This window comes from Leifsonia shinshuensis, assembly GCF_022606355.1.
GTDB lineage: Bacteria > Actinomycetota > Actinomycetes > Actinomycetales > Microbacteriaceae > Leifsonia > Leifsonia shinshuensis_B.
On sequence record NZ_JAHHZQ010000006.1, the window covers coordinates 113,546 to 171,216 of the forward strand.

The following is a 57,671-nucleotide window of genomic DNA, read 5'->3' on the forward strand; positions in this document are numbered from 1 at the left end:
TGAAGGTGTTCGGTCCGGGGATCGCGGCCGGGATGACGGCGAGGCTGGTCGAGCCGTTGAAGGTGCTCGCGCTGACCCCGCTGATCGGCCCGGCGGCTCCCTGCGTGACGGCGGTCTCGGTCAGGTCGGTGAACCCGACGTGGTCGAGGGCCGTGGTGCCGCTGGATTCGTCGAACGGCCAGTAGGAGGTCGCTCCCGCCTGCGTCACCGAGTCGGAGTACGCACCTCCGCTGTTGGTGGCCGCCACCGTCACCGCGTTCGTGTCACGCGAGGTCGTGTTGCCGATCGGGTCGTAGACCTTCACGTGGTAGATCGGATGGCTTCCCGGTGTGAGCCCGGAGTCGACGAAGCCGATCATCGGCCGCGTGTAGAAGTTGGAGCGCACGGTGGTCTGGTAGACCGGGGTGGTTCCGGCGTCGCGGTAGATCTTGTAGGTGAGGTAGCCGTTGTCCCGGTCATAGGTGGCCGCGAAGCTGACCCGCACCTGCCCCGCGTTGAACGAAGCCGCCGTCGGGGTGAGCGGGACGCCCTGCGGGCCGACCTTGTTCGGCGCATACGACGTGAGGGCGAAGCGGGCGAGGCCCTGCGTCGCGACACCGTTCACCGACGGGAACTCGCCGCCGTAGACCACGTACTTGTCGTTTCCGTTGACGCTCCAGGTCGCCTGGCCCTGCCCGGTGAAGGTGCCGGTCGTCCAGTCGGGGAACCAGTCGAGGAGCGACGGGGAGGGGTTTCCAGCCCAGTTGAAGTAGCCGTACGGGTCGTTCGTGATCGTCCCCGTCGCCGCCTTGCTGAAGGCGAGGGAGTGGTGGAACGTCCACGTCGGGCTGGTCTGCGGGAAGCCGCCGATGTTGCCGCAGTAGTGAACGTGTCCGGCCACGTACAGCGCGTTGTTCGCCTGCGGGAACACGGAATACGTGTCGCCGTGGCAATCTTCGATCCAGTTGATGGCGCCTGTGTTCGGGTCGGCCGAGAAGCTTCCTTCGAGGTTGCCTCCGGAGCCGAACACGTAGCCGGAGCCGTACACGCGGTCGTTGGTGGTCGCCAGCGAGTAGATGCTCGCCTGCGCTCCGGCGTCGCGCACGGTCTGGTTGGCCGCGAAGGGCAGGATTGCCGCGGTGCTCGCGTCGACGGCGACGAGGCCGTAGTTGGCGACGCCTCCGACGTTCTGGAACCGGCCGCCGGCGATCACCTTGGAGCCGTCCTTGGTGAGTGCGGTCGCGTAGACGGAGTCGTCCGCGTCCGCTTGCCAGTTGAGCGTCGAGCCGTCTGTGGCGCTGACGGCGGCCAGGTACTTGCGTGCGACGCCGTTGACCGTGCTGAAGTCACCACCCGCGTACACCGTCGTGTTGGAGGCGGTGACCGCGCGGGTCGTGGTCCCCATGATCGGCTTGAACGTGCTGACGATCGTGTTCGTGGCGGTGGAGAACGCGGCGAGGCGGTAGTAGCCCTTGCCGTCGATGGAGGTGAAGTCGCCCGCCACGTAGATGCGGGTGCCGTCAGGCGACGCCGTGATCGAGAGCGCCTGCGCGTTCAGGTTGGGCGCGAAGGGCAGCAAGGTGCCGGTGGTGATGTCGTACGCCAGCAGATTGTTGCGGGGCGTCTCGTTGGTCCCCGCGGGCGAGCCGGCCGGCCGTGCCGACGTGAATTTGCCCGCGACGTAGACCGTGTTGCCGACGACCACCTGCGACCAGACGACTCCGTTGATCTGCGGGGTGGGCAGCACGTCGGCGGTGACGGTCGGCGGGGTCGAGGGGTTCGTGGGATCGGGTGGATTGCTGTCGGCCGCGGCGGGCTGCGCGACGGCGAGCCCTCCGAAGATGAGGCCGACGGCCGTGAGAACGGCGGTCAATATGCCCAGCGAGCGAGCGCGTGGGGCTTTCTCAGTACTCATGACAACCTCGGTGTCTTTTCGGTCGGGAAGGTGCTCGGGATTGCGGTGCGGTACCGGGGGCGCGGCTAGTACGCCCCCACGGGATGTGTCAGCACCTTGACGGTGCGCCACATGATGACGAGGTCGCCGGTGAGCGACCAGTTCTCCACGTAGTAGAGATCAAGGCGGACGCTCTCCTGCCAGGAGAGGTCCGATCGTCCGTTGACCTGCCACATCCCGGTGAGTCCCGGCTTGATGTAGAGGCGCCTGTGCACGTGGTTCTCGTAGCCGGCGACCTCGGCGGGGAGGGGCGGCCGGGGCCCGACGAGACTCATCTCGCCGAGGAAGACGTTGAGGATCTGCGGCAGCTCGTCGAGCGAGTACTTGCGCAGCACGCGGCCGACCCGGGTCACCCGCGGGTCGTCGTGGAGCTTGAAGAGGAGGCCGTTGCCCTCGTTCCTGTCCTGGAGCTCGGCGAGGCGGGCCTCCGCGTCGACGCACATGGACCGGAACTTCAGCATCCGGAAGCGCTCGCCGCCGCGGCCGACGCGCTCCTGCGCGAAGATCACCGGGCCGCGGTCGTCGAGCTTGATCGCGACGGCCACGGCCAGGAAGACCGGGGCGAGCAGGAGCAGCGCGACGCCGGACGCGAAGAAGTCGAAGGCGCGCTTGAGCACGTGCTTGCCGCCCTCGAACTGCGGGATCTCCACGTGGATCAGTGGAAGGCCCTCGACCGGGCGGAAGTGGATGCGCGGGCCGGCGATGTCGGTGAGGGGTGCCGCGAGCACGAGTTCGGTGGCGGTGCCCTCGAGCTTCCACGCCAGCCGGCGGACGAAGTCGCCCCCGCTGAGCGCCCGGCCGGCGACGATCACAGTGTCGGCGCCGAGCCGGGCGGCCGCCTCTGCGACCCCCGACAGGTCCGAGACGACGGGCACCTCCCGTTCCGGGGAGGCGATGCGGCGGCTCAGCTCCGCATCCTTCTTGGCGCCCTTCCGTTTCCCTGTGTCGAGAGCGGCACCCACGACGTTGTAGGCCGCTCCCGACTTCTGGTGGATCTGGCGCACCACGGTGTCGACGTCGTCGAAACGTCCGACGACGAGAGCCCGGGAGAGATAGTGGTCGAACGAGCGCTGCTTGATCAGCCAGTGCCGCCACAGCCAGCGCGAGAACAGCACGCCGCCCATCCCGAGCGGGAGGGCGAGCACGAAGTAGCCGCGGGCGATGTCGACCTTGCCGACCAGGAAGAAGATGGCGAGCAGGCCGAAGGTGATCGCCGTGGCGGCGACGACCCTGCGGTACTCGACGACGCCAACGCCGACGACCCGGGCGTCGCGCGTGTGATAAGCCGCGAGCGTGAACATCCAGGTCACGGCGATCAGCAGGGAGACCGTGAGGTAGTCGACCCGGAAGCCGGCGCCGGTGGTGGTCGGTGTGTCCTCGAAGCCGAAGCGCATGAAGATCGCGCCGATGGTGCTCACCAGGATGATGAGCGTGTCGGTCGCGATCAGGCGGAAGCGGTAGTGGCGCGCCCAGCTGCGCTCGGAGGTGAGCGGACGGGCCTGCGCGCGGCCGAGCGCGGTGAGGCGGGGGCGCAGGACGGTCATCACAGCGCCTCCTCCCTCGGGTGCCGCGTGGACACGTGCCGCGTGGAAGAGCCGACGGCGGCTTGGGGGAAACCGTGGTCTCGAACGGATTCACCGCCGCCGGCTCCGCTCCGCAAGGGACGACCGAGGCGCCGGGCACCCCGGATGGGGTCGAGTGCCTGAGGCGCTCGGTGCGATCGTGTCGGGTTCACGGGTCGTCCCTGGGTCGGGTTGGTGCGTTTTCGGGTGGTGTGAATCGGTGCGGTTCGCTCGAGCGGGCGTTCGGGTCGTTCTCCCGCTGTAAAGTGATTGTTCCTCACCAATTCACAAAGGTGAGAATACATCGTTTTTTCAGGTTGGCGCTCCCCGCGTTTGGGGGGTGCGGCCGATCTGGAGGCCTCTCGCGCCGTCGGTGGTCGCGCCTAAGCTGGCCGCATGTGCGGACGATTCGCGTTGGACTCCGAGACCGACGAGATGATTCAGGAGTTCGTCGCAGAGGGCGGAGACTTCCGCGACTGGCGGCCGAGCTGGAATATCGCGCCCACCGACCCCATCCCCGTCTTCCTCGAGAGCAAGAGGGGCGATGAGCCGAGTGTGCGCCGGCTCGAACTCGCGCGCTGGTCCCTCGTCCCGTCGTGGTCCAAAGAACTCAAGACCAAGGTGCCGACCTTCAATGCCCGCGCGGAGACCGCGGCCGAGAAGCCGATGTTCAAGGCCTCCGTCGCGTCTCGGCGCGCGATCATCCCGGCCCGCGGCTACTACGAGTGGCAGACCGATCCGGAGACCAAGAAGAAGACGCCGTTCTTCATCCACTCGGCCGACGGCGAGCTGCTCGGCTTCGCCGGCCTGTACGCGTGGTGGGCCGACCCGGCGCTCTCTCGCGACGATCCGGAGCGCTGGCACCTCACCGCGACCATCCTCACCTCGGACGCCGTGCAGACCCTGTCCGACATCCACGACCGCAACCCGGTGCCGCTACCGCGCGAGCTCTGGGAGCACTGGATCGATCCCACGGTCGTGGGTGACCAGGCGCTCGTCGATGAGGCCGTGCGTGCGGCCCTGCCCGTGGCCGACGCCCTGGTGTTCGACCGGGTCGGGCCGGTCGTCGGCGACGGGCCGGAGCTGATCAGGCCGATCGTCGACTGACGGCGCGCTTCGCGCCGTCCGCGTTCGTCCCTGCCGGGACCGGCCGTTGTGCCGACCGTTCGTGAAATATTGGGTGATGGATTCTTCGAGCCAGACCTCGCTGTCCGCGAAATGAGAAATGTGACAGCAGGAATGAGATGCATTTCAGTGAGATGCTTGCGTCTACTTCACCTCCGAAAGGACGAACCAGATGACGCACGAATCGAGTAATCCCCCGTCTGATGAGCAGCCCGAGCGCGCCGGACTCCAGCGGCGCACGATCGTCGGCGCCGCCGCCTGGGCGGGTCCCGCCATCGTCTTGAGCACGTCGTCTCCCGCTTCCGCCGCATCACGCGTGCCGGGCACCCTCTTCTGGACTGTCCCGTCGATGAGGACTGAGGGCGTCGCCGAGATCACGCTTCGCGGGGGGATCAAGCCGGGCGATGGCGGATCCCTGCCGAGCGAGCTCCTCTTCCAGTACACGGAAGCCGTGACGGGGCCCGCGAGGATGAGTGTGACCGGTGCCTCCTTCGAGCTCGCGATCAGGTCCATGGTCACCGATTCGGAGGTCAGCTCGACAGTGACCGTGACCGCGGACCAGTACACCGCGGCCGAGTGGACCTGTTTCGTGCTCCCACCGGCCGTCGGGCGGATCGAGCTGCTCACTTCTCCCGACGCGATCCAGCAGGGCCAGACGGGAACGGCGACCGGCACGGTCACGCCGCCCCCTGGCGCTGCACGCCCGGCCACTGTGAGCCTGCGTTCGTCTGCGACCGGCGTCGCCACAGTGCCGCCCACCGTGACCGTCGCTGCTGACGGAACCTTCAGCATTCCGGTCAAGGCGGTCGCCTCCCAGGGAACGTCGACCATCGCCGTCGAGGCAAGCGGTTACGACTCGGTGTCCTTCGCCGTCGAGGCGATCAACAAGGTGGGCGCCGGCCAATTGTTCCAACTCACGCCGATGTGGAAATTCCACACCGCCGATGGCCGGACCGCCATCGATGCAGTGGACTTCGACCCGCGCGAACGCGTGATCTATGAATCGGGCTTGGTGGTCGATACGTTCTGGGGGTCCGTCTTCCCCAATGTGCTGAACTGCACGATGTCGACCGACTTCCGTCTGGAACCCACGCCCCCGGATGACTCCAGCTTCCAGCCCCCCAACATGGATGCGCAATACCGCCTGACGATCGCGAACGGCAACAACCCGAAACGCCTCGTCTGGCATGAGAGCGGGAATGTCGTGGAGAGCCTCAGCAAGACCGCGAGGGCGGATGCCGACACCGGAGAGGCACGCGATCCGTTCCCGAAGATTCGGCGCACCGGCTTGACGGAAAAAGGAAATGGAGGCTGGGTGACGTTCCAGTTCTTTTTCCCGGACCACCTGAATTACCAGGCTAACCTCTTCGTCGAAATCTGAGGGCGCCCCGGTCCGGGGCGGGCGCTACGGTGCCTGCCCCGGCCACGGAGCTCTTCTGCGGTCGCTCCCCGCCGCCTCGGCGATCCGCAGGAACACGATGATCCAGCTGAAGATGAGCACGGCCGCGACCAGCTCGACCGCGGTCAGGTTGTAATACCCGACGGCGAAGAACAAGGCCACGAGCACGATCACGCCGATGAACACCCAGCCGAGCACGTAGAAGGCGCGGGGGAGGTGCGGCATCATCCAGCGGATGCCGATGGCGAGGATGCAGAAGACGACGGCCATCCCGGTGGCAGCGGTGTTGTGCAGCAGGAAGAAGCGGTCGACCGGGAACAGCCCGACGCACGCGAGCATCGCGCCGACGACGATGAGTCCGGTGCGCACCTGCAGCTCTCCGCGGGTCGGCCTGCGCTCGAGGCTGCCGCTGTCGGTGGCGTACCGGGCGATCGCCGTCACCAGGACGCCTCCCACGATCACGGTGATGTTGAACGTCGCCGCCGACAGGTCGTCGCTGATGCCGAGCACACTCAGATTCTGCTTCCACCAGTGCGGGTTGGAGGCGGTGAGCATGCTCGTCAGGGCCCCCACCACCAGGAAGATCGCGAGCACGGCCGACAGCAGCAGCGGGTTCATGTTGGCGGCGGACAGGAACACGTAGTACGCCGAGACGGCGGCCGCCGTGCCGACGAGCAGGGTGGCAGGGAGGGCGAACACCTGCGCGTCCTGGAAGCTGCGCGCGAGCACGTCGCTCAGCACCGTCCAGAGCAGCAGGACGACGACGGCGTGCGCGACCGAGATCGCGAGCGAGTCGAAGACCTCCACGGCGGCGCCCAGCCGTGACCGGTGCTCCTTGGGCCGGCTGAACCAGGGGATGCTCCAGGTCGTGATGCGACCGCTGCCGTAGGCGACGAGGGCGACGATGCAGCAGGCGATCGCGGCGAACTGGCCGACCGATCCGGTGCCGGCGATCGAGAGGTCGTGGCCGGCGAAGACGAAGAAGGCCACCACTCCGACGGCCACGAACGCCAGCGCGCCCATGCCCAGCGCGAGCGACTCGACGGAGGCGACCTGCAGGCGGCGGGAGAGCCGATCGGCACGGTGTTCGCCGACGCTGTCCGCCGAGACCGCCGTGTTCATGCTCCGAGCATAAGCGGGGCCGGGCCGCGCTGCCCAGAGCCGACCGTCACCGGGTCAGTTCGATGAGCATGGTTCTGTGCGTGGGGATGCTGCGCCCGGTCTCCTCGAAGCCCAGCGCCTGCAGTTCCGTGAGCCCGTCGTGGTCGAGGCGGCCGTCCACGTCGTTCTCGACCAGCCAGACCCGGTGGAGGCCGTCGAAGCGGCCGAGTTCGGCGGCCTTCGGGATCGAGTACACGCGGTCGGCCCAGCCGATGTTGCGGTAGTACGGCGTGCGGAGAGTGGGGTCGCTGACCGCGGTGAAGCCCGCCGGGTAGGTGCGCATCGCGAGCCGCGGACGCTGCGACGGCCTGGTGGACTCGTCGAAGACGACGGCGTCGCCCGGCACCGCCGCCGCTCCCATCGCCGCGCTGACCTCGGCCCAGTCGGAGTTGTTCTTCGAGTAGGGGCCGCGCTGGGACAGGTAGACGGGAGTGCAGACGGCGACGAACGCGAGCAGCCCGGCCCCGGTCACCGCGATGGCGGGCACGCCGGCGCGACGGGACGCGAGGCGCCCGAGCACGAGCAGTCCCTCGGCGATCAGCAGGGCGGCTGCGGGGGCGGCGAACGTCGAGTAGCGCGCCGTGTACATCGGGAACGCGAGGTTGACCAGCAGCAGAGTGCCGGTCGGCAGGATCAACCAGCACGCGCCGACCAGGGTGGCGGTCACCGCAAGCGGAGCCCGCTCGCCCGGCGTCGCCATCGCCTGTGTGGGTCTCGCCGGCCGCCCGGGCCGGCCCCAGCGGGTGTACGCGGCACCGCCGAGGGCCAGCACGATGCAAGCCCAGGCCGCCAGCGCGACCCAGCCGTTGCCGAACCACGGCATCCACAGCAGCGTGGACGGATCGATCGGCTGGCTGCCCAGGTAGCCGATCTGGCTGCGCTCGAAGTAGGCGAGGAGCCCGAGCGGGGCGAGCGCGAGCAGTGCGCAGCCGGTCGCCACGGCCCACGCGCGCAGCGCCGGGCGCGACGCCCGGGAGAACAGCAGGATCGCCACGTGTGCGACCGCGATCGATGCCGTGTAGAGGAAGAGATAGGACGTGAGCGCGAGGCCGGCGGCGTAGACCGCCCAGCAGGCGCGGCGAACGGACGCGGGAGCGGTTCTGCCGGCTCCGTCGACGAGCCAGAGCAGCAGGACGGTGAGCCAGCCGGCGGCCGCGGCGGTGAAGGCGAACGACCGTGCCTCCTCACCGGCGTAGGTCATCCGCGGGAGCACGCACGCGACGATGCCGGCGACGACGGCGGCCTTCGGGCCTCCGCGGCGCCCGGCGAGCAGCGTGACCGCGGCGACCGCGAAGCCGATCGCGACGGCGCTCGGGAAGCGGAGCGCGAACGGGCTCTCGCCCGCCAGCCGGATCCAGCCGTGCATGCCGAGGTAGTAGAGGCCGTGGACGGCATCGACGTGGAAGAGCATCGGCAGGAGGGTGGCGACGGGGCGCCGAGCGGACATCAGGGTCGCCGCCTCGTCGCCCCAGAGCGACGGGATCCAGCTGCCGGCGGCGCACACGATCGTCGCGACGAGCCCGAACACGGCCGCGATCGTCCACGGCCGGACCGCCCGGAGCGGCGCCGTGCCGGTTCGACGGTCAGTCGCGCTCAGCGTGCTCATGTCCACCAAGAATCGCGTCGCCCCCAGATATCGCATCCCATTCGTCGTCGCGCGCGCACGCGAACGGACTCCAGCCAATCAGACGACTCCGGGGAGTCCCTGGGGAAGCACTGCGGAAACACACAATCTGCGGATATTTCACCCGCCGGTGCCCTGGAATTCACCTGATCGTCGACGGCCCGGATCCCGGGGGCCGACCTCAAGCCGGCCACCCGGGATCCGCCCCACACACATCGGGAAGACGCGTGTCCGTGATCGACACGGCGCCGCATCCGACGTGATGCGATCACGGTACGTCGGGGCGGGTGACCGAGCGAGGGGATTTACGCGAAGGGGGAGCGGTGGTAGCTCAGAGCTCGCCGCGACGCGCACCGGCCCACAAGTCGACGCCGGCGTCGACGGCGAACCGGTCGATCGCGGCCAGCTCGTCGGGCGAGAACGAGACGTTCGCGAGCGCGCCGACGTTCTGCTCCAGCTGCTCGACGCTGCTGGCGCCGATCACGAGCGACGTGACGCGCGGATCCCGGAGCGCCCACGCGAGCGCGAGCTGGGCGAGCGTCTGCCCGCGCGAGGAGGCGATGGCGTCGAGGCCGCGCAGCCGTTCCACCGCCTCGTCCGTCAGCCAGCCGGCATCGAAGGACGTTCCGGCGGCCGCGCGCGAGCCCTCGGGCACGCCGTTCAGGTACTTGCCCGTCAGCATGCCCTGCGCGAGGGGCGTGAAGCCGATGACGCCGACCCCGAGCTCGTCGGTGGCGGCCAGCAGGCCCTCGGTCTCGATCCACCGGTTCAGCATCGAGTACGACGGCTGGTGGATGAGCAGCGGGGTGCCGAGGCCGCGCAGGATCTCGGCGGCCCTGCGGGTCTCCTCCGCGCTGTAGGACGAGATGCCCACGTAGAGCGCCTTGCCGCTGCGCACCGCGGTGTCGAGCGCCTGCATCGTCTCCTCCAGCGGTGTGCTGGGGTCGGGCCGGTGCGAATAGAAGATATCGACGTAGTCGAGGCCGAGGCGGGCGAGCGACTGATCGAGGCTGGCGAGCACGTACTTGCGGCTGCCTCCGCCCTGGCCGTACGGCCCCGGCCACATGTCCCAGCCGGCCTTCGACGACACGATGAGCTCGTCGCGGTACGGGCGGAGGTCCTCGCGCAGGATGCGCCCGAAGTTGATCTCGGCCGCGCCGTAGGGCGGTCCGTAATTGTTCGCGAGGTCGAAGTGGGTGATCCCGAGGTCGAAGGCGCGGCGGACGATGGCGCGCTGGGTGTCGAGCGGGCGGTCGTCGCCGAAGTTGTGCCAGAGGCCGAGCGAGAGCGCGGGGAGGTCGAGGCCGCTGCGACCGGTGCGGCGATAGAGCATCCGATCGTAGCGGGACGCGTGGGGTACGAAGGTCATGTCACCAGCCTCCCTGCTGCGGGCGGGTTCGTCCAACAGGGCAGCCCGATCCGATTGTCCGGCCGCACGGATGAATGCGTCGCGTTGCACGCGTCAGTTCCGGGAGGCGCCTCGGCGCAGCCAGCCCACGATCGCGGTGATGATGAAGAACACGATCCCCAGGATGGCCAGCCACAGCAGGCCCTTCACGGCGAAACCGAGGATCGCGAGGATGAGCCAGATCACGAGCAGGATGATGATGAGAGCTACCATGCCCACCACCGAACGCCAACACGGCGAGCTCGTCAATGGGGCGGATGGCGCGCGCTCTGAAGTTGGCGCGCGCCGTGAAGATCAGGGCTGGCCGATCCCGTACAGCATCAGCGCCACATCGGAGCGGGCGCCGGTCGGCTCGCGGGCGGCGGGGCCGTCCGGCCTGTAGACCAGGACCTCCAGGTCGTGGCGGCTCTGCGCGGCACCGCGTGACCAGCGGTCGCCGTCGTCGAGAGGGTCGGCGTCGCGTGCAGCGAGATGCCCGATCATCCCGCTCGCCTCGGCGACCGGAGCGCCGCGGCGCGCATCGGTGGCGCTGCTGCCGATCAGCACTTCCCCGGTCGTCGTGTCGACCACCGTGACCAGCAGCTGCGGAGTGGCGTTCGGCGACGCGCCGACCTGCCCGGTTCCTGCGGAGTCGACGGGGACCACTGCGACCGTGATCGCCGCGGCGACGTCGGGATCGTTGTCGGCGACGCCGACCCCGAGCCGGAAGGTGCGGCCGGGCTCGTATCGGTCGTCGGGGGCGAGCGGCACGAACGCGGCGGATCCGTTCGAGGGCGTCGCGATGTCGCGGTCGTCGATGGTGACGAGGTCGATGGGGCCGGACGACCCGGCGGCCGGGCCATCGCCGGTCCCTCCCGCGCCGACGACGAGGTCTGCGCCTGCGGTGAGCGCGCTGTAGGTCGGGCCGGCCGCGATGGCGACGGCCGCGACAGCGATGAGGCCGGCGACGACCGGGACGAGGGTGCTGGTGCGCATGTCGGGCTCCGGGAGGGTGGTGGGTTGTCAGAGAGTGTCCCTCCCTGACCGCAGGTTCGGACAGCGAAAACCGGCAGAACCACCCGCAGTTCACCCGCTCGGCGGGCGCGCCTTCACCCTCCGGCGGCTTCCCGGACGTCGTCCCCCTGGCGGGCCGGGCCGCGGTGTTGCAGGATCGTCAGCAGACGGAGGGAGACCCCATGGACATGTCGAACACCGGAGGAACGGAATACCCCGACGAGGCCGGCTACCCCGACGGGGAGGGCACGCTCGACGAAGGGACCGGAGCGTTCCGCGACGGGTCGGAGGGCGGTGTCGAGGTGGAGGTCGAGGAGCCGCAGGGCGTCGACCAGCTCGACGAGTTCGATCGACCAGACGCTCGGGACGAGTAACCGCCAGAGGTCTGTGGGCGCCCCTGCTGCGGAGTACTGTGCACCGTGTGGACGACCTCAGGCGCGTGCGGAGCAGCACGACCGACCCCGAAGAGGCCGATGCGCTGTTGCGCGAGGCGCAGGGGCGCTTCGCGTTCTCGCGCGATCCGGGTGCCGACTTCTCGTTCCGCGTGGAACAGGCCGGCGATGACGGCCTGACGGTCGGGGTGTACCGGATCGGCGGCGAGTGGGTCTCCGACGGCGAGTTCGATCAGTTCAGCGTGTCCGGCGTGTTCGCGGGCGACTACCGGTGGGAGATGGACGGCGAACGCGACTCGTCGTACGGCGTGCCGTTCCTCGCCCGACCGGGTCACGAACTGTTCGGCCACGGCGAGAGCCTGTCCATCGTGAATGTCTACATCGCGCCGGAGCGCCTGCGGGAGGTCGCGCGGGTGGTCTACGCCGACGACTCGATCGTTCCGGTGTTCGGCTCCCCTCGGCCGGTCGACCTCCGGCGCGGGAGGCACATGCTCCAGCTCGTCCAGGTCGCAGCCGAGTTCGTGAACTCGGGAACGATCGACGACCCGATGGTGCGCGCCGGCCTGTCGCACGCGCTCGCCGTCGGCGTGCTCGAGTGCTTTCCCCTGACCGGTGAGCGCCGGGCCAGGCCGGCGACCGCGCGCTCCGAGCTGAGCATCCACCGGCGCGCGACGAGGTTCGTCGACGACTACCTCTCCCTGCCGATCAGCGTGGGCGACATGGCGGCGGCGGCCGGCGCGTCGCAGTACGACCTGGACGCGGCCTTCCGATCGCGGACGGGCGCGAGCGCCGTCAGCTACCTCCGCGCCGCCCGCTTGGCTGCTGCGCACGCCGATCGGGCGCGGGAGCCGGCGCTCGGCGACGACGCACTGGCCGCCCGGTGGGGCTTCGCGTCGACGGACCGGTTCCGCCGCGCCTACGACTCGGCGTACGGCGCGGTCGGGGACGCAGCGGTCGAGTCCCTCTAGCCGCGGCGTGCAGCCGTTCCGGCTGCCCTTCTACGAGGCGTCCGGCGAGTGTTCGCCGGTCTCCGGAGCACGGTGGGCGGCCGCACGTCCGTAGGCGTCCCGCGTCAGCCGCTCCACGAACGCCTCCGGCGTCAGCCCGCTGTCGGCTGCGCGCCGCAGCAGCCGCAGGTAGGTGTCGCGGTCGAGCGTGATCGTGAGCTCGCCGGGGGCGGCGTTTCGATCGAGGTACATCGCGGCCGTGACTCCCGTTCGCTGGGGAAGGTGGTCGGGGTCCTGCGCACCCGAAGCGCAGGACCCCGACTGAGCTGCGAGATCAGAGCTCGCCGCTCGGAGGACGGAGAGCATCGCGGGGGGACGAGGCTCTCCGGGCGGTATTCGCACTGTCCGTGCAGTATAGGCGCCGACTGGAACTTTAATCCAGATTGAAGTTCCAGTTTCGGTGGCCCCGGTCAGTACGATGAGCGGTGGGAGATCAGCGGATCGCGAGGAGGTGTGGATGCCGGTTCCGGGCTCACCGGGCGGCGCGCCCGCACGCCGGCTCGCGCGCGATCGAGCCTACGACGCCCTGAAGGACGCCATCCTCACCCGCACGATCCTCCCCGGCGAGCGACTCGACGACGACACGCTGCAAGCGTGGCTCGGGATGTCGAAGACCCCGATCCGCCAGGCTCTGCACGCCCTCACGGTGGAAGGGTTCGTCGAGACCGTCGCGCAGTCGCACACGCGGGTCGTCGAGCCGCGCCTGGAGGACGCCGTCGCCAACCTTCAGACGATCGGCGTCGTCGTGCTCGGCATCCTCGACTTCGTGTTCGAGGAGCTCGACGAGAACGAGCGTCGTGAGCTGGTCGGTGACCTCGACGTGCTCATCGACGCGCTGGACCGCGAGGACATCGAAGACTCGATCGCGGGGTCGCAGGCCTACTACGCGCGCCTGATGGCGCGCTGCCCCAACCGCGTGCTGGTCGAGTTCTCGGCGCGAACGCTCGCGGCGCGCGCCTACTACGTGATGGTCGCGTACCGGGCGCTCGAGGTGAAGTGGGGCGAGGCCGCCGCGGAGTACCGTCTGCTCCGCGCCGCCATCGAGGGCGGCGATGGGCAGGCGGTCGCCGACGCGACGAAGCTCGTGTTCCGCATCGGGTCGCCGGACACGGCCATCCCGAAGGAGGCGTCGTGATGCCGGTACCGGACGCTTCAGGCCGCTCCGGCGCGCCGCGCGAGCTCCTGCGTGATCGGGTCTACACCCGGCTGAAGGACGCGATCCTCACCGGCGTGCTTCTCCCGGGCGAGCGTCTCGACGAGGCCGAGCTGCGCGGGTGGCTCGGTGTCTCCGGCACCCCGATCAGGCAGGCCCTGCACACGCTGAGCCTGGAAGGCCTGGTGCAGACCGCCCCGCAGTCGCACTCCGCTGTCATCGCACCGCGGCCCGAGCAGGCTCTGGAGACCCTGCAGACGATCGGGGTGCTGCTGGCCGGGGCGACCCTCCTGGCCGTGCCCTCGCTCGACGCCGACGAGCGCTCGGCGATCGCCGCTCAGATCGACGAGGTGGTCGCACAGCTCGGCGGAGGAGACGTGCCCGCGATCACCCGATCCGCCGAAGCCCTCTTCACGTCGATCCTGCTGTCGTGCCCGAACCCGGTCCTGCTCGAGCTCATCGCGCGTGCGGCGCCCTCGCTCAGCTATCACGTGAGCATGGCGTATCAGGGCCTGCCGGCCGAGCTCCGCGACCTGGCACACGGCTATGAGGCGCTGAAGGCCGCGCTGGAGAACGGTGACGATCGGGAGGCGATCGTCGCCACGAAACGGATCTTCGGCGTGCCGCATCCGACCGCCTGACCGCCCTAGCCGCCGAGTTAGGCCGGGCGAAACGCTGGCAATCCGCCTGAGCGCGCCGGCGGCGGTGCCGCCGTCCGGAAGGATGGGAGCCGCGAAGGGGAGTAGCTCCGCACCCGGCTGACGGGTGTGCGGACACGTCGACATACTGGCTCGCGTCGAAGCGGCCCGGCGTGCCTCCCGTGCCACTGCGGCCGGGCGAGCGAGACCTTCGGTCCCACCACGGTGACCGGACTCTCCCTGCTGCGTGCTGTCCGGCGCCCTCGACCGAGAGGCCGCACGAATGACGAGAACCGAGACAGGAGCGCCCGCCGCCCGACCACTGCACCGAGTGCTGATACCGCTCGGAGTGGTCGCCCTCGTGGCTGCGCAGGGCGTGGTGCTGCGCCTCAGCGGAATCGAGCCGGGGCCGGTCGTCGGCATCGTGATGTTCGGCCTCGCCATCGTCGCCGCCGCCTTCGCCCTGGCGTGGGCGGGGGAGGCCGCCGAGGTCGACATCTCGGGAGGCCTGGCCGTCGGCTTGCTGGCGATCATCGCGATCCTTCCGGAGTACGCGATCGACCTCTACTTCGCATTCACGTCCGGTTCCGACCCGAACCAGGCGCAGTACGCCGCCGCGAACATGACCGGGTCGAACCGGCTGCTGCTCGGCCTCGGCTGGCCGTTCCTGCTGCTGATCGCGTTCCTGGTCTACCGGGCGGCCCGCGCTCGCCGTCGCGCGATCGACCCCGATGTGCGCACGCGCCCGTTCGCCGTGCAGCTCCCGCACGGCAACCGGGTCGAGCTCGGCCTGCTCGTGATCGCGTCGGTGCTCACCCTGGTCATCCCCCTCACCGGCAGCATCCCCGTCGTGCTCGGTGTCGGGCTGCTTGGCCTCTTCGTCTACTACCTCTGGCGCGTCTCCCGGGCAGAGAGCGAGGAGCCGGAGCTCGTCGGCGTGCCGCGCGCGATCGGCACGCTGCCGACGATCGCCCGCCGGGCGACCGTCATCGGTATCTTCCTGATCTCGGCCGTGGTCATCCTGCTGCTGGCGGAGCCGTTCGCGCACAGCCTCATCGCCGGCGGCCGCGCCGCGGGGATCGACGACTTCCTCCTCGTGCAGTGGCTGGCACCGCTCGCGTCCGAGGCGCCGGAGTTCGTCATCGCGATCATCTTCGCCGTGCGCGGCAGAGCGGCGATGGGCCTGGGCATCCTGCTCGCCAGCAAGGTCAACCAGTGGACGGCTCTCGTCGGCACGCTGCCCGTCGCGCACCTCCTCGGCGGCGGAGGCTGGGCGCTGCCGCTGGACGGCCGCCAGGTCGAGGAATTCACACTGACGGTCGCGCAGACGCTGCTCGGGGTGGCGATGCTGATCGGATTGCGCTTCTCCGGCCGCTGGGCCACCGCGCTGTTCGTGCTCTTCGCCGCGACGTTCGTGTTCACCTCCACGGAGGCCCGGTGGGTGGTGTCGGCTGTGTACGCGGCGCTGGCGATCGTGCTGCTGGCGCGCCGCCCCCGACTGCTGCCCGCGACGCTCGCCGCGCCGTTCCGGGGGGTCGGCACGGCCCGGGAGGATTCGCCGGCCGCAGTCGAGAAGCCGGTTCGCTGAGCATCCCCGGTGCACCGGCACCCTCGACTCGACACCGACCGGATCTGCGGCTACCGTGCTTGAGGCCGTGAGGAGGTGACGAGCATGAGGTCGGACGCGCGACGGGTTCGCCGTGCGCTCGCCGCGGGCGCCGTCGCGCTGGCGCTCGGGCTGACGGGCTGCGCTGCGGGAACCGACTACGCGACCCAGACCGCGAGCACGCTCCAGCACGGTGTCCTGGAGGTCGCGACCGCGGCCCAGGCCGGCGACCTCGCCGGCGCCCAGACCAAGCTCGCTGCGCTGGCGAAGCTGAACGACGCCGCACTGGCGAAGGGCGAGATCGGAAGCGACCGGCACGCGGCGATCGAGAGCTCCATCGTCGCCGTGCGCGCCGACCTGACCCAGCTGCAGGACCAGGCGGAGAAGGAGCGGCTGCAGCAACAGCTCCGGCAACTGCAGCAGCAACAGCAGAAGCCGGACCAGAAGGGCAAGGGCAAAGACAAGGGCAAAGGCGGCGGCGAAGGCGGCGACGGATGATGTCGACGACCGACGAGACCCCGCAGCAGCTGACCTCGGCGGCCGGCACGCTGATCGCCGACCGCTATCGCATCCTCGAGCGCATCGGCCGGGGAGGCCTGGCCGACGTCTACAGCGCGACGGACGAGGCCCTCGGCCGGGAGGTCGCGCTGAAGATCTTCCGCCCGGAGTACGCGTCGGCGGCCGACCTCCGCCGGCAGCAGGACGAAGTGCGGATTCTCGCGACCCGATCCCATCCGTCGCTGGTGACGCTGTTCGACGCGATCTCGGACACCGAGGGCCACGCCGTGCTGGTGCTGGAGTACGTGAAGGGCTCCGACGTGCGCGAGCGCCTGCGATCGGGGGCCATCGCCGCCCCCGCCGTCGCCGCGATCGGCGCCGACATCGCACGTGCGCTCGCCTACCTGCACGGGGCGGGGGTCGTGCACAGGGACGTCTCGCCGGCGAACATCCTCCTGCCGGAGTCGGCGGCCTCCGGTGTCGCCGCGAAACTGACCGACCTCGGCATCGCGCGCCTGGTCGACGACGCCAAGGTCACGGCGACCGGCACCGTCATCGGCACGGCGAGCTACCTGAGCCCGGAGCAGGCCGCCGGACGACCGCTGACCGCGGCGACCGACGTCTACTCGCTCGGTCTGGTGCTGCTGGAGTGCCTGACGGGCCGTCGCGAGTTCCCCGGCACGGCGGTGGAGTCCGCCACGGCGCGGCTCTCCCGCGACCCTCGGGTCCCGGAGTCGCTCGGCGCCGCGTGGGGAGACCTGCTCCGTGCGATGACCGCGCGCGACCCAGCGGTGCGGCTGCCCGCCGCGGACGCCGCCGTGCGCCTGAGCGCCCTCCTCGCCCAGGAGGCGCCGACGCCTGGGCCGACGGCGGTGCTGCCGGCGCCGGACGAGGTGCCGACGGCGCCGATGGCGGCGAGGGACGTGACGACGACGCTGCCACCGACGGTGCTGCTCCCGACGGAAGGCGAGCGGACGGAGGCGGCTCCCGCGCGGGACGCGGCACGGCCTGCGTCGCCCGGACGGCCGACGTCCCGCCGGCGCCGGAGGACAATCGCGATCATCCTGGTCCTCGACGCTGTGGCGGCGGTCGTCGCCGTGATCCTGACGATCGGCGCGCTCGCCGGGTCCGCGCAGCCCACCCCCGACCCGGTCGGCAGCTACCCCGCCGTCGGCGGCACGCTCGGCACGCACCTGAAGCAGCTGGAGCACCAGGTGTCGACGTCGTACGCGCCCTGATCCGCGCTAGTCCGCCACGGGTCGCCGGAAGACCCACGCGACCGTCCCGCGCCAGGTCGTCCGCAGTTCGCGCCCGCGGCGCCACTCCCGCCAGGTCAGCCAGATGATGACCGCGTCGAAGACCGTCAGGATCGCCACCCCGATCGACGGATGGGTCACGAGCTCGTAGAGCTGGAAGATCAGGAAGGCGCCCAGCGCCGCCATCGCCCACGGGTAGATGCGACGCGACCCGACCAGCAGCGCGATCACGATCGCGACCTTCACGACGCCGTGGACGAGCAGGTAGACCGCGGCGAACACGATGCTGCCGTGCTGGAGGTGGGCGGCGCCGTGCACGATGAGGTTGGCGATGAGGTCGTGTGGGTCCTCGGCCAGCTCGCCCGAGGTCGCACGGTCGGCGGCGTGCTGCAGCTTCGCCGGAGTGACGAACAGCAGCACCACGCCGCCGACCAGCTCGACCAGGCCGTCGAGACCCTTGAACAGCACGCCGAGGAGGAAGACGAGATCGAGGACGCGCTCCCTCATCGAACCTCCTGAGTCGTGGGCGGGCGTCCCTCCCGGTCGTGTCCGCGGTCGACTTCGACGATAGCCCTCGCCGAGGTCGGCGCGCTCATCGACGGTCAGGCGGGAGGCGCGAGCTCGGTCAGCGTTCCGTCCGGCCCCAGCTCCAACCTCCGGGTCAGTCCCAGTCGGTCGAGGAACCGGTCGTCGTGACTGACGACGATCACCGCGCCCTGGTACTCGCCGAGCGCGTCGACGAGCTGGTCGACGCTGGTGATGTCGAGGTTGTTGGTCGGCTCGTCCAGCACCAGCAGCTGTGCGGGAGGGTCCGCGAGCAGCAGACGTGAGAGCAGCACCCGGAAGCGCTCGCCGCCGCTGAGCGACGAGACCGGGCGGTGGACGTCGTCGCCCTTGATCAGCAGGCGGCCGAGGCGGTTCCGGATCAGAGCGTCCGGCACGTCCGGCGCGATCTGCCGCACGTTCTCGAGGGCTCCGGCATCCTCGTCCACACCGCCGAGACTCTGGGCGAGGTAGCCGACGCGGGACGTGTGCAGCCGCCCGCCGGCACGACCGGGCTCGACCTCGTCGCCGCCGATCAGGGATTCGAGCAGGGTCGTCTTGCCGACGCCGTTCGCGCCGACGATCGCCACACGCTCGGGGCCTTGCACGGTGAAGGTCCGGTCGGTCCCGACGAGTTCGGCGATCCGGCGCCCGGCCGGGACGTCCGGATCGGGCAGCTGCAGGGAGATCCGCTGGTCCGGGCGCACCCGCGAGGCGGCCTCCTCCCTGGCGGCCTTCGCGGCGTCCAGGCGGTCGTCGAGTCCGGTGCGCAGCTTGCCGGCGGAAGCCTCCGCGCGCGAGGCGAGCCCGTTCATCAGGATCTTCGAGCCTTTCTTGTTCGCGTTCGCGGTCGCCGCGTTCCTGGCCCGCTTCGCCAGGCGGCTCTCGGCCTCCGCCCGCTGTCGCCGCTCGGCTTTGACGGCTCGTTCGGCCGAGGCCGCCAGCTGCACCGCCGACGCCTGCTGGGCGTCGAGCGCCGCCCTCCACTCGCTGTACGGGCCGCCGAACACGGTCAGCCGTCCGTCGTACAGTTCCGCGGTCCGATCCATCCGATCGAGGAGCTCCAGATCGTGACTGACGACGACGAGCGTCCCCGGCCAGGTCTGGAGCAGCTCCGCGAGCATCGACCGGGTGGGGCGATCCAGGTTGTTGGTCGGTTCGTCGAGCAGCGTGATCGGGAACCGGCGGACCCGGAGGCCGGAGATCGCGATGAGCATGACCTCCCCGCCGGAGAGCGTGTGCACCCGGCGGTCGAGATCGGCGGACGAGAAGCCGATCGCGCGCAGCTGTTCGTCGGCGCGCGACTCGATGTCCCAGTCGTCGCCGATCGTCTCGAAGCGTTCGGCCGAGACGTCGCCGGACTCGACGGCCCGGATGGCGTCGACGACCTCCTGGATTCCCAGCAGGCCGGCGACGGTGGTGTCGGCACGCCAGGTGACCGACTGGCGGAGGTAGCCGACCTCGCCGGTCGTTGACACGGTGCCGGAGGACGGAGTCAGCTCGCCGGCGATGAGACGGAGCAGCGTGGACTTGCCCGCCCCGTTGTCGCCGACGAGCCCGGTGCGCCCCGGCAGGAAGGAGCCGCTGACGTCGGTGACGGCAGGCCGGCCGTCCGGCCAGCTGAAGGAAAGGGCGGACAGGACGATGGAAGACGTGCTGGAAGGCATGGAAGAACCTCGAAAACGGAGAGAAAGATCGATCGGATGAGCAGAAGCCCGATCGCTCCGGCGGCACGGGATGGCCACCGGCGACCGGTGGCTAGGCTCTGTCGATCTCGTCAATCAGCACGAGGTCACCCTACCAAGCCCGCAGGATCACCCGCTCACCTGCTCACCAACCGGACGTGAGCACTTCGTCCAGGCGATCCACGAACGCGTCGGCGTCGGCAACGGTGAGGCAGAGCGGCGGCTTGATCTTCAGGACGCACTGGCGATCGCTGGTGGGTTGGACGATGACGCCCAGCTCGCGGAGGCGCTCGCAGATCGCTTCCGTCTCCTCCGTAGCCGGCTCCAGCGTGTCGCGGTCCCGCACGAACTCGAGCCCGAGGTAGAGGCCCGAGCCGTGCACGGCGCCGACGAGAGGGTGGCGGTCCCCGAGCTCCCGCAGTCGCCGCGCCAGGTGCGCACCGACGATCGTCGCGTTCTCCTGGAGGCGCTCGTCGCGGAGCACGTCCAGGACGGTGAGCCCGACGACGCACGAGACCGGACTCCCGCCGGCCGAAGAGAAGAAGTATCCCTGCGTGCGGAACCGGTCGGCGATCGCGCGGGTGGTCACGACAGCTCCGAGCGGGTGGCCGTTGCCCATCGCCTTGGCGACCGCCACGATGTCGGGGACGACCCCCTGCTGCTCGAAGCCCCAGAACCACTCGCCGAGCCGGCCGTAGCCGACCTGCACCTCGTCGGCGATCGCCACGCCGCCGTGTTCCCGGACGGCCGCGTAGACCGCCTCCAGATACCCATCGGGCAGCGGGATGCCGCCCGCATTTCCGTAGAACGTCTCGGCGATAACCGCGCCGACCGGGGTGCCCTCGGCCGCGAGGCGATGCACCTCCGCTGCCGCCTCGAGGCCGTACACGGAGGCTTCCGCGCCCCGGTGCGTGCCGCGGTAGCTGTTCGGCGATTCGACCGTGTGCACCCAGCCCGGTCGGGTGGCGAGCGCCTGAGGGTTGTCGGCGATGGACGTCGAGACGGCGTCGGCGAGACCGGTCCAGCCGTGATAGGCCTCGCGCATGGCCAGCACGCCCTCCCGATCGGTGGCCGCGCGAGCGAGCCGGAGTGCGAGCTCGACGGCCTCCGAGCCGCTGTTGACGAGGAACACGGTGTCGAGGTCGTCCGGCAGAAGCGCGGTGAGCCGTTCCGAGAACTCGACGACCGCCGGGTAGTTGAAGCGCGAGTTGGTGTTCAGCGTGCGGAGCTGGCGGGCGACCACGGAGGCGAGCCTGGGGTGGGCGTGGCCGATCGCGGTGACGTTGTTGAGCACGTCCAGGTAGACGCGTGCGTCGGCGTCGATCAGATACTGCTTCCACCCGCGCACGATCACCGGCGGTTCGTCGAAGTAGTGCTCCTGGACCGATGCGAACGTGCGGTCACGGCGCGCGAGCAAATCACCCGGCGCCAGCGCGAGGGGAGGAACCGTCCGCCCGAGGAGGAGAGCGGTCGGGTCGGCGACCAGCGCGCGCCAGCCGTCGACCAGGGCGGGTTGCACCGTCCATGCGGCCGGGGCGTCCGCCCGGTGCAGCCGAACGGCCAGCGGGCCCGCCGCCGTGCCGATCGGGTCGCCCGCCGCCACCACCGCGCCGGGTCCGATGGCGGCCTCCGCGCCTTCCAGCCGAAGCAGGAGGCCGCCGCTGCGGAGCTCGACGCCGTCGGGGGAGATCTCTGCGACGCCTGGCCAGGGCGCCACCAGCCGCGCCTGCTCCGCGAAGGTGAGCTCGACGCCCAGCACCGAGTTCTCCGGTTCGTCGGCCTCGTAAGGGCGCGAGCGGGTGAGTCGGGGCTCGGCGAAGCGCGTCATGGTGGCGCGGGCGCCGGAACCGAGAGCGGCCGCCGCGATCGCCGTCTCCGCGTCCGGGTCGAGCCAGACGCCGCCTTCGAGCGCGTCGCTCGACGCCGAGAAGTCGAGGACGGCGATATCGTCCGGTGCGAGAGCGGGGATGAGCGGCCCGGCAGCGGGCATGACCAGGATGGGGCGCTCGTGGCCGGTCGCGCCGAGGACCAGGGCGGTCGTGACGTCGAGAGGCAGTGCGGTGGCGCGCTCGAAGATCGCCGTCTCGTGGGACAGGTTCTCCTCGGCGTAGACGTTGCCAGGGTCGGTCGCCAGCACGTGGTGCGCGCTGGCGATCAGCACCGCCCCGCGCAGCACGACGAGCGGCCAGAGCGCCTGCACCTCGTCATGGCCGAGCGGCGACACGGCGGAGTACGCGGTCAGCGCGGGCAGCGTCGACCGGATGCTTCCGTGGGCGTGGTGCAGCAGCGAGGAGACGGTGATCGCCGGCTCTGCCACGCGCCAGCTGCGGTTGAGATCGCCGAAATCGATGACGCCGTCCGGGCGGCGGCCGATCGGGTCGTCGGAGACGAGGTTGTCGTCCGTCAGGTCACCGTGGATCGGCTGGACCGGGAGCCTGCTCTCGACGCGCTGGACGTGCACCCACGCCGACTCGGCGGCGACGAGGAGTCGCCCGCGGAGCGCCGCGTCCGGCACGGACGGGAGCAGGGCGTCCAGCACCTCAGGCGCTCGGCGGAGATCCCACTGGTGGACGCGTTCCAGGCCGGGGTGGTCGAGACCGGCCAGGGCGACGTCGACCCGGGCCGCCAGTGCTCCGATCGCGCGGGTGTTCGCCCGGGAGAGGTGGCCGCCGCCGGCCAGCGAGGACCCGTCGACATACTCCAACAGTCGTGCGTTGAGCTCCCGTCCGTTCTCGCGGAACGTGTAGACGGTTCCGCCGTCCGGTCGCACGACGGACAGCGGCGCGCGGACTCCCGCGGTGTCGGCGACGCGCGCCGCCGCTGCCGACTGTGCTTCCAACTCCTCTGCGGTAGTGCCGGGGTTCGCCACCTTGAGGAGCAGACGGGCGGTGTCGGTCCGCAGCAGGAAGTTGCGGTCCTGGTGACTGCCGAGTGCGCGCGCGACGCCGCGGACACCGAACCCGTCGGCTGCGATGGTCTCCGCGTCCGACGTGCCGAGGGCGGGCGGCGCCGGCTGGACGAGGCCGGCGGGGGGCAGGGCGGAGTGCGTGTTCACAGGGTTTCCTTCCGGAGAGGGGAGCGGGGCGGTGACCGCGGTCAGGCGGGAGGCTCGAGCACCACGTCCGAGGTCGGGGCCGTGCAGCAGACCAGGATGCGGCCGGCGGCAGGCGATGTCAGCGGATCGGTCAGGTATTCGACGGTGCCGCTGCGGAGGACGCGTGCGCAGGTGCCGCACGCGCCGACGCGGCAGCCGCTCGGCCAGTCGGCCCCGACGCCTTCGACGGCATCGAGGATCGAGCCGGCGGGAGGCGTCCACATCGCTTCGTCATCGCCGAAGCGAAGGCGGTGCGGACCGGACGTGGAGGGCCGGCGCGCAGGGGCGAGGGCGGCGGCGGTCGGTGAGTAGAAGACCTCGAACGCGAACCGGTCCGGCGGAAGGCCGAGGACGGACAGTCGATGGCGGAGTTCCGTCGGGAACGCGCCGGGACCGCAGGCGTAGGCGGAGACCGTGCCGAGCGCCGCGCCGTCCGGTCCGGCCAGCTCCGCGAGTGTCGCTGAGAGATGAGCGTCGGTGGGGCGGCCGGCGATCGCGCCGAGCTCCGCCGCCCGGTCATCGTCCTCCCGGGAGAGGTGCAGCTGGGCAGCTGCATCGGGGAGCGCAGCGCACAGCGCGACGACTTCGTGCCAGAGCGAGAGATCGTCGCCGGTCCGCTCGGTGTGCACTACGCGCACCGGACGGCGCGTCCCGCTGAGCGCGCGGAGCATGGCCACGGTCGGGGTGATGCCGACGCCGGCGCTGAGCAGCAGCACCGATCCCGTGTCGTTGGGGGAGTCGTCGAGCGTGACGTCGCCGAACGGCCCGGTGACGACGAGCTCGCCGCCGGCGTGCACCGTGTCGTGCAGGAATCGGGAGATGCGGCCGTCGCGCTTCACGCTGATCCGGAACCGGCCGGGCTCGACGCCCGAGATGGTGTAGCACCGCCATCCGGGCGCCTCGGCGCCGGGAACGTGGATGCGCACGTGCTGTCCGGCGGCGGCTTGCGGAAGGAGTCCGAGTGGGTCGTCGAACCAGAAGCTGACGACGGAGGGCGACTCCACCGCACGGTGCACAACTCGACCGGTTCGCGGCCACTCGTGCGCCCCGACCGGCCGGGGATCCGCCTGCCCGACGATCTCGAGCTCGTCGCCGCCCGCGATCCTGCCACCGTGCACGACACGCGCGTACAGACCGCAGAACATGTGACCGAAGCTGCTCGCGAGCAGGGCGGGCACGTTGAGATCCGAGGCTCCGGTGATGGGGTCGATCGTGGTGGCACGGCAGCGGTCGGTGGGCTGGAAGACCTCGAGCACCGCGTCGCCGATCCGGATGCGGCGACCCAGGAGGTCGAACTCGCCCCAGGCGGGGAGGCCCTCCAGGTAGAGGTTGGCCCGGAACCGGCGCGGATCGACCGGCTTCCCGCCGGCAGCGGCCAAGGCCTCGAGGGTGGCGAGATTGATGATCGAGAGGTGCGCAGCCGGCCAATCCCAGAGGCCGCCGCTGCGCCGGACGAGGGTGGGAGGACCGAGCGGGCCGCTGGGCAGCTCGTCGCCGAGGAGCGCCTCGACGGCAGTAGCCCGGAGCGTCTCCTCACCGAGCCGGAGCGTCGCCTCCCGGCCGTCGGGAAGGGTCAGCCGGAGCAGCGGGCGGGCGTTCTCCGGGTGATCGAGGGCGGTCCCGAGCCGCACGACCCGCTCGTTCTTCGCCACGTGGAAGTACGTCTCGCGGGGGTTCCACCCGGTGGCGCTGCGCGGGGAGACGACGCCGTTCTCGATCGCATGACTGCGATCCCAGCGCAGTCCCCGGCCCGGTACGAGCAAGATCGACCCGTCTGCGGGGACTCCGGGAAGGCCCTTGACCGGATACCGCACGATGCTCGCGACGCGCGCTGCGGCCATCGGCTGCTCCTTCCGGGTGCGGTCGACGCCGGATCGTTCCGGCATGTCAGTGAAGATAGCGACAATCGCGGGGACCCGTCAACGGCGACGTTCGCGTTTCCGATGTCCGGCCCACGGTTTTCATGGCGAGGGCCACGGGAGGATTTCTCCGCCCGGGGTATTGACGCGGTGGGCCGTGGACGCTAAATTGCCTCCAATGCCGGAACGATCCGGCATCGCACTTCACCGCTACTCCGGGTCACCCCCAACCCCATTCCGCCCGCCCCGCGGCCTCGCCGCACCCACAGCGCAAGGAGTCGCCAGCATGCGAAAATCCCTGACAATCGGAGCGGCCGTCGCCACGGTCGCGCTGCTCCTCACCGCCTGTTCCTCGAATGACAAGGATGTCAGCACGGGAACGGGAGAAGTCTCCCCCGGATTCCTCAGCGTCGCAGACACGTCGCTCCCCACCGGGGGCACCCTGCACGCCGATCTCGACTACGACACGGTCGAGGCGAACGGCCTCGATCCACGCTTCGCGACCACGGCCCGGTCCTGGACGATCGAAGGGCTCAGCTACCAGACGCTGGTCGCCGTCGACCAGAAGTTCGGATTCAGGCCGGAGCTCGCCACCTCCTGGGATATCGTCAGCCCCACCGAGTACGTCTTCCACCTCCGCAAGGACGCCGTGTTCTCCAATGGCCGGCCGATGACCGCCGACGACGTCAAGGGAAGCATCGAGCTGCTGCAGGAGAGCAAGTCGTCCTGGGCCCTCCAGCTCGGCCCGATCTCCTCCGTCGAGGTGAGCGCGCCCGACCAGGTGACCATCCACCTCTCGGCGCCCTACACCGCGCTCCTCGGCGCCCTCGCCAACACCCCTGCGGCGATCGTCCCGGCGGCCGAGGTGCGAGCGGGCACGGTCGATCTCGCCAAGCAGATGGTCGGCACCGGACCCTACGTCGCCTCTGCGCACGTCCAGGACGAGTCGTGGACCTTCGAGAAGAACCCGCACTACTACGACGCGAAGAAGGTCGGCCCCGACAAGCTCGACATCAAGATCGTGCCGGACGAGGCGAGCCGACTGGCGGCGATCCGTGACGGCAGCGTCCAGTACGCGTTCTTCAACAACGCGGACACGCTCGACCTGCTCGCCGGCACCAAGGAGGTGAAAGCGGTCAATCAGCAGAACACCGACTTCTACTACCTCATCCTCAACTCGACCAACCCGTCGTCTCCTCTGCACGACGAGAAGGTCCGGTTCGCCGTCAACGCCGCCATCGACCGGGCGCAGCTGTCGGACCTCACGCTCGCGGGCCATGGCAAGGCGACGGGCGTCACGCCCGTCGGGCTGCCCGGTTCGTGCTCGCCGTCCCAGCTCCCGTCCGCCAAGCTCAGCAAAGACGACATCACGAAGCTGCTGAAGGACGCCGGCGCGAGCAACATCCACCTCAGCCTGGTCACCTGGAACGAGGAGAGCGCACCGGGCAAGATCGCGCAGGTCATCCAGCAGCAGCTGCGCCCCTACGGGATCACGGTCGACATCAAGGTCGTCGACACCGCGACCTACTCCGCCGCGTTCTACGGAGGTGACAAGACCGCCTCGGCCGACCTCGGCATCAGCTGGTACGCCGGCTACGGCGATGCCGCGATGGTCTCGCGCTGGTGGAACACCGACCAGGCCACCTTCACCTCACGGTTCATGACCGGATCGAAGACCCTCAACGATCTGGTCGTGCAGGCCAACGAGGAGCCCGTCGGCGCCTCGCGCGACGCCGTCCTCACCAAGCTGTGCGCCGAAGTCGACCGCACCGCGGAGCAGGTGCCGCTGATGACCCGCCCCGGTGTGATCGCCTACCGCACCGACAAGCTGAGCGCCACCATCAACTCGACGGAAGGCTACGGCGACATCTTCCGCTACCTCACCGACTTCCGGCTGACGGGGTCCAAGTAGCGATGCGAGTCCTCCGTTGGCTTCCGGGGAGGCTCCTGAGCGCGCTCGTCGTGTTGGTCGGCGCCTCGATCCTGATCTTCGTGGCGATCAGGAGCCTCCCCGGCGACTTCAGCCAGATCGTGCTCGGCCCGCTTTCCAGCGACGCGGCGAAGGAGCAGCTCCGGCAGACGCTCGGCCTCGGCAAGAGCCTGCCGGAGCAGTACGCGCTGTGGCTCGGCAATGCGATGCACGGCGACTTCGGATTGTCGCTCGCCAGCCAGCGGCCCGTCCTGGACGAGATCCTCGCCCGCCTCCCCGTCACGGCCATGCTGGCGGCGATCGCGATGATCGTCACGGTGCTCGTCGGCGTCCCGCTCGGCATCTTCGCCGGCACGCACGCATCGACCGGCCGACGGAGTGTAGTCACCCGGATCGTGTCGACCATCGGCATCAGCCTCCCGGAGTTCGTCGTCGGCTCGATCGTGGTGTTCCTGTTCTCGCGCTTCGACCTCGGCCTGTCCGTCGGCGGCTTCGTGTCGCCGGCGCAGGAGTTCTGGGCGGGGACTGTCAGCCTGCTGCTGCCGGCGTTGGTGCTCTCCGTGTTCTGCGTCGCCGCCACCGCCCGCACGACGCGCGACTCGGTGATGGGCGTGCTGGTGGAGCCGCACATCGCCGCGGCCGTCGCGCGCGGGGAGTCGCCCTGGTTCATCGTGCGGCACCACGTGCTGCGCAACGCCCTCATCCCCGTTCTGACCCTCACGGCGACGATCACGGCGTACCTCTTGGGCGGAACCGTGATCGTCGAGCAGGTGTTCAACGTGTCCGGTCTCGGCAGTTACCTCGTGCTCGCGCTGAGTCGCCGCGACTACACCGTGATCCAGGCGTGCGTCCTGCTCGCGACCGCGGTGTTCGTGGTCGCGAGCCTGCTGGTCGACGTGCTCACCGGCGTCATCGATCCCCGGGTCAGCGTCGCGAAGAAGGGGAGGAGAGCGTGACCGCGATCGTCTCGGAGAAGAGGACCGGCAACGCGCTCGTCCGCGCCTGGCGGTACCTCGCCTCGTTCGACGGCCTGACGAAGACGGCCATGTGGGTGCTGCTCGTCCTCTTCCTCTCCGCGCTGTTCGGCCGTGTGCTCGGCCTCGGCGGAAGCCCCACCGACATCGTCGGCCGCCGGCTCGCTCCGCCGTCGCTGGAGTTCCCCGCCGGCACCGACAGCCTCGGCCGCTCGCTGCTGCCGCGCCTGCTCGAGGGGATCACCACCACCCTGCTGCTGTCGGCCGTGGCCGTCGCGCTCACGGCCGTCATCGCCACGTTCTGCGGCATCGTGGCCGGTTACCGCGGCGGCAAGACGGGCGGCACGATCATGCGCGTGGGGGACATCCTCTACGCCTTCCCGGCGATCGTCCTCGCGATCCTCGTCGCCGCGGTGGTCGGCCCGGGTATCATCGCCGCCCTCGCCAGCATCGTGCTCGTCACCGTCCCGCTGATGACGAGGATGGTCGGACAGGCGACCCGCCAGGTCGTCGAACGCGACTTCATCACCTCGGCCGTGATCAGCGGTGTGACCTCTCGGACGATCATGACGCGGCACGTGCTGCGCAATGTCGCAGGCACGATCGCGGTGCAGGGCACCTACGCCCTCTCGGTCGCGATCCTGGTGGAGGGCGGGCTCTCGTTCCTCGGCTACGGCGTGCAGCCTCCCGGGTCGTCGCTGGGCCTGCTGGTGCAGGAGGGCACGGTCTACATGGTGACAGCGCCGTGGCTGATCATCGCCCCCGGGGCCGTGCTCGTCGTCGCGATCCTCGCCATCAACCTCATCGGCGACGCGCTGCGCGACCGGTTCGACCCGCGGGAAGCGAGGCGACTGACATGACCGCCATCCTCGACATCCAGGACGCGACGGTCGAGTACTCGACCCGCGGCACCCTCGTGCGCGCCCTCGATGGCGCGACCCTGCGGGTCGAACCGGGCGAGACCGTCGGCATCGTCGGCGAGTCTGGCTCGGGCAAGTCCACGCTCGGGCTGCTGTGCGGCAGGCTCCTCCCGGCGAACGCCACCGTCACCGCGACGCGTGCGCTCGTCGACGGCGCGGAGCTGCTGGGGCTGGACAACGAAGGCATCCGCCGGCTGCGCAGGGAGTGCCTCGGCTTCATCCCCCAGGACCCGGTGGCCGCCCTCGACCCGACCATGCGGATCGGACGCCAGCTCGCCCTCGCGTTGCGCGGCCTCCCGACCGACACCGCGTCGCTGGTCGCCCGGCTGGACGGTGTCCGCATCCGTGAGCCCGAGCGGGTGCTGGGGCTCTTCCCGCATCAGATCTCCGGCGGGATGGCGCAGCGGGTGGTGATCGCCATGACCATGGCGCGGACGCCGCGGCTGCTCGTCGCCGACGAGCCGACCGCCGCGCTCGACAGCAACGTGCGCTCCGAGGTGGCGAAGCTGATCTTCGGGCTCGCGACGGAGGCCGGCGCCACCGTGCTCTGGCTCAGCCACGACCTCCGCTCGGTCGGGCGGTGGTGCGACCGCGTCGTCGTCATGTACGGCGGGAAGGTCGTCGAGGACGGTCCTGCCCAGCAGGTGCTGGAGCACCCGCAGCACCCCTACACCGTCTCCCTCGCGGCCGCGGACCCCGCCAGGGCGACGCCAGGTGAGCGGATCCGGACTGGTTCGTTCGGTGTCGCGGAGGTCGCGGCCCTCACGAGAGCGGAGAAGCGATGACCACCGACATCCTGCAACTCGACCACGTGACGACCGAGTTCGTCAGCGGGTGGGGCCGCGGCCGGTCCGTGCTCACCGCCATGCGCGATGTCAGCCTCGCGGTCGCCCCGGGGGAGACCCTCGGCCTCGTCGGCGAGTCCGGCTCCGGCAAGTCGACGACCGCGGCCGTCGCCCTGGGGCTGCGTGCGCCGACCTCCGGCGACGTGCGGTTCCTCGGCAAGCCGTTCGGGCGGACGAAGGAGCGGCTGGGACTCGTCCAGGCCGTCCCCCAGAACCCGTTCTGGTCGCTGGACCCGCGGCTGCCGGTCGCCCTGTCGGTCGCAGAGCCCCTCGCCGCGCTCGACCGTTCGAAGCTCTCGGCGCACGCGCCGGCCGTCCATCGGATGCTCGAACAGGTGAGGCTCGATCCTGCGCTCGCCGACCGGTTCCCGCACGAGCTCTCGGGCGGCCAGCGCCAGCGCATCGCGATCGCGCGGGCCCTCATCACCCGGCCGCGGTTCATCGTCTTCGACGAGGCGGTGAGCGCGCTCGACGTGTCGGTGCAGGCGCAGATCCTGAACCTCATCGTCGATCTCCAGGCCGAGCACGGCTTCGGAGCCCTGTTCATCTCGCACGACCTCGCCGCGGTGCGCTACGTGGCCCAGCGGATCGCGGTCATGCGGCTTGGCGAGATCGTCGAGCTCGCCGAGACCAGCCGGTTCTACGACACCCCTCAGCACGAATACTCCCGTCAGCTCTTGGAGGCACTGTGACAACTGGAGACTCCGTGACATCCGTCACCACCGATCACCGACTCACTGGCGTCCCGGTGTGGGGCGACCGGATCGCCAACCGCGATCTCGACCTCGTCCCGCGCACCGCGACGACCGCAGATCGCGTCGAATACGACTTCCCGGGTGTGGAGGTCGGCGTCGCCGAGTACGCGGAGGGCCCGACCGGCACGACCGTGCTCCACATCCCCGCCGGGGCCCGTCTGGCGATCGACGCCCGCGGCGGCGCCATCGGCCTGAGCAGCGGATTCGAGTACTTCGCGCACGCGATCTGCCTGACCGGCGGCTCGGTGTACGGCCTGTCGGCGGGTTCGGGAGTCGCCGACGAGCTCCGGGCGCGCGGCGGCAACCGGGGCGCGGTCGACGACCTGAAGCTGGTCTCGACCGCGGTCATCTACGACTTCTCCGCCAGGGACAACGCGATCTACCCAGACGCGGCGCTCGGCAGGGCCGCGATCCGCGCGGCCCAGCACGGAAGCGTGCCTGTCGGCCGGGTCGGCGCCGGGGCGAGCGCGAGCGCGGGCAAGGTCTCGTACGCACGCACGGAGCTCACCGGCCAGGGCGCCGCGTTCGGTCGGGTCGGCCGTGCGCGCGTGCTCGTGGTCACCGTGGTCAACCCGGTCGGCGTCATCGTCGACAGGGACGGCGAGGTGGTCAGGGGCAACTACGACGCCACCACCGGGCGCCGCGGTCGCCTCGAGCCCGACTACCTCGCTGCGCTGGAGCGCGGGCAGCGACCGACGGCCGAACGCGGCAACACCACGATCACCGCCGTGGTGACCAACGTGCGCTTGAGCGACAGGGAGCTGATCCACTTCGGCAGGCAGGTGCACTCCTCGATGAACCGCGCCATCCAGCCGTTCCACACAGCGCTCGACGGCGACACGCTGTTCGCCCTGACCACCGACGAGATCGATCTCGATGCGCGCGACGGCGCCGACAGCGCCGACGATCCCATCACCGCCATCGCCCTCGGCGCGCTCGCCTCGGAGCTCGCCTGGGACGCGGTGCTGCGAGCGGCGCGATGAGCGGGGAGACGACCATGACCAGCACCGAACGGAAGACGATGCCCCTCTACGACGACAGCCTCCCGCACCGGCTCACCCCTCCGCCGTTCTGGGGCGACCGGATCGGCAACGACGACGTCGAGCTCGTCCCGACCCACGGCGCCGGCCGTGCGGAGGTCGCCTTCGACTTCCCCGGCGTCGCGGTGGGCACCGCCGAATACCTCGACGGGCCGACCGGCGCGACCGTGATCTCGGTTCCGTCCGGCGCGCGCACCTCCGTGGACGCCCGCGGAGGAGCCATCGGAATCATCGGGCGGTACGAGGAGCTGAACCACGCGATCTGCTTCGCCGGCGGCTCGTCGTACGGCCTGGCTGCGGCGACCGGCGTCGACGAGGAGCTGCTCGCCCGCACCGGCAACCGGGTGGGCTGGCAGGATCTGCGATCCGCCTCGGGCGCCGTCATCTACGACCTGGCCGCTCGCGACACGGGCATCGTGCCGGACGCCGCACTCGGCAGGGCCGCCCTGCTCGCCGCACGGAAGGATGCCATCCCGGTCGGCCGGGTGGGAGCCGGCATCGCCGCATCCGCGGGCAAGATCGATCTCTCGCGCTGCGAGTTCACCGGTCAGGGCGCCGCGTTCCGGCGGATCGGCCCGGTGCGCATCCTCGTCGTCACGGTCGTCAACCCGGTCGGCGTGATCGTCGACCGCGACGGTACAGTCATCCGCGGAAACTACGATCGCGAGACCGGCGAACGGCGGCTCCCCGTCGCAGACTACGAGGCCGCACTGCTCGCGGGCGAGTCGCCGACCACTTCACCCGGCAACACCACCGTGACGGCGGTGATCACCAACGTGAAGCTCGACGACAAGGAGCTGCGCCTGTTCGGCCGCCAGGTGCACAGCTCGATGAACCGGGCGATCCAGCCGTTCCACACGAACCACGACGGCGACACCCTTTTCGCGTTGACCACCGACGAGGTGGCCCTGCCGCCGGCCGGAAGCACCCGGCTCGGCGAGCAGGCGGTCAACTCGATCGCGCTCGGCGCCATCGCCTCCGAGCTCGCGTGGGATGCCGTCCTCACCAGCGCGCGCTGATCCCTCGCCCGACCGACCCGACCTACCACTAGACCCCAGAGAGGGACAACGCATGACCGTCCGCCGCTTCGAGACGACCCAGACCGACCCGTTCCTGCGCGGGGAGGAACTCGGTCGCGCCTTCGCCGACGGGATCGCCGCCAACCTCGCGGGCTACACCGAGCTGTTCGACGTGGTCGGTGTCGCGGCCGAGGACCTGCAGCCGCTGGGGCTGACGGCGATCGAGCGGATCGAGGCGTGGCGACCCGCGCTCGCCGACGAGCTTCGCGGGCTCGCGGCCGGGTCGGGGCGGGAGGAGTGGGAGCTTGGGATGCTCAACGCCCGCACCGAGATCCTCGCGACCGTCGGCGCGATCGGAGAGGGCGAGTGCTCGACCTCGGTCTACCTGCCGGGAGCCGGCGTTCCCCGCACCGTGCAGACCTGGGACTGGCACGATGTCTCCAACGACGACACGCTGGTCGTCCGCTCCCGGACGGCCGCGGGCCGGGTGGTCCGCTACTTCACCGAGTTCGGCATCCTCGGCAAGATCGGTGTGAACAGCGACGGCGTCGGAGTGCACTTCAACATCCTCAATCACGCGGCGGACGGCGACGGCATCGGCGTGCCGGTGCACGCCGTCGCCCGCGGGGTGCTGGACGGAGCGGGAACGCTGGAGGAAGCGGTCGAGATCGCGCTGTCCGCCGACGTCACCGCCTCGACGGTCCTGACGATCGTCTCCACCTCGACTGCGGGTCCGCAGGCGGTCAGCGTCGAGCTCAGCCCGGGCGGCCACGCCACCGTGCTGCCGTCCGACGACGGGATCCTCCTGCACACCAACCACTTCCTCGACCCGCGGCTCGCGACCGGCGAGCTCGTCCCCGACACGTCGAGCAGCTACCGTCGGCTCGACCGTCTGCGCGAGCGGCAGACGTCGCTGTCGTCGACCGATCCGCTGCAGCGGGTGGCCGGTATGCTCATCCACGAGGCGGACGGCGCGCCGGTGTGCTGTCACCCCGACTCCCACCTCGCCTTCGAGCACCGCTGGCAGACTCTGCTGACCGTCTCGCTCGACCTGGAGCAGACGCGACTCCAGTTCCACGAAGGCGGCCCGTGCACTGCGACACGGGAATCCTGGCAGGTCTTCTGAGGGGGAGAGGAGCATGGTGCAGAAAGCCCCGACGCACGCACCGGTGACGATCGTCGACGTCGCCAGGGAGGCCGGCGTCTCCAAGACAACGGCCTCCGACGCGTTGAGCGAACGCGGCCGGGTCTCGCCGGCGACCCGCGATGCCGTCCTGGCCGCCGCAGAGCGCCTCGGATACTCGATCAACCGCTCGGCGCGCTCTCTGCGCACCGCGACCACCGGCGCGATCGGCCTGTACATCCCGCAAGTGCTGGTGCGGAGCGAGCACTACCTGTCGTTCGTGTACGGGGTGGTCAACGAGGCGGCGGCGTTCGACTACGACGTGACGCTCATCGTGGCGGCCGCGGATGCCCGCCCCGCGTACAGCCCGCACGTCGACGGCATCGTCCTCATCGACCCGGTCGTCGAGGACCCGATGATCGCTCGACTGCTCGCCACCGGGCTCCCCGTTGTGTCGTCGGAGCGCCTGCCGGGCGGACGACAGCCGGCCGGTGTCGTCTGGTCGAACCACGCAATGTACACGACCCTGCTGCTCGAGCACCTCAACTCCCGGGGGGCGCGCCACCCTGCGCTGATCGCCTCGACCACCAACTCCGACTGGTCCAACGCCGTGCAGAACGCCTATCTGGACTGGTGCCGGACGATCGGCGTCGAACCCCGCCTCGAGGTCGCTCCGTTCGGAGCCGACCCGGCGACGCTGCAGAGTGCGGCGCGGGCGCTCCTCGCGCAGGCGCCGGACACCGACGCGCTCATCGGCGCCGGCGACGGTGTGGCCACCGCGATGTCGCATGCGCTCTCGGCGGACGGCAGGAAGATCGGCAGCGACATCCTCCTCGCCTCCTGCGTAGACAGCAGCGAGCTGCGTGCCGCCCACCCGCCGATCACCGCCATCGACACCAAGGGCGGCGAGGCGGGCCAGGCGTGCGCACGTCTGCTGTTCGACCTCCTGCAGGGCAGGATCGAGCCGGGCACGGCGCAGGAGCTCCCGCTCAGCCTGAACCTGCGGGAGTCGACCGTGGGGAACCGGGGGTAGTCGGACGCTCCCTCGCTACTTCAGCGTCATCGTCTCCAGCGACAGGTAGGTCTTCGCCGCCCAGGAGGCCGGGTCGTCCGCGAAGTGCTGGCGGAGCGCGCCGCCCCGCAGCGCGTTGTCGATCGACATCATGATCATCGACTGGTCCAGCACCAGCCGGCGATGCCCGATGGAACCGGTGACGGGGTTCACGGCGTCGAAGAAGCCGCCGTCGGAGCTGTAGACACCCGGGTACAGCGTCCGCAGCTTCGTGATGTTCGCGTACGAGTCCTGCGGCAGCACGCCGAGGGTGGTGAAGGAGGCGTGCGGGGTGACCACGTCCTCCGCCGAGCATGTCGGGCACTGGGCCAGCGCCTGGCCGGTCGGGAACTTCCGGCCGGCGGCGCCGTAGACGCCGTATCCGCCCGTGTCGTCCGCCGTGCTGGAGGGCGACATGCCCCACACCGGGTAGCCGAGCGTCTGCGTCGCGTACTTCTCCTGCACCTGCGCGGTGCGCACGTCGGCCAGCCCGAAGCCGTTCGGTCCCCAGGTGGTCTCCGGCACGATCTCGTTGGCGAGGGTCGCCTCGAACATGCCGCCGCCCCAGGTGGGGAGGAAAGTCAGGCTCGTGCCGGGGTAGGTGTAGTGGCCTTCCCAGACGTTGAACACCTTTCCGCTCTGCGGGTCGGTGTACTTCTGCCAGTCGCCGGCGACCGGCCACTGCCCCTGCCACGAGAAGTCGGGGTCGGTGCTGCACTGCTGCGGCGGGAGGGTGCGCCAGGTGCGCCACCAGACGTCGCCGGGCATCTGGCGGAGGCCCATGCCGATGTACATCGCGATGCGCGGGTCGCTGTAGAGGGCGCCGTTGTGGTAGCCGGCCGGCCCCTGGCCGGCGTAGTAGCCGCCGTACATCTGGCCGGTGGGCTGGTTGCCCGGGATGTCCGGGTTCGTGTTGCAGGCGGTCTGGGCCCGGCCGTCGTAGAAGATCGAGAAGTCCATCGGCGCGATCAGGGCGTCGATCTGCTTCCGCAGCTCGGGCAGCGCCTGGCGGGCGACCAGCAGGCCGGACGCGTACCAGCCGTTGTCGACGGCCGAGAGGAACGAGCAGTTGTCCTGCTTCGGGGTCGTCTCCGTGGCGCAGTCGGCGGCACCCGGGTTCAGGATGGTGTGACCGGTGCCGGTGTCGTACCACTGGAACAGGAAGCCGTGCGAGGAGCGCAGCGCGGCGACCCCGGTCAGCGTCGAGGAGATCAGCGCCCGCTCCTCCGGCCGCTTGATGATCCCCAGGTCGCCGGCCGACACCACGGCCTCCAGGTACACACCGATGTTCGCCGCCGAGGTGTATGCCCCTCTGGTCGTGCCCGGCCCGAGGTTGTCGAGCGGCAGGTGGGTCGTCGGGTCCACGTCCTGCCGGTAGAAGTTCCAGGTGTCCCTGGCGACCTGCAGGAGGTCGGCCTTCTGGGCGGCGGTGAGCGGCGGCTGCGCGCTCATGCCCTGCATGCCGGGGGTGCCGTGTGCGCCGGGCGCGCCGGGCGCGACGGGCGCGGGAGCAGGCGAGGCGGAGGCGGCCTGGGCGGTGGCGAGAGAGCCGGCTACGAGGCCGAGTGCGACGGACAGTCGCAGGATCACGGTCGCCCGGCGGGCGCGCCGGGCGGGGCGGGGTCTGGTCATGGACGGTCTCCGTTTCGTGTCGTCGTTGATCACTCCGCGGACCGTATGCGCATACATTCGATTGCGCAAGTCCCACATCATGCCCACATCATCGGCCGACTCCTTGTCGACGCACCTCTCAGAAGGGGCACGCGACGCCAGGACGCGAACCACACTCGTCCGTGCCCGCTGAAAGGAATGCCGTGCCCACGATCGCCGCACCGACCGTCGCCGAGCATCGCCTGCGGCAGCGCGAGAGTCTGATCGACGCGGCGACCGAGCTCCCCATCGCCGACGGCGTCTAGTCGCTCCCGCGGCGGTCGGAGCGGCGGCCGGCTTGGCCAAGCAGCACCTGTGGCCACCGCCCAGGCGGTGCAGGCATCCAATGACACCGAGTTCTCTGCGACCGACGGACGACGTGACCGGATGCTCGCTCGAGCACGCCAGGCGCTGGGATTGTTCGACCTGTGGAAGAGCTAGAAGTGGGCCAGGCCTGTGACGCGCCACTCGGCGGGGTAGTGGTCGATATCGGCAACCCAGGAGCCATAGTCACCAAAGTTCTGCCAGGTGATCCACCCGTTTCGTCGTGCTGTGATCCACCAGGTCACCACGGTGCAGAGCGAGATCGCCTGGTTGTCGACACGGTCGGGCTCTGTTCCTTGACCTGATTCTGTTGCGCGAACTGCGGGTGGGGACGCATTCGCCGCCGTGCTCACGCTGACCCCGTAGCTTCCGGGGCCGAGCACCGTGACGTAGGCGGGGTTCCAGCTGAACTCGCCGGTCCCAAGAGAATCACGAGGGTAGGTGGCGATGGCGTACTCCAGGGAGTTGAGCGCCAGCCCTTGCCCGCCGATCAGGTCTGGCCGGCTGCCGTTGTGCCACCCCCACCACGCCACGAGCTCATCTGGCGCAGGGAGCCCGAGCTCGCCGAGTCCGTCGAGGACCTGCTGCCTGCTCAGGCCTGGCTGTAGGACGTCGTCGAGCGGCGCGCCTGCGTCAGCCGCGCACCGCGCCAGCTCGTCGAGGAGCTCGACAAGCAGCGACGGGGAGGCGTCATCGACGGTCCATCCGTCAGCGGTCTGCCGGAGGTCAGGGAGCTGAATCGCCATTGCACCGTACCGATGTGTGAAGGCCCGTCGTGGAAATGACGAGGAACTGGTTTCCGCTGTTCGAAGTGGTAGAGCTCAGGTCGCACACGCTGTAGAAGTGCCTGAGCGGCGGCGAGCACCGAGCCGGGAACGTTTTCGGCGAGGGGGCTGCACCGTTGCGATCCGCCGGAATCGTGATGTCAGCCAGTGCGGACGTTGTACTGAAACTAGCGCCTACAGGGGCCCCAACCGTTAGTGCGATAAGGGACACCGGAGATGTGCCGATACCTCGTCGCTTTCTGAAGATCCCCACAGCGGAAAGGTACTGGAGGTCGGAACTGTGCAAGTTCCCCTTTTCGGGGCGCACTCGCCTGCATCCTTGTTCGCGATGCTGGTCGTCGGCGCCGGACGCGACGGCCGGATGTGCTCGCCGGAGTTCAACCGGTGATGGCGAGGGTGTGGTTGTTCTCGCCGACGGCGGCACGGTAGTCGTCCTCGTTGTCGCAGAGCACTGTGAATCCGATCACTTGGTGGTTGATGAGTAGCGAGCGGGCGAGGATCCTGCGGAACGGGCCCGGTCCGGGGTCTGTCCAGGCGAACACGTCCACCGGGGCGCCTAGAAGCGCCATCTCTGGCTTGAATGTAAGAAGAAGCACACCTGTGAGCTGACGCGGCGGCAGCTCCCGAGACAGCCTACTCGACTGATATCTGAAATCAGTACGTGAAACTTCTGGATTCGGCCCTGCGACGCGGGTTCGGATGGCAGTACACGCAGAGCGCTGCGACGCGCCATGTTGGTGCGTGCGCGCCAGCGCGGCATCGATCTCATACCCTGTCTAGGTGTGGATCAGATCATCTACCCGGCCGGCGGCATTCGCCGAAGAGGAGTTGCCGGCGTACATCAATGAGCTCCGGGACGAGTTTTCGTCTTTCTATGACTGTTTCTGGATCAACGTGAACACAGGTAGCGCTATCGCACTGCTCAGCTACGCGCCGTCGAATGGCGTCACGGCGCACTCGTTCAATCTCTACAGCTGGACGGCTCAGGCGGGACTCGCCTCACTGTCGATCGAGTGGCCGAATTACGAGAACCTCTGGTACCGCGACGGCGGCGACACCCTTGAATCCCGTAGCGCGCGACTCGCTTCGCGCACCTCGAGCATGTTGAAGGTGGCCCAGCTTCCAATGGCGTAGAGGGCTCTCATCGGCCATGTCACACGCAGAGCATTTGCGACACGTCATGTCGTCGACGAACCGACGAGCGCCCCCGATCAGGAGCGCGGCTCGGCCATCATCGAGCTGATCCTCCAGGTGGCCAGGCGGCGCAATACGGCGACCCTGCTGGTCACGCATGACCGGACTCACCTCGCGCGCACGGACCGGGTCCGCACCACGATCGAGGGCAACTTCTCCGACGCGTCGGAAGCAACGCGCGTCGCCGCCTGAGACGATCCGGGTCGGCCCATCCGGGCGGTCACTGCGGCGGAGAAGCGGAAGGCCGGCGGCGGTTGCCCTCCTCACCGCCCCGGAGCGAACTGCGAGAGCGTGTCGTCCGCGAGCGCCGCGCGCACGCGCGCGAGCGCCGCGGGATCCACGTTCACGATGGACTGCCCGTCGGCGGACGTCGCGGTGCCGGCCGTCGGCAGCGTGAAGGTGTGGATGGCCGACGCGCCGGAGAGGCGCATGCTCGCCGCGAGCGCGAGCATGCTCGGCAGGTCGAACGAGGAGTCGACGCTCACGGCGGATCCGGTGGCGCGGGCGAAGGCCAGCAGGGCGGCCGGGTCGGTGAGCACCGAGCGGTGGATCAGGGTGGTGGCGAACCCGAGCAGCAGGGCCTGCTGGTCGGCCACCCGCTGGTAGTCCGCCGTGGGGAACGCGTACCGCTCCCGGGCGTACGCGAGTGCCTGGTCACCGTCGAGGTGGTTCATTCCCTTGACGAAGGTGTAGTGCGGCGACTTGACCGTGGTGAAGGCGACTGGGCTGTCGACGTCGACGCCCCCGATCGCGTTCGTGATGCTCTTCAGGCCGGCGAAGTCGAGGATTGCGATGTGGTCGATGCGCACCTGGAGCAGCTGTTCCACCGTCTGCACCGTCAGCGGTGTGCCGCCCCAGGCGAGCGCCGCGTTGATCTTCGCGGTGCCGTTGCCGGGGATGGGCACCCAGAGGTCGCGCATGATCGACATGACATACACGTTCCGCCGGTCGGCGTCGATGTGCACGAGCAGCATCGTGTCGGAGCGCTGGTCCGATTCCGCGGTGGCGCCGATCGAGGTGGGGGCGCCGCGGGAGTCCGAGCCGAGCAGCAGGATGTTCACTGCCCCGGTCGGTGAGGCGGGAGGCCGCGGGACGGCGGTGGGGAGCGCGTGCGGGAGCCGCGTCACGTGCGAGTCGAAGGTGCCGGCGACGCTGCCGGCATAGATCGCTGTGGCGCCGAACGCGACGGCGGCTACGAGCATGACGACCGACGCGAGCGTCATCGTGATGTGCAGCCAACGTCCGCTGTGGCCGTGCGGGTGGATTCGTACGCTGTGGATGGCCATGCCGCTCGCCCCCTCATGCCGGGGGTCGGGTGCCGGCACGTGAGCCCAGTCGAGAAATCCTCATTTCCCAAATGGTGGGGACAGTATAAGCAGTCTGTCCTCATTAATGAGGACCCCCACTTCGCGGGACGATCGTCGGAGGGCGACGTTCCCGGGACGCATCGCCCGACTGGTCACGACAGTTCTCGTCGGCGTGCGATGATGTGGATCTCACGGGTACGGATCGAGGAGTTGTCGATGACCATCTACGAGGGCGCCCCCACCGGCGTACGCCGACAGTCACTGCTCCAGCAGGTGCTGGGGACGGCCGGCGCCGGCGCGGCCGGTGCGCTCGTGGTGGTGGCGTTCTCGCCGTTCAGTGCGGCGACGGCCGCCTTCTCCCCGCCGCTCTATGCGCTGATCGCGGGCGCCTACAGCATCGTCCCGTTCCTGGCTCGCCGTCTGCTCGGCTATCCGTGGGCCGCGACGACCGTCGGGATCGTGGCCGCCGTCCTCGCCGCGCCGTTCAGCCCGATCGGCATGCTCATCGTCGTCCTGTTCGTGGGAGCCGGAGCCGCGTACGACTCCGTCAGCTGGGCGCTCACCCGGGGGCGCGCGGATCGGGTCGCACCGGCGTGGGTCTCCGTGGTCGCCGCGCTCGTCTCGGCCCTGGTGCTCTTCCTCGTGTCGTTTCCCGTTCTCTCGCCGGAGCACCGGGTCCCGCTCATTCTCGCGGCCACTTTCGGAGGCCGGGCGATCGGACAAGTGGGCGCGGTCGCGATCGCCGGTGGCGTCGGCCGCCTGCTCGGTCGCCGGGGCGGCGCCGAGCGAGGCAAGACGGGGGTCTGACATCGGCCGACCGCTCGGGGCGTCTCTGGTCCCCGATGTGCGACGGCCGGCCGACGATCCGGTAGCGTGAAGCTACCGCATCGATCTTCGGCGACGCGCGTTGCCTGCCGCCGCCGTGGAGTCGTGCGTTTCCGGGAGGCTCATCCGGGACGACCTGCTCAGTGTGAGGGGTCGTCGTCGCCCGGTCTGTGATGTCTCGCACCCTTATCCGGAGGTCATGGTGAGTGATCGGAACGACGATCTCGATCAGGAGATCGGTTTCGACCCCAGTCTCCCGCCCGCGCTCCCTGACGACGTCGACCGGGTGGCGTCCGAGCTGGCGTCGTTGATCTCGGCCGGAGATCTGGTCACGGCGAACGCTCTCGTGCGCCGGTACTGGTTCGAGTTGCTCCGGTCCCATGGTGAAGCCCTGCGGCTGGCTCTGGACCTGATCCCGGCCGCGGCGCTGCGCGATCAACCCCTCCTGGCGATGATGCTGGGCATCTGCTACAACGGCGTTCCCCACAAGCGGGTCAGGGCGCTGCGCTACTTCGCCACTGCTGTGCGCGCGGCCCGTTCCGGCCGGGTCGCGCTGGACGCGGTGGACCGCGCTCTGATCCTCGTCAGCGAGAGCGCCGTCTACCGGTTGATCGGACGCCCGGCGATGGGAGTGGGACCCGCCCGGTCTGCGATCCGGATCCTGGACGCGATGAGCTCCGCCGAACTGCAGTCGCTCAGCTCGCTTCCCCGGGTCTACTCGCAAGCCGGTGTCAGCCTGTACTACGGCGGCGACCTGGACGGAGCCCTCTCCGCGTTCGAGTCGGGGCTGGCCGAATCGACCGGCAACGGCACCTCTGACGGGTTCGGCAGCCTGGCGATGCTCGCGGGCATCCGTGCCATCCGCGGTGAGCTCCGCGAAGCGCGCGTCTACATCGAGTTGGCGCATTCCCCGGAGTGGACGGATGAGCAGCGGTCCGTGTACTCGGGCACCTTCTACCGCGTCGCGGAGGCCATCGCCTCGCTGGAGGCGTTCGACCCGATCACGGCCCGCAGCCACCTGTCGGCACTGGTCAACGACCCGCGGACGATCGAGCACTGGATCGCGATCGCCACGACCGAAGCCCTGACCGCACTCGTCTCCGGGCGACCCGGCGAAGGATTGGTGCGGCTGGATGCGGTCGCCGCCGCCCGCAGCGAGGGTCGATCGGCGGGGGCACGCGGTCGGCTCGCGCCGACGCGGGCGCTGCTCCAGCTGGCTCTCGGCTCGCGCGATGCCGCGGGGGTCATCCTCCACCGCGACGCACCTCCCGGGCCCGACCGTCACGTCGCGCAGGCGCGGGTCGAGCTCGCTGCCGGTCGGAGCGGTGAGGCCCTCCGGGAGCTGCGCAAGATCGCCGGTGGAGACCTCCCCCCGCGGAGCGTTGCGGAAGCCATGGCGATCGAAGCTGCTGCACTGCTTCGACTCCCGTCGAGCGTCCGGTCGGTCGCCGTGATCGAGCATCTCGGTTCCTTGCTCGAGCACACCGGTCTGCGGCTACCGCTGGCACTCATCCCTCCCGCGGACTTCGTACGACTGCGCGCGGCCCTGGTCGAACAGGGGTTCGGCGGCCTCTTCGACGGAATCGACGTCCGGTCCGTCCTGGGCGACACCACCCCGGAGAGCACGCTCAGCGAGCGGGAGCTCGTCGTGCTCGCGGCACTCATGCGTCACAGCTCGCCGGCCCGGGTGGCCTCGGAACTGGTCGTGTCGGTGAACACGGTCAAGACGCAACTGCGGAGCATCTACCGCAAGCTCGGTGTGTCGAGCAGGGACGAGGCGATCGCCGTCGCTCTCGATCGGCATCTGCTGTCGGAACACGACGGCTGAGCCCGGCGGGGTGACCGTCAGGGTGATCTCGGGGTGAAACCTCTCGTTTCGATGGCGGCGATGAGCGGCCCTTCGCTTAGCTGATAACCGGCCGTGCGCTTTGACGTCCGGAGACACCTGTGGGGAAGGAAACGCTGTGGCGCGTCGTACCGCTGAGAGCTCGATCGCGGATGAACGGCTCGGCCGGAGGATCCGGTCGCTGTTCTGGTACCGCGACTCGCCGACCCGCGGGTTTCGTGTAGTCTCCGCGCTGCTCGCGATCGGCATCGGCGCCGTGTCCGTCTTCAGCCTGGGCGGGGCAGCCACCGCGGCGACGACGGCGGTGCACGAGATCACGACGAACTGGGTCGGAAGCCCGACTTCGGCACCGTACGGAGCGGCGCTGACCACCGAATGGCATGTCAACACGAACGACGCGACCAACCCGCAGGCGAACGCTCCTGTCGACAACGTCCGCCTGACCCTCGTGGCCACCAACGGCGTGTTCGCCAGCATTCCCGCCGTCTGCCAGACGAAGGGCGTCACGCCGGCCTCCGCGATCTCCGCCAACGGCACCACGCTGGTCTGCAACCTCGGCACGATCACCGAGGGAACGGCGTCCGTCGTCCAAGCGCCCGTGCGCGCCACGGGAGCCGTCGGCTCGAAGCTCTCCGTGTCGGGCACGGTGACCTCGGATTCGGCGACCGCGCCCGCCGGCCCGGCGGCGACGACCGCTCTCCCGATCCCCGGCAGCCACGGTATGGATCTCGTGCTGAGCGGTAGTCAAGGACAAGAGATCACGATGGCGAGCCGGTTCGGCGGCAACCGCCAGACGACGTGGGCCGACTACGGCATCGCCATGACCGCAGGAAGCATCCCCGGACCGTCGTCGTACACATTCACCGTGGACATCGCGGTCTCGCCGGCCGGCCAGCTGCCGGGCCTGCAGTGGGAGGGCTGCGCGCCGGTCGACGCATCGAACGCCGCCGCGGGGATTCCCTTCTCGGCATCCAGCTTCAGCAACCGGACGAACGCTCCGACCTGCACGATCAGCGGCAGCGGCACCCACTACACCGTCACGCTGAGCGGCCTCGACTACTCGCTCCAGCACGTGCCCACGACCGACAGCCTCGGCGCCGCGATCCCCGCCAGCACGGTCTTCATCGCAGCCGGGCGATTGGCCTTCAGCTACACCAGTCCCGTCACGACCTCCACGGGCGTGACGTTCACCGCGACCCCGACTCCGTTCACCTTCACCGACGGGGTCACCCAGCCGGAGACGAACACCGCCAACGACTCCACCGCGACCACACTGACGGTGCCCGGGATCTTCTCGAACAGCTGGCAGGGCGGCCCGACCATCGGCAGGGCGCCGTGGGACGCGAATCTCTGGGTGGCTCCTGGCACTTCCCAGAGCTCCGTCTTCCCCGACCCCGGTGCGGGGACGTCGACGAACCCCGGGCCATACCCCTTCACCAAGCAGCCTCTCGTCGCCATGGCCGACAGCGTGGCCTGGACCGGTTACACGGGAGCAGGCGGCGCGGACCTCGCCGGCTCCTGCACCATGGTGCAGAACCCCGCTGCCTTCGTTCCCCGCTATGTCGACGCCGTCGCGGCCGATGTCGACTACACGCCGATCAAGTCGGCCCACTTCTGGTACCGCGCGGACGCGATCAACACCAAGACCGAGACCTGCGGGGAGCCCGTCGGCGTCGCGGGCAGCCCGTGGATCGCCCTGCCGCTCCCCGCAGCGTGCGCCACTCAGAGCACCCTGATCAACCCCTGGAACTCGGACGCGCAGTGCTACGCCACGCTGCCCGCCGGCGTGACAGCGGTGAAGATGACCTGGGATCCGGCTGTCGACAAGCAGGTCCACCACTTCCTGCGGGTGTGGGGATACGTCCCGCCCACTGCACCCATCGGCGCGGAGTCGTGGACCGTCGGTGCGTTCAACGCGCCGTTCAACACGGCGACCACGTATCCGGGGTACCCCACGCTGAACAATTACGTCAACATCAGCACCAGTGGTGGCGTCATCGCCACGATCCCGGGCAGCACGTACGGGCCGAACACGAACGGCATCCGCGACGCCTTCCGTGTCCAGGGCCCGACCGGCGTCATCACGAAGACGACCCCGAGAACGACCGCACAGCCGGGTGTCCCTGTCACCTTCAACCTCACGGCGGAAGCGGACCTCGCCGTTCAGAGTCCACCGAACCAGACCTTCACCGTCACCGACACCCTGCCGACCGGCATGAGCTATGTCGCGGGCAGCGGCACGCCGACGCCGACGGTGTCGACGAACGGCTCCGGCCAACAGGTTCTCAGCTACACGTTCACGAATGTGGCCGCGAACACCTCCCGGCCCATCACCTATCAGGCTGAGATCCCGGCCGGCACCTCGGTCCCGCCGGACACGGTGTTGACGAACATCGCCCAGATCGACGTGCCCGGCGACAATCGACCGGCCGGCGTTCGCCAGGCCACGGCGAGCGTGACGGTTCCCAACAACGGCGCGACGAGCCTCGGCAAGTCCGTCGAGTCGAACACGCTGTCCTTCTACGGCGACTCGTCGGCGTGGGACCTGGTCGTGAGGTCCCAGGACCCGGTCAGCAACCCCTACACCGACACCATCGACATCCTCCCGAACAAGGCAGACGGCCGCGGCACCACGATCGACGGCACCTACTCCGTGACCGGGGTGACAGCGCCGGCCGGATCGACGGTGTACTACTCGACAGCGCCGATCGCATCGTTGAGCAACGACCCGCGTGCTGCCTCCAACGGTGGAACTCCGGGCAGCACGTCGGGCAACACGGTCGGCTGGTCGACCACGGCTGTCGCGCACCCGACCGCCGTGCGCGTGATCGGCCCGGCCCTCGCCCCTGGCGCAGTCCAGACGATCCGGATCGCGTTCACGACGCCGGCCGGCACGAGCTGCGCGGCGCCGGCGTCGTCGGACAACAAGCCGGGCCAGCTGCTGGTGAACTCGGCGAACTCGATCGCCGGGCACACCGCGCTCCCGATGCTGTCGTCGGCGACGACGACCATCGGCGACTGCTACGCCCTCGATCTGAAGAAGTACGTGCTGGTCAAGGGCGGCGACCCCGCGAAGGCCGCAGACTGGCACGACGCGAACAGCACCGCCGACTACCAGCAGTACGCGGCGGGCGACACGGTTCCGTACAAGATCACGGTGACGAACAAGGGCACGGGCACGCTGACCAACGTCCCGGTGACGGATGCGCTGATCCCCGGCTGCGACTTCACGGTCGCGAGCCTCGCGGCGGGAGCCTCGGCGTCGAACACGTGCTCCACGACGGCGGTCGTCGGCACGACGGTGAACGTCGCCTCGGTGAGCGTCACGCCCCCGTCCGGGCCGACCCTGACCGCCACCGACCCGGCAGGCATCGTCGTGCCCGACCCGTACCGCGTGGTGAAGACCTCCAACCCGGCACCGGGCACCCCGGTCGCCCCCGGCGGAACCGTCACCTACACGATCACGGTCTCGGAACCGGCCGGCAGCGCTGCGCCGTCGCTGAACCCGTCGCTGACGGACGATCTGTCGAAGGTGCTCGACGACGCGACCTACAACGGCGATGTCACCTCGACGGCCGGAACTGCGTCCGTGACCGGGCAGACCCTGCAGTGGTCGGCCGCGGCGATCATGCCGGGGCAGACGATCACGATCACCTACTCGGTGAAGGTCAAGAACCCGGACACGGGCGACAAGGTGATGACCAACGTGGTCACCACTCCGTCCGGCGGCAACTGCGTGACCGGCAACACGGATCCCGCGTGCACGGTGACGACGAATGTCGAGTCGTTCACGGTGGCCAAGACCGCCTCGGTCGCGCAGGCCGCCGAAGGCCAGACGGTGACCTACACGGTGACGGTCACGAACACGGGCACGGCCGCCTACACGGCGGCGAACCCGGCATCGTTCACCGATTCCCTCGCCGGCGTCCTCGATGACGCCACGTACAACAACGACGCGAGCAACGGAGCGACCTACGCCGCCCCGACCGTGTCCTGGTCGGGAGCGCTGGCCGTCGGAGCGAGCACGACCGTCACCTATTCGGTCACCGTGAACACGCCCGACACCGGCGACCACCTGCTGAAGAACACCGTCAAGCCCACCGGCGACGGCGGAACGTGCGCCTCGGCAGGCGCGTGCGACACGCGGACGCCGATCGCGTCGTACACGGTCTCCAAGACCGCCTCGACGTCGACGACCTCGCCGGGCGGCGTCGTCGTCTACACCGTGACGGTGACCAACACGGGTCAGGTCGGCTACACGGCGGCGAACCCCGCCTCCTTCACCGACAGCCTCGCCGGCGTGCTGGACGACGCCACGTACAACGGGGACGCGAACAACGGCGCGACGTATGCCGCGCCGACCATCTCGTGGTCGGGTGCGCTGGCCATCGGCGCGACCAGGACGGTCACGTACTCCGTCACGGTGAACACGCCGGATGCCGGTGACCATCTGCTGAAGAACGCGGTCGTCCCCACGGGTTCCGGCGGAAGCTGCACGACGGCCGCCGACTGCACGACCACGACGGCGGTCGGGGGCTACACGGTCTCGAAGACCGCATCGACGGCCTCCACGACGCCCGGCTCGACCGTGACGTACACGATCGTCGTCACCAACACCGGGCAGGTCGCGTACACCGCAGCCAACCCCGCGACGATCACCGACAACCTCACCGGCGTGCTGGATGACGCGGTCTACAACAACGACGCATCCAACGGTGCGACGTACGCGGCCCCGACGCTCAGCTGGGCGGGACCGCTGGCCCTGGGCGCCACGCAGACGATCACCTACTCGGTGACGGTGAAGAACCCGGACCGCGGCGACCATGTGCTGAAGAACGCGGTGTTCACCCCGCCTGGCGTCGGCAACTGTGACGCGGGTTCCGCCGACCCGGCCTGTACGACCGTGACCCCGGTGAAGTCCTACCGCGTCGTCAAGACGAGCCCTGCCACCACGGTGACGCCGGGCCAGGTCGTTCCGTACACGATCACGATCACGAACACGGGGCAGGTGGCGTACACGGCCGCCGATCCCGCGACGTTCACCGATGATCTGACGGACGTCCTCGACGACGCCACGTACAACGGGGATGCCACGGGCGGCGCCACGATCGCCGGGAGCACCCTCTCCTGGTCGGGTGCCCTGGCCGTGGGAGCAACGGTGACGGTCACCTACTCGGTCACCATCGACATCCCCGACGCGGGCGACCACGTCCTCCACAATGCCGTCGTCACCGACGCGACCGGAAACTGCGCGACGGGATCGACGGACCCCTCGTGCGCGGTGCAGATCCCGACGAAGGCGTTCCACGTCACGAAGTCGGCCTCGTCGTCCACGACGACTCCGGGGGCGACCGTGACGTACACGATCGTGGTGACCAACACGGGTCAGGTCGACTACACGGCCGCGTCTCCTGCGACGTTCACCGACGACCTGACGAAGGTCATCGACGACGCGACGTACAACAACGACGCGACGAACGGGGCTGTCTACTCCGCACCTACCCTGTCGTGGTCGGGGGCCCTCCCGGTCGGCGCCTCCGAGACGATCACCTACACGGTGACCGTGAAGGACCCGGACACCGGTGATCACCTGCTCGACAACACCGTTGTCACTCCGCCCGGTCTCGGCGGCGACTGCACGGTCGACTCGACCGATCCGGACTGCTCGGTGACCGTGCCGGTCCAGTCGTACACGACCGCTAAGACGGCCTCCACGACGACCACCACGGAGGGCTCCCGCGTCACCTACACGGTGACGGTGACGAACACCGGTGCGGTCGACTACACCGCGACGTCGCCTGCGACGTTCACCGACGACCTGACGAAGGTCCTCGATGACGCCACGTACAACAACGACGCCACCAACGGTGCGACCTACGCGGCGCCGACCCTCAGCTGGGCGGGCGCACTGCCCGTCGGCGGAACGAAGACCGTCACCTACTCGGTCACGGTCGCGAGCCCCGACACCGGTGACCACTCGTTGAAGAACGCCGTGGTGCCGACGGGCGACGGCGGAAGCTGCGCGACGGCCGGTGGCTGCGCCACCACCACACTCGTGCAGTCGTACTCCGTGGTGAAGACCTCGTCGACGACGACCACGCAGCCCGGTGACACGGTCTCGTACACGATCACCGTGACGAACACCGGTCAAGTCCCGTTCACCGCCACGAACCCGGCGTCCTTCACGGATGACCTCACGAGTGTGCTGGACGACGCGACGTACAACAACGACGCGACGAACGCGGCCGTGTACTCGACGCCCGTGCTCTCCTGGTCCGGCCCGCTCGCCGTCGGCGCGACGCAGACCGTGACCTATTCGGTGAAGGTGAAGAGCCCGGCTACGGGCGACAAGGTCCTCACCAACGCCGTGGTCACCCCCACCGGGCCCTGCGTGTCGGGGTCGACCGATCCGAACTGCGTGGTCGTCGTGCCCGTGCAGTCGTACTCGACCGTGAAGACGGCCTCCACCGTCGACACCAAGCCGGGCGCGACCGTCACCTACACGATCGTCGTCACCAACACCGGAGCGGTTCCGTACACCGCCGCGGCGCCGGCGACCTTCCGAGACGATCTGAGCGGCGTCCTCGACGATGCGACCTACAACAAGGACGCGACAGGCGGGGCGGTGTACACGGCGCCGACCCTGAGTTGGGCCGGAGCCCTGGCGGTCGGAGGAACGGCCACCATCACCTACTCGGTGACGGTGAAGAGTCCGGACACGGGCGACCACGTGCTGAAGAACGCGGTCATCACCCCGACGGGGCCGTGCGCGGCCGGCTCGACCGACCCTGCCTGTTCGACCACGGTCTCCGTGCAGTCGTATCACGTCGCCAAGGCGGCATCCGCTTCGTCGGTCGCCCCCGGTGGGGTCGTGACGTACACGATCACCGTCACGAACACCGGCACCGTGCCCTTCACGAGCAGCGCGCCCGCGACGTTCACGGACGACCTGACGAACGTCCTGGCCAGCGCGACCTACAACGGAGACGCGAGCAGCGGCGCGACCTACACTGCGCCGACGCTCGCCTGGGCCGGCCCCTTGGCCGTCGGCCAGACGGTCCACGTGACCTACAGCGTGAGGCTTCTGGCCGCCGATCGACCGGGCACGGTCCTGCACAACGTCGTCACCACACCGACGGACCCGGCAGGGGAGGTCTCCAACTGCTTGGCCGGAGACACCGACCCGGACTGCGCCGCGGATGTGACGGTCGATCCGCCGGCAGCGCCACCTGCGGCATCCGACCCGCTCGCCCACACGGGCAGCGACCTCCTCCCGCCGTTCCTGTGGGGAGCTCTGCTTCTCCTGACCGGATTCGGACTGGTGATCGGGCTGCGACTGCGCCGGCGGCGCCGGAGCTGACTCCGGGTACCGCGCTGCGTGCCCGCCCGACGTCACGGGCGGGCGCGCAGCACCCACTACGACGAAAGCGCACGCATGAACACCCCGCACACCCGCCGCGCGATCCTCCTGCGGTGGACCATCGGATTGCTGACGACGGGCCTGCTCGGCAGCGTCTTCCTGTTGACGCCGGCAGCATCGGCCGCCCCTGTCACGGCACCACTGACCGCCCCTGATGGGCTCTCGATCGCGATCACCGACGGGGTGGCCGAAACGGCCTCGGGTGCTTCGTCGGACTACACCGTGACGGTCACCAACCGGGGGACGTCGCCGGTGACCGGGGAACTGGTCGTCACTCTTCCGGAGTTCGCCACGTTCTCGAAAGCAGAAGGCTCGCACCGGGAGAAGGCGGATGCCGTCTGGAAAGTGACCGTCGCCCCCGGCGCGTCCGAGCGTCGTCATGCGAGCGCCGCGATCGGACGCATCCCCGCCACGGCGGTCCGGGTGACGACGCTCGCGACCTGGTACGCGGAAGGGGACCGATCGCGCATCCTCGTCCGCGCCGCGGACGCGAATGCCATCCAGGGTGTGCTCGACCCCGCCCACACCGTCGGCCAGAGCCCGCAGAAGGTGGGCGCCGCTCCGAAAGACCCCACTTTCCTCATCGTGGGTGTCAGCGCCTGCGTCGTGCTCCTTGCGCTCGCCATCGTGGGATTCGTCGTGCTTCGTCGCCGTCGCCGCGAGAGCGTGCCCGTACAGACGCGCGAGGGCTGAGGCCTCCGGGACGGCGGGGACGGGGGCCGGCGGCCGGCCGCGCGGCGGGGAGCGGCGCGTCAGGTGGTCTCGCGCTGCACCAGCGTCGGTTTGAAGAGGGTGCGGTGGTGGGCGTGGCCGGGCTGCCGCTGCATCTCCTCGATGAGCAGGCGCATGGCCTCCATGCCCATCTCGCGTGTCGGCTGGCGCACCGAGGTGAGGGCGGGGGAGAGGGCAGCGGCGTAGGTGATGTCGTCGTACCCGATGATGGCGATGTCGCGCGGGGAGACCAGGCCGGCCTCGTGCACGGCTTGGAGTGCTCCCATCGCCATCACGTCGTTGGCGGCGAAGATGCCGTCGAACGGAGCCTCGCCGCTCGCGAGCAACTCGGACACGGAGGCTCGCGCCGCGGCGGCGGTGAACGCCTCCGCATGGACGAGGTCGAGGGGGACACCGGCATCGCGCCCACGGTCCACGGCGCCGTCGATGCGCGCGTGGGCCTGGTGGATCCGCCGTGGACCGGTCACGATGAGGAGGCGCCGGCAACCGCGCTCGATCAGGTGGTTGACCGCGAGCTCCCCTCCGATGCGGTCGTCGACCGCGACGGAGCAGAACGATTCGAGATCCGCGCCGTCGTCGATCAGCACCGAGGGGATGCCCCCCTCCCGCAGCTGGTCGAGGCGGGGGTGGATGTCGCCGATCGGGGCGAGGATCACGCCGGACACGCGCTGCTCCTGGAAGAGGTCCAGGTAGCGGGCTTCGTTGTCGGCCTGCTCGCGGCTGTTGCCCAGCACGGTCGCGTAGCCGATCTCGGTGGCGACGGACTCGGCGCCGTCGACGAACTCCGTGAAGAAGGGGTTGCCGATGTCGAGGACGAGGAGGCCCACCATGTCGGACTTGCCGACGCGCAGGGCGCGCGCCGACGTGTTGCGGACGTAGCCGAGGTCGTCGATCGCCGTCCGCACGCGCTCGGCGGTGGCTTCCGCGAGCAGCTCCGGTCTGTTGAAATAGTTTGAAACGGTCCCGACCGAGACGCCTGCTCGTTCTGCGACGGCTCCGATGCCGATGGTGGAAATCTGCCTCACCCCTCTCTTGGGCAGTTCTGGCGGGGAACGTGAAGAAGTCCGCGCTTGACGTCTGACCAATTTAGCCATTATGGTGACTTGAATCCATTCAATGCAACATCAATTCAACCCGAGAATTCCCTTGCCGAAGAAGCTGAGGAGAGGCAATGAAGAAAACGCTCGTCGCAGCCGTGGTCGCCGTCACCGCGGTGGCCCTCGCCGGATGCTCGTCCGGCCCAGCAGAGTCCGCCGTCTCGACGGCCGCTCCCACCGGGACCATCCAGTTCCAGAGCTGGACCCCCACCCAGGAGACGTTCGACCAGATCTCCTCCGGATTCACGAAGGAGAACCCGAAGGCGAAGGTCACCGGTACGCTCTCGCCGTTCGAGGACTATCAGACCGCCCTGCAGACACAGCTGCGCAGCGGCGCCGGCCCCGACGTCTTCGTCGTCCAGCCCGGCGCCATGCTCAACCAGTATCGCCAGTACATCGAACCCGTCGACGCGTACGAAGCGGCGTTCGACGGCGCGGGCTGGAAATCCGCGTACAACGCCGGGCCGCTGACGCGTTCGCAGGTGGGCGGCAAGACCTACGGCCTCCCCGTCGGGTACGGCGTGGCGGGCTTCCTCTGGGTCAACAAGACCATCCTGAAGGAGCACGGCATCGCCGTCCCGAAGACCTATGCCGAACTGAAGGCCGCGGCGGCGAAGCTCCACGACGCCGGCATCGCGCCCATCGCCTTCGGTGGCAAGGACACCTGGCAGGACATCGACTACTTCCTGGCGACCGCCGCAGCCATCGACGCGAAGGCCACCTACGCCGCTCTCGACGGGTCGGGGAAGTGGACCGACAAGAGCCTCGTCTCCGCGTTCGAGAAGTGGAAGGCCCTGTTCGCGGACGGCCTGACGCAGGAGGGTGCTGCGGGCGCGGCGACGTACACCGACACCTATGACCTGTTCACCAAGGGCAAGGCGGCGTTCTTCGCCAACGGCAGCTGGAACCTGGACATGTACAAGAACTCGCTCGCCCTCATCTCCGGCTACGACATCGACGCGATCCCACTGCCCGTGGACGGCGTCGCCGGCGGCGCGCCGGTCATCGGCGATGTCACCGGCATCGTCGTCGTCAACAAGAACAGCAAGAACAAGTCCGCTGCGTTCCAGCTCGCCCGCTACATGAGCCGCGGTGCCGGGGCGCAGACGCTCACCGACGCCGCCCTCGACTTCCCCGTCACGAAGGACGGCCCGACACCGCAGGGACTGCCCGAGCAGGCCTCGACCGCCCGCGCTTCGATCGAGTCGCTCATCGCCGACCACCTCGCCGGCTACCGCCAGGTGCCGTCGGCGTCGGTCAACACCGCGCTCGGCGATGCTCTCGTCGGTGTCATCAGCTCCGGTCTCTCGCCGGCAGACGCCGCGAAGCGCGTGCAGGAGGCCGCCGACAACTCCTGAGCCGTCCGAGCAGGGCGGCGTGATCGACTCACGACGCAATCGAAAGGAACACGAGCATGACCTCCCCGTCCACCATCGAGGCCGAGCGCCCCGGAGCGGCACCCGCGCGGCCGCCGGCGTCGGCGGGACGGCGCCCGAGGCGCCCCACCGCCGACGCGGGGTGGCGGAAGGGGTGGCTGGGCCCGGCGCTGATCGTCCCCGCGATGCTGATCTTCCTGGTCTACATCGCCTACCCGGTCGTCGCGAACCTCGTGCTCAGCCTCTTCGGGAACAGCGACCTCGATCCGGGGCTGTCGTTCGTCGGCCTGAAGAACTACGAGTGGATCGCCACCGCCAGACCGTCGCTGCTCGCGTTCCGCAACGTGCTCGTGTTCGCCGTGCTGACGGTCCCGGTGCAGATGGTCCTCGGCCTCCTGTTCGCCGTCGCCCTGCAGGGGAAGGGGATCGTCCGCGGGATCCTGCGGACGCTCCTCTTCCTCCCCGTCGTGCTGACGCCGGTCGTCGTCGGTTACCTCTACGCCGACCTGCTCGAAGCGTCGAACGGACCCGTCAATACAGCGCTCCGCAGTCTCGGTCTCGGCGTCGCGGCGCAGCAGTGGCTGTCCGACCCGGCTCTCGCCCTCCCGGTCGTCGCGTTCGTCAACGTGTGGATGTGGACGGGATTCAGCATGGCGATCTACCAGGCCGCGCTGTCAGCGATCGACGACGAGGTCCTCGAGGCGGCCTCGCTCGACGGAGCCAACCGGTTCCAGAGCCTCTGGCACGTCCTCGTGCCCATGCTTCGACCGGCGCACTTCTCGCTGCTGATCCTGGGCGTGATCGGCACGCTCAAGACCTTCGACCTCGTGTACGTCCTCACCCGTGGCGGTCCCGACAACGCCAGCCAGGTCCCGACCACGCTCCTGTTCCAGACGCTGCTCGACGGTCGCGACGGCCGCGCCGCCGCCATCGGCACCGTCGTGTTCCTGCTCGCCATGATCTGCACGGCGTTCCAGCTGCGCCAGTACCTGAAAGGGGACCGCTCATGAAGGCGGGCCGGATCGCCGTGACGATCATGCTGTTCGTCACCATCGTGTGGATGCTGCCGCTCTACCGGCTCGTGTCCGTCTCCCTGTCCGACGGCGGCGTCGCCAATTACGCTGCGGTCGTCGCGAAGGAGGGGATCGGGCGCTACCTGCTCAACAGCGCCGTCGTGACGGCGTTCACCGTCGTGCTCGTGCTCGCGCTGGCGTCCATCGGAGCTTTCGCCTTCAGCAAGCTCCGCTTCCGCGGGCGGAACCTCGTCTACGGCCTCCTGCTCTCCGGCTTGATGATCCCTGTGGCGGCGATCCTGGTGCCGCTCAGCGGCATCCAGCAGGCGCTGGGGCTGTACAACACGTATCCCGGGCTGATCCTGCCGTACACGGCGCTCGCTCTGCCCTTCGCGCTCGTCATCCTGCGCGGGGCGTACGACGGGCTCCCCGACCAGCTGCTGGAGGCGGCAGTGGTGGACGGGGCCAGCACGTGGCGGGCGTTCCTGCGCGTGATGCTGCCCCTGACGACGCCGACGCTCGTCATGGTCGGGATCTGGACCTTCCTCAACTCGTGGAACGAGTTCCTGCTCGCGCTGCTCTTCATGTCGGCCCCCGAGATGCGGACGGTGACGGTGGTGCCGGCGAGCTTCCAGCTGTCGTTCTTCGTTGACGTGCCGAAGATCTTCGCCGCGCTCGTGATCATCCAGCTTCCCGTGGTCCTTCTCTACGCACTCCTGCAAGGCAAGTTCCAGCGCGGCCTGACGGCGGGAGCGGTCAAGTGACGCAGAAGGTCTGCTTCCTCCTCCGCATCGACCCGGCGGCGACCGGCGAGTACGTGGACCGGCACGACAGGATCTGGCCCGAGATGCTGGAGGCCCTGCACGAGAGCGGCTACCGCAACTACTCGATGTTCCTCGACCCGACCGGGCTGCTCGTCGGCTACCTCGAGACGGATGACTTCGCCGCCAGCAGTAGCCGGATGGCCGCCCACCCCGTGCAGCAGCGCTGGAGCGATTCGATGGAGGCGATGTTCCTGCCCGTCGACCAGGCCCGTCCGGTCGGCACCATCGCGCCGCTCCGGCACGTCTTCGATCTCGACCGTCAGCGGGCGACGATGCCGGAGGGGGCCGCATGACCGCGGGCCCCGTCCGCGTCGCCGTCCTGGGGACGCCATCGCAGCCGGAGACCGATTGGTCGTCCGAACGCCTCCGCGATCTCGGCCGCGACGGCTTCACCGACGTCCAGGTGAACATCGCGTGGTCCTACCGGCCGGCCGATGAGGTGCTCACTCTCGAGGACCTCGTCGCGGTCGAAGGTGCTCCGGAGTCCGGCGGGCGCGACGGCGACGACGGGCGTGCCCGGCGCCTCGCGGTGGTCCGGAAGCGGACCGAGGCGGCGCACGACGCCGGACTGCGGACGCTCCTCCACCTCGGCCTGCCCTACCAGGGCCGTGCCGGCTTCGACGGGGCGGCACTGCCGCAGTGCGTCTCCGATCCCGCGACCGCGGAACGCTACGACGTCGCCCTCGGCGATCTCGCCGGCCGGTTGCCGGATCTCGACGACCTCCTGATCTACACCTACGACCAGGACGCCTGGCTGTGCAGCGAGTTCGGGGACTGCCCGCGCTGCTCCGGCGTGCCGCTCCACCGCCGCCTCCCCGCCTTCCTCGCGTCGCTCGCCGCCCGGTGGCGCCGGCTCCGGCCGCACGGCCGGCTGTGGTGGGAGCCCTGGGAGCTCTCGGCCGGGCAGGCCCTCGCGTGCATCCACGCGCTCGCGGACGTGCCGATCGGTCTCATGGTGCACAGCAATGTCGGCGAGGTCATCTCGACAGGCGCGGCCGACCGTTTCGTGCGCGCCGCCGTGGCCGGTGCGGCTCGCGCAGGCCTCCCCATCGTCGTCGAGGTCTTCCTGTCGTCGTCGAATGAAGAGGTCGAGCCCTGGCGGCATCTGCCCGTCCCCGGAGTGACACTGCGGCAGCTCAGGGCGGTCGAGTCGCTCGACGGCGTCGCCGGGATCAAGGAGTACTTCGGGTTGCAGGCCGACCCGTTCGACGTGAACGCCCTCGCCGCGGCGGCGCACTTCGCCGATCCGGGCGCCCCCGACGACAGGATCCTGGAGCTTCTCGCCGCTCGGTTCGAGCGGCCCTGGCTCGCTGGGTTCTGGCGAGTCGCGTCGGAGGCCTACGAGCTCTACCCGTGGGACGCGTCGTGGTTCGTCCGCCAGCTGGGCCGGAGCGAGCCCGTGCACGCGCTGTCGGCGGCGACGGTCCGCGGCACCCAGACCGCGGCGTCCGAATGGGACACGCCGGCCTGGCGGTCGACCCGTCACGCGGTGTTCCAGCGCGTCGACGACAGCGAGCCGCACCCCTGGCTCCTCGAGGACGTGCAGCTGCGGTTCCAGGCTGCGGCCGACCGCATGACGGAAGCCTTCGCACTGGTCCCCCGCAGCGCCGTCGACGTGGACGCGACCGACCCGGACGACCTCCTGGCCGGCCACATCCGCGCCCAGGTGAGCGAGGTCGAGGGGTTCATCACCCGCACGACCGCCTATGCCTGTCACCTCCGGGCTACCGCCCTGGCGGCTCTGTTGCGCTCGGCGCCGCCGGAACGGATCGCGTCGCTGACCGACGAGCTCCGTGCCGTACTGCGCCACGACGCCGACAATCAGGTCCGCGAGCTGCGCCGGCGAGCGGCCCGGCCCGACGATGTGGCTCCGCCGTCGGCGCTGCAGATCGCCGAGCGCTGGGTGGTCCCCGGGCGGGACGACCTGAGCGCGATCGTCGCGGCGATCGCCCTGCTCGACGACGACCCGGTCGCCTTCCTGGACCGTTATCTACTCCCGCAGCCGGGAACGGCCGACGCCGGCCAGTTCAGCGTCACGTCCCGCTGACCCCGCCCATCACGTGCAAGGAGGCACACGATGAAGCACTCCGTTCTGTTCACCGCGGGAGGGGTCGTGGCTGCAGCCGCGGTCGCGACCGCTGTCGCCCTCGTCGTCCCCGCCCTGGTCTCTGCTCCTCCGGTCCGCCTGGCGGCGCCCGTCGCGACCTCGACCCCGCATCCGACGAAGGCGCCGGCGGCTCCGGCCGTCCCGGCCGTCGCGACGGACCCGACGACGACGCCCGCGCCGACTCCTGCCCCGTCGGATCGGGCCTCGTCGCGGGGAGCCGCGGCCCCCGCACACGTGCAGCCGGCCGGCGGTGGAGTGGGCAGCTCACCGGGGTCGGTCGACGTCGACCCCGTCGCACGCACGCTGACGGTGAGCAGCCCGCGGGTCACCCTGGCGGTCGACTACTCGTCCGGTGTGCACCTCACCTCGCTGTCCGTCGACGGGCGCTCCGTGGCCGATGCGGCCGGTTCGACGCCATCCGAGTTCCGGCAGGCCGACGGCACCACGGTGACGAGTGCGGCGGCGACCGGCGCCACAGCGTCGAGCGCAGGCGGATCGACGACCCTTGCCTTCACCGTCCCGCTGACCGCGGGAAGCGTGGCGGAGTCGTGGACCTTCGACGTCGTGGGCGCGAGCGT

At 69.9% G+C, this 57,671-nt stretch carries 46 protein-coding genes (2 of these 46 running past the window's edge); 29 read left to right on the top strand and 17 right to left on the bottom strand.

Annotation, left to right across the window (positions count from 1 at the left end; genetic code table 11):
- On the bottom strand, positions 1 to 1,894 hold the 5' portion of the coding sequence (locus KNO15_RS21835; RefSeq protein WP_241706063.1) for a PKD domain-containing protein. The gene continues 2,810 nt to the left of window position 1, outside the view; the window shows 1,894 of its 4,704 coding nt (coding positions 1-1,894); its start codon is at positions 1,892 to 1,894; its stop codon lies beyond the left edge, outside the window.
- Between the two features lie 65 nt (positions 1,895 to 1,959).
- Positions 1,960 to 3,477 carry a sugar transferase gene (locus KNO15_RS21840; protein WP_241706064.1) on the bottom strand — a complete coding sequence of 506 codons (1,518 nt, stop codon included), beginning with the start codon at positions 3,475 to 3,477 and terminating at the stop codon, positions 1,960 to 1,962.
- A gap of 414 nt (positions 3,478 to 3,891) precedes the next feature.
- Between KNO15_RS21840 and KNO15_RS21845 the strand changes: the two genes are divergently transcribed.
- A complete protein-coding gene (locus KNO15_RS21845) occupies positions 3,892 to 4,602 on the top strand; it encodes an SOS response-associated peptidase (RefSeq protein ID WP_278046631.1) in 711 nt (236 codons plus the stop codon).
- A 190-nt stretch (positions 4,603 to 4,792) separates the two neighbouring features.
- On the top strand, positions 4,793 to 6,001 hold the full coding sequence (locus tag KNO15_RS21850) for a carboxypeptidase-like regulatory domain-containing protein (protein ID WP_241706066.1): 1,209 nt from the start codon (positions 4,793 to 4,795) through the stop codon (positions 5,999 to 6,001).
- Between the two features lie 24 nt (positions 6,002 to 6,025).
- On the opposite strand, the gene KNO15_RS21855 is transcribed toward KNO15_RS21850, so the two are convergent.
- From KNO15_RS21855 to KNO15_RS21875, 5 genes are all read right to left on the bottom strand, one after another.
- Entirely contained in the window at positions 6,026 to 7,141 is a 1,116-nt protein-coding gene (locus tag KNO15_RS21855; protein WP_241706067.1) for a DUF998 domain-containing protein, read from the bottom strand.
- 46 nt (positions 7,142 to 7,187) lie between these two features.
- On the bottom strand, positions 7,188 to 8,786 hold the full coding sequence (locus KNO15_RS21860; RefSeq protein WP_241706068.1) for a glycosyltransferase family 39 protein: 1,599 nt from the start codon (positions 8,784 to 8,786) through the stop codon (positions 7,188 to 7,190).
- Positions 8,787 to 9,135: 349 nt separating this feature from the next.
- Positions 9,136 to 10,173: an L-glyceraldehyde 3-phosphate reductase gene (mgrA, locus tag KNO15_RS21865; RefSeq protein WP_241706069.1), complete on the bottom strand. Its 1,038-nt coding sequence runs from the start codon at positions 10,171 to 10,173 to the stop codon at positions 9,136 to 9,138.
- Between the two features lie 93 nt (positions 10,174 to 10,266).
- Positions 10,267 to 10,425 carry a hypothetical protein gene (locus KNO15_RS21870; RefSeq protein WP_241706070.1) on the bottom strand — a complete coding sequence of 53 codons (159 nt, stop codon included), beginning with the start codon at positions 10,423 to 10,425 and terminating at the stop codon, positions 10,267 to 10,269.
- 81 nt (positions 10,426 to 10,506) lie between these two features.
- Positions 10,507 to 11,187, bottom strand: a complete 681-nt coding sequence (locus tag KNO15_RS21875) for a hypothetical protein (RefSeq protein WP_241706071.1) — start codon at positions 11,185 to 11,187, stop codon at positions 10,507 to 10,509.
- Between the two features lie 200 nt (positions 11,188 to 11,387).
- Here KNO15_RS21875 and KNO15_RS21880 point away from each other — a divergent pair, with 200 nt between their 5' ends.
- Positions 11,388 to 11,579, top strand: coding sequence for a hypothetical protein (locus tag KNO15_RS21880; protein ID WP_241706072.1), 192 nt, complete (start codon positions 11,388 to 11,390; stop codon positions 11,577 to 11,579).
- A gap of 47 nt (positions 11,580 to 11,626) precedes the next feature.
- The gene (locus tag KNO15_RS23435; protein ID WP_241706073.1) at positions 11,627 to 12,565 is read left to right on the top strand and encodes a helix-turn-helix domain-containing protein; all 939 of its coding nucleotides are present in this window, start codon (positions 11,627 to 11,629) and stop codon (positions 12,563 to 12,565) included.
- Between the two features lie 30 nt (positions 12,566 to 12,595).
- Here KNO15_RS23435 and KNO15_RS21890 read toward each other — a convergent pair whose 3' ends face one another.
- Positions 12,596 to 12,796 (bottom strand): hypothetical protein, encoded by a 201-nt coding sequence (locus KNO15_RS21890; RefSeq protein WP_241706074.1) that lies wholly within the window; start codon positions 12,794 to 12,796, stop codon positions 12,596 to 12,598.
- Positions 12,797 to 13,061: 265 nt separating this feature from the next.
- Between KNO15_RS21890 and KNO15_RS21895 the strand changes: the two genes are divergently transcribed.
- From KNO15_RS21895 to KNO15_RS21915, 5 genes are all read left to right on the top strand, one after another.
- A complete protein-coding gene (locus KNO15_RS21895; RefSeq protein ID WP_241706075.1) occupies positions 13,062 to 13,739 on the top strand; it encodes a GntR family transcriptional regulator in 678 nt (225 codons plus the stop codon).
- Positions 13,739 to 14,398, top strand: a complete 660-nt coding sequence (locus KNO15_RS21900) for a GntR family transcriptional regulator (protein ID WP_241706076.1) — start codon at positions 13,739 to 13,741, stop codon at positions 14,396 to 14,398. The genes KNO15_RS21895 and KNO15_RS21900 overlap by 1 nt, the downstream gene beginning before the upstream one ends.
- A 280-nt stretch (positions 14,399 to 14,678) precedes the next feature.
- Positions 14,679 to 15,983, top strand: coding sequence for a sodium:proton exchanger (locus KNO15_RS21905; RefSeq protein ID WP_241706077.1), 1,305 nt, complete (start codon positions 14,679 to 14,681; stop codon positions 15,981 to 15,983).
- A gap of 84 nt (positions 15,984 to 16,067) precedes the next feature.
- Positions 16,068 to 16,499, top strand: coding sequence for a hypothetical protein (locus tag KNO15_RS21910; RefSeq protein ID WP_241706078.1), 432 nt, complete (start codon positions 16,068 to 16,070; stop codon positions 16,497 to 16,499).
- The gene (locus tag KNO15_RS21915; protein WP_241706079.1) at positions 16,496 to 17,737 is read left to right on the top strand and encodes a serine/threonine-protein kinase; all 1,242 of its coding nucleotides are present in this window, start codon (positions 16,496 to 16,498) and stop codon (positions 17,735 to 17,737) included. Before KNO15_RS21910 ends, KNO15_RS21915 begins: the two co-directional genes overlap by 4 nt.
- 6 nt (positions 17,738 to 17,743) lie before the next feature.
- Here KNO15_RS21915 and KNO15_RS21920 read toward each other — a convergent pair whose 3' ends face one another.
- From KNO15_RS21920 to KNO15_RS21935, 4 genes are all read right to left on the bottom strand, one after another.
- Positions 17,744 to 18,262 carry a DUF2127 domain-containing protein gene (locus tag KNO15_RS21920; RefSeq protein ID WP_241706080.1) on the bottom strand — a complete coding sequence of 173 codons (519 nt, stop codon included), beginning with the start codon at positions 18,260 to 18,262 and terminating at the stop codon, positions 17,744 to 17,746.
- A 95-nt stretch (positions 18,263 to 18,357) separates the two neighbouring features.
- Positions 18,358 to 19,965, bottom strand: coding sequence for an ABC-F family ATP-binding cassette domain-containing protein (locus KNO15_RS21925; RefSeq protein ID WP_241706081.1), 1,608 nt, complete (start codon positions 19,963 to 19,965; stop codon positions 18,358 to 18,360).
- A gap of 163 nt (positions 19,966 to 20,128) precedes the next feature.
- Positions 20,129 to 23,038 (bottom strand): aminotransferase, encoded by a 2,910-nt coding sequence (locus KNO15_RS21930; protein WP_241706082.1) that lies wholly within the window; start codon positions 23,036 to 23,038, stop codon positions 20,129 to 20,131.
- 41 nt (positions 23,039 to 23,079) lie between these two features.
- Positions 23,080 to 24,963: an MOSC domain-containing protein gene (locus KNO15_RS21935; protein WP_241706083.1), complete on the bottom strand. Its 1,884-nt coding sequence runs from the start codon at positions 24,961 to 24,963 to the stop codon at positions 23,080 to 23,082.
- A gap of 259 nt (positions 24,964 to 25,222) precedes the next feature.
- On the opposite strand from KNO15_RS21935, the gene KNO15_RS21940 reads away from it, so the two are divergent.
- The 9 genes from KNO15_RS21940 to KNO15_RS21980 are packed head-to-tail and all read left to right on the top strand — an operon-like array spanning position 25,223 to position 34,575.
- Positions 25,223 to 26,848: an ABC transporter substrate-binding protein gene (locus tag KNO15_RS21940; protein WP_241706084.1), complete on the top strand. Its 1,626-nt coding sequence runs from the start codon at positions 25,223 to 25,225 to the stop codon at positions 26,846 to 26,848.
- A gap of 2 nt (positions 26,849 to 26,850) precedes the next feature.
- Complete coding sequence (locus KNO15_RS21945) at positions 26,851 to 27,822, top strand: ABC transporter permease (protein ID WP_241706085.1); 972 nt, start codon at positions 26,851 to 26,853, stop codon at positions 27,820 to 27,822.
- On the top strand, positions 27,819 to 28,700 hold the full coding sequence (locus KNO15_RS21950) for an ABC transporter permease (RefSeq protein ID WP_241706086.1): 882 nt from the start codon (positions 27,819 to 27,821) through the stop codon (positions 28,698 to 28,700). Before KNO15_RS21945 ends, KNO15_RS21950 begins: the two co-directional genes overlap by 4 nt.
- The gene (locus KNO15_RS21955; RefSeq protein ID WP_241706087.1) at positions 28,697 to 29,545 is read left to right on the top strand and encodes an ABC transporter ATP-binding protein; all 849 of its coding nucleotides are present in this window, start codon (positions 28,697 to 28,699) and stop codon (positions 29,543 to 29,545) included. Before KNO15_RS21950 ends, KNO15_RS21955 begins: the two co-directional genes overlap by 4 nt.
- Entirely contained in the window at positions 29,542 to 30,297 is a 756-nt protein-coding gene (locus KNO15_RS21960) for an ATP-binding cassette domain-containing protein (RefSeq protein ID WP_241706088.1), read from the top strand. The genes KNO15_RS21955 and KNO15_RS21960 overlap by 4 nt, the downstream gene beginning before the upstream one ends.
- A 14-nt stretch (positions 30,298 to 30,311) precedes the next feature.
- On the top strand, positions 30,312 to 31,343 hold the full coding sequence (locus KNO15_RS21965; protein ID WP_241706089.1) for a P1 family peptidase: 1,032 nt from the start codon (positions 30,312 to 30,314) through the stop codon (positions 31,341 to 31,343).
- Between the two features lie 14 nt (positions 31,344 to 31,357).
- Positions 31,358 to 32,419: a P1 family peptidase gene (locus KNO15_RS21970; protein ID WP_241706090.1), complete on the top strand. Its 1,062-nt coding sequence runs from the start codon at positions 31,358 to 31,360 to the stop codon at positions 32,417 to 32,419.
- Between the two features lie 52 nt (positions 32,420 to 32,471).
- Entirely contained in the window at positions 32,472 to 33,545 is a 1,074-nt protein-coding gene (locus tag KNO15_RS21975) for a C45 family autoproteolytic acyltransferase/hydolase (RefSeq protein WP_241706091.1), read from the top strand.
- A gap of 13 nt (positions 33,546 to 33,558) precedes the next feature.
- Positions 33,559 to 34,575, top strand: coding sequence for a LacI family DNA-binding transcriptional regulator (locus tag KNO15_RS21980; protein WP_241706092.1), 1,017 nt, complete (start codon positions 33,559 to 33,561; stop codon positions 34,573 to 34,575).
- Positions 34,576 to 34,590: 15 nt separating this feature from the next.
- On the opposite strand, the gene KNO15_RS21985 is transcribed toward KNO15_RS21980, so the two are convergent.
- The 3 genes from KNO15_RS21985 to KNO15_RS21995 all read right to left on the bottom strand — a co-directional run bounded on the left by KNO15_RS21985 (position 34,591) and on the right by KNO15_RS21995 (position 37,921).
- Positions 34,591 to 36,225, bottom strand: a complete 1,635-nt coding sequence (locus tag KNO15_RS21985) for a glucoamylase family protein (protein WP_241706093.1) — start codon at positions 36,223 to 36,225, stop codon at positions 34,591 to 34,593.
- A 455-nt stretch (positions 36,226 to 36,680) separates the two neighbouring features.
- The gene (locus tag KNO15_RS21990) at positions 36,681 to 37,313 is read right to left on the bottom strand and encodes a hypothetical protein (protein ID WP_241706094.1); all 633 of its coding nucleotides are present in this window, start codon (positions 37,311 to 37,313) and stop codon (positions 36,681 to 36,683) included.
- Positions 37,314 to 37,729: 416 nt separating this feature from the next.
- Positions 37,730 to 37,921, bottom strand: a complete 192-nt coding sequence (locus tag KNO15_RS21995) for a hypothetical protein (RefSeq protein ID WP_241706095.1) — start codon at positions 37,919 to 37,921, stop codon at positions 37,730 to 37,732.
- Between the two features lie 211 nt (positions 37,922 to 38,132).
- Between KNO15_RS21995 and KNO15_RS22000 the strand changes: the two genes are divergently transcribed.
- The gene (locus tag KNO15_RS22000) at positions 38,133 to 38,486 is read left to right on the top strand and encodes a hypothetical protein (protein ID WP_241706096.1); all 354 of its coding nucleotides are present in this window, start codon (positions 38,133 to 38,135) and stop codon (positions 38,484 to 38,486) included.
- A 323-nt stretch (positions 38,487 to 38,809) separates the two neighbouring features.
- Here the strand turns inward: KNO15_RS22000 and KNO15_RS22005 are convergent, their stop codons facing one another.
- A complete protein-coding gene (locus KNO15_RS22005; protein WP_241706097.1) occupies positions 38,810 to 39,832 on the bottom strand; it encodes an LCP family protein in 1,023 nt (340 codons plus the stop codon).
- A 237-nt stretch (positions 39,833 to 40,069) separates the two neighbouring features.
- On the opposite strand from KNO15_RS22005, the gene KNO15_RS22010 reads away from it, so the two are divergent.
- The 4 genes from KNO15_RS22010 to KNO15_RS22025 all read left to right on the top strand — a co-directional run bounded on the left by KNO15_RS22010 (position 40,070) and on the right by KNO15_RS22025 (position 50,637).
- Entirely contained in the window at positions 40,070 to 40,660 is a 591-nt protein-coding gene (locus tag KNO15_RS22010) for a hypothetical protein (protein ID WP_241706098.1), read from the top strand.
- 217 nt (positions 40,661 to 40,877) lie between these two features.
- Complete coding sequence (locus tag KNO15_RS22015; protein ID WP_241706099.1) at positions 40,878 to 42,506, top strand: LuxR family transcriptional regulator; 1,629 nt, start codon at positions 40,878 to 40,880, stop codon at positions 42,504 to 42,506.
- A 136-nt stretch (positions 42,507 to 42,642) separates the two neighbouring features.
- Positions 42,643 to 49,884: a beta strand repeat-containing protein gene (locus KNO15_RS23440; protein ID WP_241706100.1), complete on the top strand. Its 7,242-nt coding sequence runs from the start codon at positions 42,643 to 42,645 to the stop codon at positions 49,882 to 49,884.
- Positions 49,885 to 49,959: 75 nt separating this feature from the next.
- Complete coding sequence (locus KNO15_RS22025; RefSeq protein WP_241706101.1) at positions 49,960 to 50,637, top strand: hypothetical protein; 678 nt, start codon at positions 49,960 to 49,962, stop codon at positions 50,635 to 50,637.
- A gap of 59 nt (positions 50,638 to 50,696) precedes the next feature.
- Here KNO15_RS22025 and KNO15_RS22030 read toward each other — a convergent pair whose 3' ends face one another.
- A complete protein-coding gene (locus KNO15_RS22030) occupies positions 50,697 to 51,701 on the bottom strand; it encodes a LacI family DNA-binding transcriptional regulator (RefSeq protein ID WP_241706102.1) in 1,005 nt (334 codons plus the stop codon).
- Positions 51,702 to 51,847: 146 nt separating this feature from the next.
- On the opposite strand from KNO15_RS22030, the gene KNO15_RS22035 reads away from it, so the two are divergent.
- The 6 genes in view from KNO15_RS22035 to KNO15_RS22060 are tightly spaced (at most 56 nt apart) and all read left to right on the top strand, a layout consistent with a single transcriptional unit that may run on beyond the window.
- The gene (locus KNO15_RS22035) at positions 51,848 to 53,131 is read left to right on the top strand and encodes an ABC transporter substrate-binding protein (RefSeq protein ID WP_241706103.1); all 1,284 of its coding nucleotides are present in this window, start codon (positions 51,848 to 51,850) and stop codon (positions 53,129 to 53,131) included.
- A 56-nt stretch (positions 53,132 to 53,187) separates the two neighbouring features.
- The gene (locus KNO15_RS22040) at positions 53,188 to 54,159 is read left to right on the top strand and encodes a carbohydrate ABC transporter permease (protein WP_241706104.1); all 972 of its coding nucleotides are present in this window, start codon (positions 53,188 to 53,190) and stop codon (positions 54,157 to 54,159) included.
- Positions 54,156 to 54,926 carry a carbohydrate ABC transporter permease gene (locus KNO15_RS22045; RefSeq protein ID WP_241706105.1) on the top strand — a complete coding sequence of 257 codons (771 nt, stop codon included), beginning with the start codon at positions 54,156 to 54,158 and terminating at the stop codon, positions 54,924 to 54,926. Before KNO15_RS22040 ends, KNO15_RS22045 begins: the two co-directional genes overlap by 4 nt.
- The gene (locus KNO15_RS22050; protein ID WP_241706106.1) at positions 54,923 to 55,279 is read left to right on the top strand and encodes an L-rhamnose mutarotase; all 357 of its coding nucleotides are present in this window, start codon (positions 54,923 to 54,925) and stop codon (positions 55,277 to 55,279) included. Before KNO15_RS22045 ends, KNO15_RS22050 begins: the two co-directional genes overlap by 4 nt.
- The gene (locus tag KNO15_RS22055; RefSeq protein ID WP_241706107.1) at positions 55,276 to 57,033 is read left to right on the top strand and encodes a hypothetical protein; all 1,758 of its coding nucleotides are present in this window, start codon (positions 55,276 to 55,278) and stop codon (positions 57,031 to 57,033) included. The genes KNO15_RS22050 and KNO15_RS22055 overlap by 4 nt, the downstream gene beginning before the upstream one ends.
- 30 nt (positions 57,034 to 57,063) lie before the next feature.
- Positions 57,064 to 57,671: the 5' end (the start) of a hypothetical protein gene (locus tag KNO15_RS22060; protein ID WP_241706108.1), read on the top strand. The gene runs 2,962 nt beyond the window's last position; the window shows 608 of its 3,570 coding nt (coding positions 1-608); its start codon is at positions 57,064 to 57,066; its stop codon lies beyond the right edge, outside the window.

What these genes read in the sequence shown, in the direction of transcription:
- KNO15_RS21840 (WP_241706064.1), bottom strand. Translation starts at nt 3,477, where the DNA reads ATGACCGTCCTGCGCCCCCGCCTCACCGCGCTCGGCCGCGCGCAGGCC.
- KNO15_RS21845 (WP_278046631.1), top strand. Translation starts at nt 3,892, where the DNA reads ATGTGCGGACGATTCGCGTTGGACTCCGAGACCGACGAGATGATTCAG.
- KNO15_RS21850 (WP_241706066.1), top strand. Translation starts at nt 4,793, where the DNA reads ATGACGCACGAATCGAGTAATCCCCCGTCTGATGAGCAGCCCGAGCGC.
- KNO15_RS21855 (WP_241706067.1), bottom strand. Translation starts at nt 7,141, where the DNA reads ATGAACACGGCGGTCTCGGCGGACAGCGTCGGCGAACACCGTGCCGAT.
- KNO15_RS21860 (WP_241706068.1), bottom strand. Translation starts at nt 8,786, where the DNA reads ATGAGCACGCTGAGCGCGACTGACCGTCGAACCGGCACGGCGCCGCTC.
- mgrA (WP_241706069.1), bottom strand. Translation starts at nt 10,173, where the DNA reads ATGACCTTCGTACCCCACGCGTCCCGCTACGATCGGATGCTCTATCGC.
- KNO15_RS21870 (WP_241706070.1), bottom strand. Translation starts at nt 10,425, where the DNA reads ATGGTAGCTCTCATCATCATCCTGCTCGTGATCTGGCTCATCCTCGCG.
- KNO15_RS21875 (WP_241706071.1), bottom strand. Translation starts at nt 11,187, where the DNA reads ATGCGCACCAGCACCCTCGTCCCGGTCGTCGCCGGCCTCATCGCTGTC.
- KNO15_RS21880 (WP_241706072.1), top strand. Translation starts at nt 11,388, where the DNA reads ATGGACATGTCGAACACCGGAGGAACGGAATACCCCGACGAGGCCGGC.
- KNO15_RS21890 (WP_241706074.1), bottom strand. Translation starts at nt 12,796, where the DNA reads ATGTACCTCGATCGAAACGCCGCCCCCGGCGAGCTCACGATCACGCTC.
- KNO15_RS21895 (WP_241706075.1), top strand. Translation starts at nt 13,062, where the DNA reads ATGCCGGTTCCGGGCTCACCGGGCGGCGCGCCCGCACGCCGGCTCGCG.
- KNO15_RS21900 (WP_241706076.1), top strand. Translation starts at nt 13,739, where the DNA reads ATGCCGGTACCGGACGCTTCAGGCCGCTCCGGCGCGCCGCGCGAGCTC.
- KNO15_RS21905 (WP_241706077.1), top strand. Translation starts at nt 14,679, where the DNA reads ATGACGAGAACCGAGACAGGAGCGCCCGCCGCCCGACCACTGCACCGA.
- KNO15_RS21910 (WP_241706078.1), top strand. Translation starts at nt 16,068, where the DNA reads ATGAGGTCGGACGCGCGACGGGTTCGCCGTGCGCTCGCCGCGGGCGCC.
- KNO15_RS21915 (WP_241706079.1), top strand. Translation starts at nt 16,496, where the DNA reads ATGATGTCGACGACCGACGAGACCCCGCAGCAGCTGACCTCGGCGGCC.
- KNO15_RS21920 (WP_241706080.1), bottom strand. Translation starts at nt 18,262, where the DNA reads ATGAGGGAGCGCGTCCTCGATCTCGTCTTCCTCCTCGGCGTGCTGTTC.
- KNO15_RS21925 (WP_241706081.1), bottom strand. Translation starts at nt 19,965, where the DNA reads ATGCCTTCCAGCACGTCTTCCATCGTCCTGTCCGCCCTTTCCTTCAGC.
- KNO15_RS21935 (WP_241706083.1), bottom strand. Translation starts at nt 24,963, where the DNA reads ATGCCGGAACGATCCGGCGTCGACCGCACCCGGAAGGAGCAGCCGATG.
- KNO15_RS21940 (WP_241706084.1), top strand. Translation starts at nt 25,223, where the DNA reads ATGCGAAAATCCCTGACAATCGGAGCGGCCGTCGCCACGGTCGCGCTG.
- KNO15_RS21945 (WP_241706085.1), top strand. Translation starts at nt 26,851, where the DNA reads ATGCGAGTCCTCCGTTGGCTTCCGGGGAGGCTCCTGAGCGCGCTCGTC.
- KNO15_RS21955 (WP_241706087.1), top strand. Translation starts at nt 28,697, where the DNA reads ATGACCGCCATCCTCGACATCCAGGACGCGACGGTCGAGTACTCGACC.
- KNO15_RS21960 (WP_241706088.1), top strand. Translation starts at nt 29,542, where the DNA reads ATGACCACCGACATCCTGCAACTCGACCACGTGACGACCGAGTTCGTC.
- KNO15_RS21970 (WP_241706090.1), top strand. Translation starts at nt 31,358, where the DNA reads ATGACCAGCACCGAACGGAAGACGATGCCCCTCTACGACGACAGCCTC.
- KNO15_RS21975 (WP_241706091.1), top strand. Translation starts at nt 32,472, where the DNA reads ATGACCGTCCGCCGCTTCGAGACGACCCAGACCGACCCGTTCCTGCGC.
- KNO15_RS21980 (WP_241706092.1), top strand. Translation starts at nt 33,559, where the DNA reads ATGGTGCAGAAAGCCCCGACGCACGCACCGGTGACGATCGTCGACGTC.
- KNO15_RS21985 (WP_241706093.1), bottom strand. Translation starts at nt 36,225, where the DNA reads ATGACCAGACCCCGCCCCGCCCGGCGCGCCCGCCGGGCGACCGTGATC.
- KNO15_RS21990 (WP_241706094.1), bottom strand. Translation starts at nt 37,313, where the DNA reads ATGGCGATTCAGCTCCCTGACCTCCGGCAGACCGCTGACGGATGGACC.
- KNO15_RS21995 (WP_241706095.1), bottom strand. Translation starts at nt 37,921, where the DNA reads ATGGCGCTTCTAGGCGCCCCGGTGGACGTGTTCGCCTGGACAGACCCC.
- KNO15_RS22005 (WP_241706097.1), bottom strand. Translation starts at nt 39,832, where the DNA reads ATGGCCATCCACAGCGTACGAATCCACCCGCACGGCCACAGCGGACGT.
- KNO15_RS22010 (WP_241706098.1), top strand. Translation starts at nt 40,070, where the DNA reads ATGACCATCTACGAGGGCGCCCCCACCGGCGTACGCCGACAGTCACTG.
- KNO15_RS22015 (WP_241706099.1), top strand. Translation starts at nt 40,878, where the DNA reads ATGGTGAGTGATCGGAACGACGATCTCGATCAGGAGATCGGTTTCGAC.
- KNO15_RS22025 (WP_241706101.1), top strand. Translation starts at nt 49,960, where the DNA reads ATGAACACCCCGCACACCCGCCGCGCGATCCTCCTGCGGTGGACCATC.
- KNO15_RS22035 (WP_241706103.1), top strand. Translation starts at nt 51,848, where the DNA reads ATGAAGAAAACGCTCGTCGCAGCCGTGGTCGCCGTCACCGCGGTGGCC.
- KNO15_RS22040 (WP_241706104.1), top strand. Translation starts at nt 53,188, where the DNA reads ATGACCTCCCCGTCCACCATCGAGGCCGAGCGCCCCGGAGCGGCACCC.
- KNO15_RS22045 (WP_241706105.1), top strand. Translation starts at nt 54,156, where the DNA reads ATGAAGGCGGGCCGGATCGCCGTGACGATCATGCTGTTCGTCACCATC.
- KNO15_RS22055 (WP_241706107.1), top strand. Translation starts at nt 55,276, where the DNA reads ATGACCGCGGGCCCCGTCCGCGTCGCCGTCCTGGGGACGCCATCGCAG.